Genomic DNA, 56,559 nt, shown 5'->3' on the forward strand with positions numbered 1-56,559 from the left:
AAGGAGCTGGCTGGCTCGAGCAACGAAGTGGCGGAGCAGGGTGGAGCGATGGTGGGCCGTGTGGTCGAGACGATGGGCTCGATCCAGGAGAGCGCGAAGAAGATCGCCGACATCATCGGGGTGATCGACTCGATTGCCTTCCAGACGAACATCCTGGCGCTCAACGCGGCGGTGGAAGCGGCGCGTGCGGGCGAGCAGGGTCGGGGTTTTGCGGTGGTGGCGAGCGAGGTTCGGAGCCTGGCGCAGCGCAGCGCGCAGGCGGCACGGGAGATCAAGGCACTGATCGCGGACAGCGTGGACAAGGTGGAAGACGGGGCCAAGCTGGTGAACGAGGCGGGCCAGACGATGGAGGAGGTGGTATCGAACTTCCAGAAACTGTCGTCGCTGGTGACGGAGATTGCGGAGGCGAGCTCGGAGCAGAGCAGCGGGATCGAGCAGGTGACGCAGGCAGTGGGGCAGATGGACGAGGTGACGCAGCAGAATGCGGCTCTGGTCGAGGAGGCCGCCGCCGCCGCAGAGAGCCTGGAAGATCAAGCCCGCAGCCTGGTGCGCTCGGTGGCCATGTTCCGGCTTCATGCCGGGAGTCCGCAAGCCGGGCAGCCGGCCCCTGTTCCCGATAATGTCGCCCGCCTGCCCGAGCGTGCCCGTCCGGTAGCGCCCCGGGCGACTGCGGCCCCCCTTCCCAAGGTGCGCAGGGCGGGTGGTGGAAGCGAGATCGACGATGAGTGGGAAGAGTTCTGAGAGAGGTTGAGCCATGTCTGAGAAGCTGCCTCTCCGTTACCCCCGGGCTCCTGTTGGATCTTCGACGGGGAGCCGCCCGGGGCTCTCCTCCCCGCAAGTGGCCTCCACCCCTGTGCGCGCACCGTCCCTGCCGATGCCCGAGCGCGAGTTCGAGTTTTCCAGCCGTGATTTCGAGCGCGTCCGGGAGCTGATCTACAAGCACGCCGGCATCTCGCTTTCGCCGATCAAGCAGGATATGGTCTATAGCCGGCTGGCCCGGCGTCTGCGGGCCCGTGGGGACCGGACTTTTGCCGAATATCTGGATCGCGCCCAGCGGGAGCCGGACGAGTGGGAGACTTTCGTCAATAGTCTGACCACCAACCTGACCTCCTTCTTCCGGGAGGCACACCATTTCGACATCCTGGCCGAGCGCTTGAAGAAGCACGTATCGAGGACGCCGTTCCGCATCTGGTGCAGCGCCGCATCCACTGGCGAGGAGCCCTACAGTCTGGCCATCACCGCCTGCGAGGCGTTCAACTCCCTGACGCCACCGGTGCAGATCGTCGCTACCGACATCGACACCAACGTCCTGGCGACGGCGCAGAAGGGGGTGTATGGCATGGACCGGGTCGAGCGGCTCTCACGGGAGCGCATGCAGCGTTTCTTCCTGAAGGGTACGGGCAGTCAGGATGGGCAGGCCCGGGTCCGTCCGGAGTTGCAACGTCTGATCGAGTTCAAGCGCATCAATCTGCTGGACAAGAGCTGGGCGGTGCAGGGGCCGTTTGACGTCATGTTCTGCCGCAACGTGATGATCTACTTCGACAAGCCCACCCAGCACGCCATCCTGGAGCGCTTCGTCCCGCTGCTCAAGCCGGATGGCCTGCTCTTCGCGGGGCATTCAGAGAGCTTCCTGCATGCCGCCGACCTGTTCCGCTCCCTCGGGCGGACGGTTTACGAAAGGACGGTCCGTGCACGCTGAAGCCGGCTATGTGGAGCACATGGCCACCAACCGCTACTTTGATCGCACTTTCGGGTGCGATGCGGTCAAGGTGCTTCCCGGAGAGTATTTCGTGACCACCTCCGATATCGTGCTGGTCACCGTGCTGGGTTCCTGTGTCACCGCCTGCGTTCGGGACCGGGACAAGGGCCTGGGAGGCATGAACCACTTCATGCTGCCGGACAACGGTGGCGAGTTGGACGTGCTTTCTTCATCGGCTCGCTACGGTGCCTATGCCATGGAAGTGCTGCTCAACCACCTGCTCAAACTGGGTGCCCGACGCAGCAGTCTTGAGGCCAAGGTATTCGGGGGTGGAAGGGTGCTCGCCAGCCTCTCGCAGGCCCAGGTTGGTGAGAAGAACGTGGAGTTCGTGCTCGATTATCTGCAGACCGAACGCATACCCGTGGTGGCCCAGGATCTTCTCGACATTTATCCCCGGAAGGTCTATTTCTTTCCTGTCAGCGGGCGGGTGATGATGAAAAAGCTGGTTCGCGTGAAAAATGACACGCTTATTGCCCGTGAGCGCGAATATGAAGCCCGACTTCGACGCGACAATGTTCAGGGTGACGTTGAGCTATTTGGATGACGGGGCCTGGCTCCGTACGCAACTGGAATGAAGCATGGTCATCAAGGTTCTCGTTATCGATGATTCTGCGCTGATGCGCAGTGTTTTGAGCGAAGTGATCAACTCGGCGCCCGACCTCGAGGTGGTGGGCTCTGCACCCGATCCTATTGCTGCCCGGGAAATGATCAAGACCCTCAATCCGGACGTCCTGACCCTGGATATCGAGATGCCAAAAATGGATGGTCTCGATTTTCTGGCGCGCTTGATGAGGCTCCGGCCGATGCCTGTCGTCATGATTTCAAGTCTGACCCGGCGTGGTTCGGAGGCTACCTTGCAGGCGCTCGAATTGGGTGCTGTCGATTTTGTTCCGAAACCCCGACTCGATTCGACTGCCGGCATCGAAGCGTATCGTGTAGAAATTTGTGACAAGGTGCGGTGCGCTTTCGGTGCCCGGCCGAGGGTGCCGGTGGCGCCCCCGCCAAGCCCGAAACCCTTGCTGCGCGAGCCTCTCGGGCAGATTGCCAGTGCGGCGGGGGGCGTCTCGGAACGTGCCCTGCATGAGCGTCTGGTGCTGATAGGCGCCTCCACCGGAGGCACCGAGGCGATCAAGGAAGTGCTATGTTCCATGCCGGAACACATGCCTGCGATCCTGATGGTCCAGCATATGCCGGAGATGTTCACCGCATCTTTTGCAAAGCGTCTGGATGGTCTTTGCCGTTTGCGGGTGAAAGAGGCCGAGCATGGCGAGCGCGTGGTGCCTGGCACCGCCTACCTCGCTCCCGGGCATTCCCACCTGTCTGTGCGGCGCGTGGCCGGGGGTTACCAATGTGAGCTTGCCCAGTCGGAGCCGGTGAATCGGCATCGGCCGGCGGTGGATGTGCTCTTCCAGTCGGCGGCGACGCAAGTGGGCGCCAACGGCGTGGGTGTCATCCTGACGGGAATGGGCAAGGATGGAGCCCAGGGTTTGCTGGCCATGCGTCAGGCCGGTGCATGGACGATCGGCCAGGACCAGGAGTCCTGCGTGGTGTATGGCATGCCGCGTGAAGCGGCGGCCATCGGAGCCCTTGATGAAGTGGCGCCTCTCCGGGAGGTCGGTTTACGCGTGCTGAATCGCCTGCGCATGACGGATAAGCGGGGCATCAAGGCATAGAGGTTGTGGGGGCAGCGGCCGGTCGGTTCCGGCAGAGTCGCAAGAGTCAGTGAAAAAATAGAGGCAACAGAAATGGATACCAGCGTCAGCACCCAGCAGAGTCAGGCCAGGATTCAGCTCTCCGGACGATTTGATTTCAACTCCCATCGTGAATTTCGCGATGCCGTCGACCGCGCCCTGGGCAGTCCGGGAACCACCGAGGTGGCCGTGGATCTCGGTAACGTGGCCTATCTGGACAGCTCGGCCCTCGGCATGCTGCTGATGCTGCGGGACAAGGCCAAAAGCTCCGGCAAGACGGTTTGTCTGGCCAATGCCAAGGGCAGCGTCCGGCAGGTTCTCGACATCGCCAACTTCGGCAAGCTGTTCCCGATCGTCTGACGGTGGCGGAGCACGACGCCGAATCCCTCTTCATCCTCGTAGTTGATGACAATCCCGACGATCTCTACCTGATTCGTCGGGATCTCGTGGCATTGGGGCATCGTGTCGCCGGTGTCAGCACTGCAGCCGAGGCCCTCGATCACATTGCCGAGGCCTATCCGGACGTCCTCATGACGGACGTCGGCCTGCCTGGCATGGACGGTATCGAGCTGCTCAAGACGGTGCGGGCCCGCACGGGGGGTAGCTGGATCCCGAGTCTGGTCTTTACCGGCAGCCTTGATGAGGCGACGCAGATGCGTGCCCTGGAGGCCGGGGCGGATGCCTATCTGTGCAAGCCCGCATCCCGCGAGATGCTGCACGCCAAGCTGGGGGTGATCCTCCGCTTGAAGGCCATGCAGCGTCAGGCCGAAGCCCGTAACCGCGAACTGGCCCGCTACCGCAGTCTGCAGGAAGAGGAGCAGCGCCTGGCGCGCTTCGTGATGGAGCGCCTGATCAACCGGGAGGCGTTGGGCGACCCGGCGGTGTCTCACTGGATCGCGTCCGCCGCGGAGTTCAGCGGTGATCTCATCGCCGCGGCCCGGACCCCGGGCAACGTGCTCCACGTGCTGCTGGCCGATGGCGCAGGGCACGGCCTGGCCGCATCGCTCAACGTGCTTCCCGTGACCGCACCGTTCTACCGCATGACCGAGCGTGGCTTCGGCATTGATGCCATTGCCCGGGAGATCAACAGCAAGGTGCGGGCATTGCTGCCGGTGGACCGTTTCATCGCGGCCACTCTCGTTGCCGTGAACTTTCGCGAGCGCTACGTGACGGTCTGGAACGGTGGCAATCCCGGGCCGTTGCTGGTCCGGCCGGATGGCGGGGTGCGCCTGCATTTCAACCGGCATCACTTCCCCCTCGGCGTCGTTGACGATGATGAATTCGACGGCACCGTGGATGCCCACGTCGTCAATCCCCACGACCATCTGCTGCTGTTTTCCGATGGGCTGATCGAGCTTGAGGATGCTGCGGGTCAGGCTCTGGGGGTGGATGGACTGGGTGTGGCGCTGAACGGCCTTCACGCCGGGCTGCGCCTGCCCCGGCTCACCGAGATCGTGCAGGACCTGACGGGTGGCAGTCCGCCGCGGGATGACATCTCGATTGCCCAGATCGCCCTGACCGATACGCCTCAACCGGTGCCTGCGGTGAGCTCCGGAGAGCTTCCGGCGGCGCCGACGGCCAGTGACTGGCGCTTTGTTTTGCGCCTGGGGGCTGCGGATCTCAAGCGTCTTGACGCCGTGCCCCTGGTGCTCGGTGCGATAGAGCAGTTCGAAGGCGTGCGGCCGTTCGCCGGGCGTCTGTTTCTGGTGCTTTCCGAACTCTTCAACAACGCCCTCGATCACGGTCTCTTGCGTCTGCCCTCATCCCTCAAGGCTGGCGTGGAAGGGATGGATGTGTTTCTCGACGAGCGGAGTCGCCGTCTTGCGCGGCTTGAAATGGGCGCGGTGGAATTCGAGCTTTCCCTGCGCCAGGGGGATGGCCAGCCGCCCGTTCTGCACATCAGCTGCGCCGATACGGGCCCGGGATTCGACCACGAGGAGCAGATCCGTTCGGCGGGTCTGGAGCCGACGGGTGAGGACATCCTGAAGGGCCATGGCCGTGGCATTCCGCTCCTGCTCCGGGTGTGCGAGGAGGTCCGCTACAGCGGGGTCGGCAACCGCGTGGACGTCCTCTTCCGCCTCGCCGAGCGAACGTCATAAAGGCGCGAAACAGCGCCTTTTGAGTCTTTTTCGGGTCCTCAAGTTAGGCCGGACTGCGCCGATAAACGCCTCGAAGCCTTTGATGCCCGCGCTGTGCGGGTGCAAGGACGAGGTGTCGGCGATTGCTTTGCCGCCGATTCCGGGGGGCGGGTCCACGGCTCGCTTTCCTTCTCTTGACGAGCGGGGATCGCCGAACATCATGCAAGTTTCCATTGTCTCCATTCTGGCCGGCCTGGTTGCCGGAGGCGGCGCCCTCGGCGCAGGCGTGGCGTTCGGCCTCTCCCTGTCCGCGGGCTTCGTCGGTGTCTGCGTGGCCCTCGGGGTGACGGTCGGCGTCATTCTGCTGGTGTCGGTCCGGGTGCTGTTCATCCATCCCCTGACCGAGTTGCGTGACACCATCCGGGCCATGCACAAGGACGGTGACCTGTCCCGCCGTGTGGCGGTGTCCTCCGGGCAGGTGGGCGAGGTCGAGTCGGTCTTCAACGAGTTGATCAGCAGCTTTCAGGGCATCGTCGGCAAGGTGATCTTCGACGCCCAGCGGGTGCACGAGGCAGCGGATCTGCTGTCGGGGCATGCCGGGCGCGTTGCGGAAGGGTCAAGCAGCCAGCAGGGTGCAGCAGAGAGCATGGTGCTGGCCATCGAACAGATGACGACCGGAGTCGGCGCTGTCGCCGAACATGCCAGCCAGACCGCAACCAATGCCCAGGTGGCGCGGGAGTTGTCCGTCAAGGGCGCGGAGGTTGTCACCAGCGCCTCCCGGGAGATCGAGCAGATTGCCCGCTCGGTGGAGGACTCGGCAAAAGTCATCTCTGCGCTTGGCGAGCGTTCAGAGGCCATCAGCGGCATTGTCAAGGTGATTCGCGAGATTGCGGATCAGACCAATCTGCTTGCCCTCAATGCGGCGATCGAAGCCGCCCGGGCGGGCGAGCAGGGGCGCGGCTTTGCCGTGGTGGCCGACGAGGTGCGCAAGCTGGCGGAGCGGACCTCCACCGCCACAACCGAGATTGGCACCATGATTGCGGCCATTCAGACGGAGACCCGCAGCGCCATTGCGTCCATCGATGCCGGTAGCTCCCAGGCTCACGCAGGTGCCGAACTGGCCCAGAAGGCGGCCGGATCGCTCCAGCAGATCAACGACGGTGCGCGCCAGACCATGGAGAAGGTGGACGCCATTGCCGCGGCCATCAATGCTCATAGCCGCGAGGCTGACCAGATCGTGGGGCATGTGCGGCAGATCATGGACATGGTGGGGCGCAACTCGGCCGGTGCCCGGGAGACCCTGGACGAAGCCACCAGCCTGAGCGGGCTGGCCATGAACCTCAAGGAGATCAGCCGGGTCTTCAAGCTGGGGGCCGCCGGCGAGCAGGCCATGCTGGTGCACAAGAAGATGCCGGACATCGTGCGGGATGGGGCCCGCCAGATGGGCATGCTCCTTGAGCAGGCCGTGGCCAGCGGACAGGTCAGCGAGGCGGATCTGTTTGATGACGCCTACAAACCGATTGCCAACACTCGACCGCAGAAATACAGCACCCGTTTCGACAGCCTGACCGACCGCCTCTTCCCCATCCTGCAGGAGCGTCTGCTCGACGGGAATCAGGAGGTCGTCTATGCCATCGGGACGGATCGCAACGGCTATGTGCCCACCCACAACAAACGTTTCTCCCTGCAACTGACGGGTGATTACGAGAAGGATTTCGTCGGTAATCGCAGCAAGCGGGTCTTCGACGACCCGGTCGGAAAACAGTGCGGCAAGCATGAAATGCCCTTCCTGATTCAAACCTATCGCCGCGATACCGGCGAGATCATGCACGACATCTCGGCCCCTGTTTACGTCAATGGCCGCCATTGGGGCGGCTTCCGGATCGGCTACAGGGCCTGATCCGCCTCTCTTTTCCCCGCTTCAGTGAGTGTGTTCGGCCCGCCTTCCTGCGGGCCGTTTTTTCTTGTGCAGGCCGCGCGCCATCTGGCCCCGGAAGCCTCAAGATTGTTTGCCCCCCGCCGATATTGCTTCCAGATCGGAGCCTGCGCCATCGGGTCGGCAGGGGTCTGAGACGGAGATTGAGCATGTCCGAACTTCTCAAGAACATTGACGCGCGCACCAGGCTGGCCGGCACCAACAAGCTTGAAATCCTGCTGTTCACCCTGGGCCTGGACCCGCGCACCGGACGACGTGAGACCTTCGGGATCAACGTCTTCAAGGTCCGCGAGGTGATGCGTACGCCACCCATCACGGCGGCGCCCGAAATGCCTTCGTCCGTGGAAGGGATGGTCAGCCTGCGGGGCGTTCTCGTTCCCGTCGTCGACCTGGCCAAGTACGCGGGGATGGGGTCCGACAGCCCCCGCGAGATCATGATCGTCACCGAATACAACGGTCACACCCAGGGCTTCCTGGTCGAAGCCGTGGACACCATCCTGCGTCTGGACTGGTCGCAGATGCGCGTGCCGCCCGACATGCTGACGGCCAACCTGGGCGGTCTGGTGACCGCCGTCACCGAGCTGCCCGGGCCCAAGCTGGTGATGCTTCTCGATGTCGAGAAAGTGTTGTCCGAGACAACCCGCTACGACGACGAATTCCTGTTCAAGGGCATCGAGCCGATCGAGGCGGAAGAGCCGATCACCGTGTATTTTGCCGATGATTCCTCCGTTGCCCGCAAGCAGATCGAGCGCACTCTGGACGTGCTGGGTGTGCGCTACGTCGGAACGGTCAATGGCCGTGCGGCCTGGGATGAGCTCGAGAAGCTGGCTTCCTATGCCGCCGCTTCGGGCCGCAAGGTCAAGGATCTGGTGGCATTGATTCTCACCGATGTGGAAATGCCCGAGATGGACGGCTATATCCTCACCAAGAAGGTCAAGTCCGACCCGCGCTTTGAAGGCGTGCCGGTGATCATGCATTCATCCCTGTCAGGCATGTCCAACCAGCAACTCGGTCGCTCTGTCGGTGTCGATGAATACGTCGCCAAGTTCGAACCCCAGCGCCTTGCCGAAGTGTTGCGCCGCCTGATCACCCAGCGCGCCAACCTGACCAAGACCGCCTGAACGCAGAGGAGCATCATGAACATGGATCGTGTCGATCGTGGGCTGCTCGAAGCTGTCGATGCCCGCACCAAACTGGCCGGTTCGAACCGCATGGAGATCCTGCTGTTCTCGCTGGGTACCCAGGAGATCTTCGGCATCAATGTCTTCAAGGTTCGCGAGGTGTCGCGCACACCCTTCATCACCAAGGCGCCCAACATGCCGGCTGGCGTGGAGGGGCTGATCTCGCTGCGTGGCAACGTGATTCCGGTGCTGGCCCTGGCCAAGGTCATGGGAATTTCCGCGTCGGATGATCCGCTGGGCGGCTCAATGATGGTGACCGAATACAGCAAGCGCACACTGGGCTTCCTGGTGCACGAGGTGGATCGCATCATCCGCGTCGAGTGGGACAAGGTCCGGGCGCCGGACAACGTCACCTCCGGTGGGCATCACTTCATCACGGCCATCACCGAGTTGCAGGATGGCAAGCTCGTCTCCATTCTGGATGTGGAGACCATCCTGGCCAGCACCTTTGGTGAGGCAGTGGTGGGGCAGATCCATCCCCTGGAGGGCGGGCAGGACGTCAACCTCTTCTTTGTGGATGATTCGGCGGTGGCCCGCAAGAAAATCGCGGAGACCCTGGACAAGCTCGGCGTGCGCCACAAGCATGCCCTGAACGGACTCGAGGCCTGGACCCGTCTGGAGGGCATGGCCAATCATGCCCAGCAGCGAGGCGTGAGCCTGCGCGACGAACTCAACCTTATTCTGGTGGACGCAGAGATGCCCGAGATGGACGGCTATGTGCTCACCCGCAACATCAAGGCGGACAGCCGTTTTGAAGGCATTCCGGTCGTCATGCACTCATCCCTGTCGTCCGAGGCCAACCGGGCCATGGGCAAGAGTGTTGGCGTCGATTCCTATGTCGCAAAGTTTGACGCCGACGTTCTGGCAGACACCCTGCGCCCCCTCCTGATGCGTGCATACCGGGATTGAACGGAGATCAACAACATGTCGGACCCCAAGATGAAATTTCTCGTTGTCGATGACTTTTCGACCATGCGGCGCATTGTCCGCAATCTGCTCAAGGAGCTTGGCTTCACCAACGTGGATGAGGCCGAGGACGGTCAGATCGCCCTGCAGAAGCTCAATTCCCTGCCTTTCGATTTCGTCGTCACGGACTGGAACATGCCCAACATGGATGGCCTGACCCTGCTGCAGAACATCCGGGCGACGCCGTCGCTGAAGCATCTGCCGGTGCTGATGATCACGGCCGAAGCGAAGAAGGAGAACATCATCGCTGCGGCACAGGCCGGGGCCAGCGGCTATATCGTCAAGCCCTTCACCGCGGCCACCCTGTCCGAGAAGCTCGAAAAGATCTTCGAAAAGATGGGCCAAAAAGCTGCCTGAAGCAGCCGATCAGACGGAGCTCCATCATGGCAAAGCGTCTTAAATTCGATGAATCGGGCGATAGCGACGACCTGCAGTCCCTGTTTGACAGCATTGCCGGGGGGGCGACAGTCGCTCCCACCGCAGCCCCTCCGCATCTTGAGGTGGTCTCGCCGGCCGTATCCGCTGGTGGTGATGACGACGAACTCCAGGCCCTGTTCGATTCCGTGGCTGGTGAGTATTCCGCCAGCGAGCATGCTGGCGCGGCTGGCGATGAGCCGGCCCACAGTTGTGACAAGGTCTTCAACCGCATTGGCGTGATGACGCGTCAGTTGCACGACACCCTGCGTGAGCTCGGGTATGACCGAAGCCTTCAGGAGGCCGCCCATGCCATTCCCGATGCCCGGCAGCGCCTGACCTACATCGCCGAGATGACCGAGCAGGCTGCCAGCAAGGTGCTGAACGCCACGGATATCGCCAAGCCCATCCAGGATCGGGCCGAAACCGACGCGGCCGCCCTCAAGGCGCGCTGGGATCGCCTCTACGCGCAGCAGTTGTCGCCGGATGAGTTCCGCGTTCTTGCCGGTGAAACCCGTGACTTCCTCGGTCATGTGGTGACGGGGAGCCGGGAGACCAGTGCCCAGCTGATGGAAATCATGATGGCGCAGGATTTTCAGGATCTCACCGGGCAAGTCATCAAGAAAGTGGTGGATCTGGCCCAGGGGCTGGAGCAGCAACTGCTTCAGGTCCTGATCGAGGCCATGCCCGCCGAGCGCAAGGCAGAGGCACCGGACACCCTGATGAACGGTCCGGTGATCAATGCGGTGGGCCGGGATGACGTGGTGTCCAGCCAGGAGCAGGTGGATGACCTGCTGGAGAGCCTGGGTTTCTGATCCGGGCTGAAGCGGGCAAGCCCGCAAGGAGCGAATGCAATGAGCGATTTTTCCGGGATGGATGACCTTCTCCAGGACTTCCTTGTGGAGGCCGGAGATCTCCTGTCAGGTGTCGACAACAAGCTGGTGGATCTCGAACGGGCGCCCAACGACAAGGGCCTGCTCAACGACATCTTCCGTGGCTTTCACACCATCAAGGGGGGGGCCGGCTTTCTGAACGCTGCCGAGCTGGTCACCCTGTGCCACCTCACCGAAAATCTCTTCGACAAGCTGCGCAACGGTGAACTGGCCATCACGCCCGACGTCATGGATGTGATCCTGTCCTCCACCGGCGCGGTGCGCGACATGTTCGGCTACCTGGAGCAGGGTGTTCAGCCTGCGGCGGCCGACCCGCAGCTGATCGACAGTCTGCGCCTGGCCATTGCCGGCAATCTGTCGGGGGGCACTGCCAAACCGGCTGTTGCGCCGGTTCGTGCCGCTCCGGTGGCCTCGCCGCCGGTGCCGGTTGCCGCCGCCTCCCAGGACGGGCTGGACTGGAATGCCCTGTTCGAGACCGTGACCGGGGCTGCTCCGGCCGCCGCCGCGCCCGTCGAGGTCCCTGCCTCGCTGCCGGTACCCATGCATCAGTCCGACGAGGAACTGGCCCAGAAGACCCCCGAGCAGATCATCAAGGCCGCGGTCGGCCGGCGCGTCACCGACAAGCCGGGGGCCTCAGGTCCGATTGGGCGGCGTGACAGCGAGAAGCAGCGGGACAACTCGATTCGCGTCGATACCGCGCGGCTCGACCAGGTGCTCAACCTGTCGGGTGAGATCGGTCTGACCAAGAATCGACTCAATGCCCTGCGCAGCGACATCCTCAACGGGCGCAGCGATACGGAAACCCTGCATGCCCTCGATCTGGCGGTCAGTCAGCTCGACCTGCTGGTGTCCGATCTGCAGAACGCGGTGATGAAGACCCGCATGCAGCCCATCGGGCGCCTGTTCCAGAAGTATCCGCGGATCGCCCGCGACCTGGCCCGCAACCTGGGCAAGGACGTGGAGCTGGTGCTCTCCGGTGAGGAAACCGAGATCGACAAGACCATGATCGAGGATCTGTCCGACCCGATCATCCACCTCATCCGCAACGCGGTGGATCACGGTGTCGAGGAAACCCAGGATCGACTCGCCAACGGCAAGCCCGAAAAGTCCATCGTGCGTCTTGAGGCGCGCCAGGAGGGCGATCACATCGTGATCCTGGTGGCCGACGACGGGCGTGGCATGAACGCCGAGCGCCTGCGCGCCAAGGCGGTCGAGAAGGGCCTCATCACCGATGAAGAGGCCAACACCATGGACGAACGCCAGAGCTACAACCTGGTGTTCCTGCCCGGCTTCTCCATGGCCAGCCAGATCTCCGACGTGTCCGGCCGCGGCGTGGGCATGGACGTGGTGCGTACCAACATCCAGAAGCTCAACGGCTCCATCGAGATCCGCTCCAGCCTGGGCAAAGGCACCACCTTTGTCATCAGCCTGCCCCTGACACTGGCGATCCTGCCGGTACTGCTGGTCCGCCTCGGCGAGCAGCCTTTCGCCGTGCCCCTGTCCATGGTCCGCGAGATCCTGCCGATCGAGCCGGCCGAGGTGCAGGAGGTCGGCGGACGGGCAACCATGGTGGTGCGTGGCGAAGTGCTGCCCATCATGCCCCTCTCGTCCCTCCTGGGCTGGGAGCCGGTCCAGACGCCCGAGTACGGTGTGCTCATGCAGAGCGCGGAGCAGAGCTTCATCCTGGCCATCGACAGCTTCGCCGGTCGCGAGGACGCGGTGATCAAGTCCCTGGATGACTTCCGTCCGAAGGGGGTTGCCGGCGTCACCACCCTGTCCAACGGGCAGATCGTGCTGATCCTCGACATGAAGGAACTGCTCGGCGCCCTGGGGGACAGCCGTGGTGGTGGTGTGTCGCGTCGCGCCCTGCTGGCCAAGATGGAGCTTCCCGCCCTCGCCGCCTGAGGTAATCCGCCGCGACTTATGCCACATCGTCACACCTTGAAACACCGTGGTGTGACGTAGACCGCCCATCACCGGGCGAGGGCCGGTTAGGATCGTTCCTGACTGCCCTTGCCCGTGCTTTTTCCACCACGGTCCCGATCCGGCAGGGGGAGGGCACATGGGTGGCTTTGACTTCGATTACTGGAAACATCTGGCCGAGCGCGATCCGGTAGCCTATTTCGAGGCCCGGGAGCGGGCCCTGCGCCAGTTCATTGCCTCCCACCCCGGTCAGGAGGCAATGCTCTCCGAACTTCAGGCGCGCATCGATTCGACGCGCGTGCTGGCGGGCAGCCCCGTCCAGGCCTGCCGCGAACTCCTCGGTCAGATGGAAGACCAGCTGATGCTGCTGAGTTTCAGACTGTCGGAACTGCAGCGGGAGGCCATCGCCATGCAGAATCTGGTCGGCAGCAACATCGTCACCCGCTGACCGGCGCACGCCGGCCCGGAATAGCCCGGGCAAAGCCGGTCTGTTCAGGCCGTGATCGACGGTGGTGCCCGCGTATCCTGAGCGGGTCTGAACTACCGTCGAGCCGTCCGTGGCTGAAGACAGCGACCTCGAAAAAACAGAATCAGCGTCACCGCGAAGGCTGGAGCAGGCCCGGGAAGAGGGGCAGGTTCCCCACTCCCGGGAGCTGGCCACCTTCATCTCGCTGATCGTCGGGGTGACGGCCCTGTACGTGCTCGGCCGCTGGGGTGGGCACCGCATGATGCAGATGGTCAAGTCGGGCCTCAGTTTCGAGCGCAACCAGGCCTTCAGCACCACCGGCATGCTGCAGATCCTGGCTGAACTCTCCACCGATGGGTTGCTCACCATCACGCCCCTGCTGCTGGCGCTGATCGTTGCCGCGCTGTCAGTGCCCTTCGTGATGGGTGGGTGGGTGTTCTCGGTCAACGCCCTGCGCTTCGACCTCACCCGCCTTGACCCCATGCAGGGGCTGGGCCGGATGTTCTCAACCCACGGTCTGGCCGAGATGGTGAAGGCCAGCCTGAAGGCGGCTCTGGTTGGGGGCGTGGGCGTGTGGGTCGTGTGGCGGGAGCGGGACCATCTCTTTGCCCTGATGCTCCAGCCCCTCGAGGCGAGCATGGACGATTTTGCCAGCCTGGTGTTGCTGGCGACCCTGCTCATCGTCGCCAGTCTGGCCCTCATCGCCGCCATCGACGTGCCGTACCAGCTCTGGGAATATCACCGCAAGTTGCGCATGAGCAAGGAAGACGTGCGCCAGGAGATGAAGGAGCAGGAAGGCGACCCGCAGATCAAGGCCCGCATCCGTGCTGCCCAGCGGGAAATGTCCCGCCGTCGCATGATGACCCAGGTGCCGACGGCCGACGTGGTGGTGACCAACCCGACCCACTATTCGGTGGCGCTGAAATACGACCCGGAGCGTTCCGGCGCCCCCGTCGTGGTCGCCAAGGGCATGAACCTGATCGCCCACAGCATCCGCGATCTGGCCCGGGAGCACGGCGTTCCCATTCTCGAGGCGCCGCCACTGGCCCGGGCGCTGTATGCCCACTGCGAACTCGAGCAGCAGATCCCCGCCCAGCTGTACACCGTGGTGGCCGAGGTGATGGCCTGGGTGTTCCAGCTCAATCACTGGATTGCCGAAGGGGGGCTGCCGCCCGAGCAGCCCAGCGGTCTGGCCGTTCCGCCGGGCATGGATCCGGCTGCCGACGCCCCGGAGACCTGAGCCGGCACTGAATTGACCCCGAAATCCCGGTTTCTTCCGGCCTTTCCTCCGACCGGAAACGGGAGACCATGGCAGCCATGAACGGTAGCCTGAACCTGCGTACGCTCTTCGCCCCGGGCAACATCCGCACCCTGGCCGGCCCGCTGCTCATCATCCTGATCCTCTCGATGATGGTGCTGCCGCTGCCGGCCTTTGTGCTGGACCTGATGTTCACCTTCAACATCGCGGTGTCGGTGATGGTGATGCTGGTGGCGATGTACACCCGCAAGCCGCTGGATTTCTCGGTCTTCCCGACGGTGCTGCTGGTCACCACGCTGCTGCGCCTGTCGCTCAACGTGGCTTCCACCCGGGTCGTGCTGCTGGAGGGCCACACCGGCCCGGATGCCGCGGGCAAGGTGATCGAGGCCTTCGGTCACTTCCTGGTGGGTGGCAACACCGCCGTCGGCCTGGTCGTCTTCATCATCCTCACCCTGATCAACTTCGTGGTGATCACCAAGGGTGCGGGGCGGATCGCCGAAGTGGGTGCCCGCTTCACCCTGGACGCCATGCCCGGCAAGCAGATGGCCATCGACGCCGACCTCAATGCCGGTCTGATCGACGAAAAGGAAGCCAAACGCCGGCGTGCCGAAACCTCCCAGGAGGCCGACTTCTACGGCGCCATGGACGGTGCGTCGAAGTTCGTGCGGGGCGACGCCGTGGCCGGCATCCTGATCATGGCCATCAACGTGGTCGGCGGGTTGATCGTCGGGGTGCTCCAGCACAACATGGAGCTGGGGCAGGCCGCCACCAACTACACGCTGCTGACCATCGGTGACGGGCTCGTCGCCCAGTTGCCGGCCCTCATCATCTCCGTGGCGGCCGGTCTGGTCGTGTCTCGCGTCGGTGACGACGGGGACATGGGCTCCCAGGTCATCGGGCAGGTCTTCTCGAACCCGCAGGTGATGGTGCTCACCGCGGCCATCCTCGGCATCCTGGGGTTGATTCCCGGCATGCCCAACTTCGTCTTCCTGCTCCTGGCGAGCGGCCTGGGCTATCTGGCCTGGCGCGGTGGTGCGCGACAGGCCGAGCTGGTCGAAGAGGCCGAAGCGCCGAGCGCCGCACCAGTGGTGCCGGCAGAAAGCCAGGAGGCCAGCTGGTCCGACGTGACCCCGGTCGATGTGCTCGGCCTGGAGGTGGGCTACCGCCTCATTCCCATGGTGGACAAGGGGCAGGATGGCGAGCTGCTCAAGCGCATCCGTGGCCTCCGCAAGAAGTTCGCCCGGGACATCGGCTTTCTCGCCGCCCCCGTGCACATCCGTGACAACCTGGAGCTCAAGCCGAACGCCTACCGCATCGTCCTCAAAGGGGTCGAGATCGGGGTGGGGGCGGCTTTTCCGGGGCAGTTCATGGCCATCAACCCGGGGCGGGTGTCCGGCCCCCTCAGCGGCCGGGACACCACCGACCCGGCCTTCGGGCTGCCGGCGGTGTGGATCGATGCCGCCCAGCGCGAGCAGGCCCACGCCCTCGGTTACACCGTGGTCGATGCCAGCACGGTGGTGGCAACCCACCTCAACCATCTCATCCTCAGTCATGCTTCGGAGCTGCTCGGCCGCATCGAGACCCAGGCTCTCCTCGACCACATCGCCAAGGACACGCCCAAGCTGGTCGAGGATCTGGTGCCCAAGCTGCTGCCCCTGGCCAGTGTCCAGCGGGTGCTCCAGAACCTGCTCGACGAGGGCGTCAATATCCGCGACATGCGTACCATCGTCGAGGTGCTGGCCGAGCACGCCCCCCGCATCCAGGACCCCCTCGAGCTCACCACCCGGGTGCGTCAGGCGCTGGGTCGGGCCATCGTCCAGGGGCTGTTCCCGGGCAATGGCGAGGTCCAGGTCATGGCCCTCGATCCGGGCCTGGAGCGGGTGCTCATGCAGGCCATGGCCGGCGGTGGGCCCGATGGCGGGGCCATCGAACCGGGCCTGGCCGACACCCTGCTGCGGGAGACCGCCGCAGCGGCCCAGCGCATGGAAGACACGGGGCTGCCCCCGGTCCTGCTGGTGCCGGCACCCTTGCGCTGGCTGCTGTCACGCTTCCTGCGCCGGGCTGTCCCGACCCTCAAGGTGGTGGCCAACTCGGAGGTTCCGGAGACGCGCCTGATCCGTGTCTCCGCCATGATTTCGGTCTCATCCTGAGTTTCCTCGCCTCTGTCGGGGGAATAGCGCCCTAAAACCTGTCTTTTCCCGGCCATCGAAAGCACGGCCGCTGGTGATAATCGAAGCTGCCGAAGTGCCCATCGTGGGCCCATGAAAGCCTTCGCACCCCGGAGACAGGAGCATGAACGTCAAGCGCTACTTTGCCAAAACCGCCCGCGAGGCCCTTCGCATGCTGAAGGACGACCTCGGGCCGGACGCGGTGGTGCTGTCCAATCGCGCGGCCAACGGCGGTGTGGAGATCCTCGCCCTGCCGGCGGGTGATGTGGCCACCCTCCAGCGCGCGCGCGCCCAGGCGGCTCAAACTCAAAACGTGCCCGTGGCGCCACCGCCGGCTGCACCGGCAGCGCCTGCTCCGCGCCCCAAGATGGCCGAGGATTTCTTCGACGACGATTTCCGGGTCAGCCTGTCCCGTGCGGCGGGTGCCCGCCCGGCGGCTTCCCCCGCACCGGCTCCGGCCGCCCAGCCGCGTCCTGCCACTCCCCGGCAGCCTGAGATGCAGCCCTTCAGCCCGCCCCGGGTCGAGCTGTCCCGGGACGTGTTCAACGCGGCCTCCACCCAGGTCCGCCGTCCGCCGGCCGAGCCTGCCGCCCCGACACCGCGTTCTCCGCTGCGTACCGATGCCGCCCCGTCCCGCGAGGCGCCGCCGCGTCAGCGCCCCACGGGGGTTGAGGAAGAGGCCCGCATCCGCGCCCTCGAGTCCGCCAATTCCCAGATGGCCAACGAGCTCGCAGCCATCCGCGAGATGATCGAGCGCCAGCTCGCCGGCTTTGCCTGGGGTGAGATGGGGCGCAGCGCCCCCGGCCGCACCCGCCTCATCGGTGATCTGCTGGAGGCGGGCTTTTCTGCCGTGCTGGCCCGGGAGCTGGCCGAGAGCGTGCCCGAAGACGAAGCCCCCGAAGATGCCCACCGCCTGCTCCACGAGGCCCTCGATCAGCGCTTCCGTGCCATGGCCAGCGACGCCGACATCATCGACCGGGGTGGCGTGTTTGCCTTGGTCGGCCCGACCGGAGTCGGCAAGACCACCACCACCGCCAAGCTGGCGGCCCGTTGCGTGGTGCGCCACGGTGCCGACAAGCTGGCCCTGATCACCACTGACGGTTACCGGATCGGCGCCCACGAGCAACTGCGCATCTACGGCCGCATCCTGGGGGTGCCGGTGTTCGTGGTGCGTGACGCCACCGATCTGCGGGAAACCCTGGCCAGCCTGCGGGACAAGCACATGGTGCTGATCGACACCATGGGCATGAGCCAGCGCGACAAGATGGTGACCGAACAGGCGGCCATGCTCACCGGCGCCGGCAAGGTCTCGCGCCTGCTGTTGCTCAACGCCACCAGCCGCGGTGACACCCTCGACGACGTGGTCAGGGCCTATGCCGGCGATGATCTGGCCGGCGTCATCCTGACCAAGATGGACGAGGCCATGTCCCTCGCGCCTGTTCTCGACGTGGCCATCCGGCACCAGGTCGAAGTGTTCTACGTGGCCAATGGCCAGCGTGTGCCGGAGGATCTGCATCTGCCCAATCGCGACAAGCTGCTGACCCAGGCTCTCCAGGAGTTGCCGGCCGCATCGCCCTTTCGTCTCGAGCCCCTCGAGGCCGGTCTGCTGATGGCATCTGCCGCCAAGACGGCAGCACCCAGCCTGCGCGGAGGCCTCTGAGATGTTGCACGCATCCGATCAGGCCGCTGGCCTGCGCCGCCTGTTCCGTCGCACGCCGTCGGCTGTGGTGGCCCTGTTTACTACGGGCCGTCTGCCCAGGGCTCTGGCTCTACAGACCCTCGTCGCACTCACCGAAGGTGCCCGCCGGGTGGTGGTGCTCGACGAACATGCCCCGGAAGACGGCTCCCTGCTGAGCGCCTTCGGCTTCCCCGAAGGGGGAGATCTGCTGGGAGCCCTGCAGGGCCAGCATGAAGTGACGGAGACCATGCGTGAGGTTGCCGACGGGCTGTGGGTCGTACCGGCTGCTGCCACGGTCCACGCCGTTTCGCTGCTTGATGATGCCCATCATGCCCGCCTTGAGGCCGGCATCACCGAACTGCAGCGTCGCGCCGACCTGCTGGCCATTCATGCGGTGGGCGATGCCCGGCGCCTGACGCCCTTCGCCCGGGCCGCGGGGCGCCGCCTGCTCGTCGTCGAGGCCAGTGGCGTGGGCGCGCGGGGTGCCTGTCAGTGGATCAAGGGCCTGGCGGCGGCAGGTGCCGGTTCGCTGGAAGTGGCGGTCAGCGGTGCCCGCGACCGGGCCGACGCCACGGCGCTGTTCGCCAGCCTCAACGACTTCACCGAACGCCATGTGGGCCTGCCGCTGGTATGGCGGGGTGAGGTGGAGCGCGACGGCCTGGCCGACTCAATGACGGCACCCCTCGGGGAGCGCCATCCGGCCGAAGGGGCGAGCGCATTCATCCGGCGTCTGCGGGCCTGGTCAGCGCAGGCTGGCGTGGCCGGTTGAGCGCATCTTTGTGAGATATTGTTACTTGGGTCACGTAGAAGCCTATCGGTGCCGATGAGACTCCTGTGACGTCCCGCACCGTCCGGAAAACCAGACCAGAAAGCTGAGCAAAGATGTACACCGCCTCCGGTACCCTCGACAAGGAACAACTCGTCGTCCAGTACGCCCCGCTGGTCAAGCGCATTGCCTACCACCTGATGGCCAAGTTGCCGGCCAGCGTGCAGGTCGAAGACATCATCCAGAACGGCATGCTCGGTCTGCTCGATGCCATCAACCGTTACGAAGAAGGCCTGGGCGCACAGTTCGAAACCTATGCCGTGCAGCGCATCCGTGGCGCCATGCTGGATGGCCTGCGCGAGAACGACTGGCTGCCGCGCAGCCTGCGGCGCGACATGCGGCGTATCGAGGCGGCCGTGCATCAGCTGGAGCAGCAGCATGGCCGGCACCCCACCGAGACCGAGCTGGCCGAATCCCTGGGCCTGCCGCTGGCCGATTACCAGCACATGCTGCAGGAGGCGCGGGGCTACCAGCTGGTGTACTTCGAAGACTTCGCCGGCGAAGGCGAGGACGACTACCTGGAACGTCACATCACCCTCGAGGGCAACGACCCCCTCACCCTGCTGCTCGAAGGGAACATGCGTGATGTGCTGATCAAGGCCATCGATGACCTGCCCGACCGGGAAAAAACCGTGATGGGCCTGTATTACGAACAGGACATGAACCTGCGCGAGATCGGTGAAGTGCTCGGGGTGTCCGAATCGCGGGTGTGTCAGCTGCACAGCCAGGCCATCGCCCGCCTGCGTTCGCGCATTTCCGGGGCCATCCAGAATGCGCCGAAAGTGAAGGGCGAAGGCCGGGGGCGGGGTCGTCGTGCGACCGCCTCCTGAGCCTCTGAGCGGGTACTGCAATGGATAGCATCAGCCTCATCGGCATCACCCTGGCCCTCGCGGCCATTCTGGTCGGGCAGGTGCTCGAGGGCGGCCACGTGGGGTCCCTCATCCAGCCCACGGCCTTTCTCATCGTCATTGGCGGCACCCTCGGGGCGGTGATGTTGCAGAGTTCCGCCGCGGTCTTCCGCACCGGCATGCAGATGGTCAAGTGGGTCTTCGTGCCGCCGACGCTGGCGCACTCCCTGCTCATCGAGCAGGTCGTGAACTGGAGCCACGTGGCCCGCAAGGAAGGTCTGCTGTCCCTGGAGAGCCAGATTCCTGCCGTCGATGATCCCTTCATCCAGAAGGGCCTGCAGTTGCTGGTCGACGGGGTTGAGCCGGAGCGCCTGCGTGAGGTGCTCGAGGTGGAGATCGACAGCTGGGAGAGCCAGTTGAAGCAGGGGGCCAAGATCTGGGAAGCCGCCGGTGGCTATGCGCCGACCATCGGCATCCTTGGTGCGGTGATGGGGCTGATCCACGTCATGGAGAATCTCTCCGATCCGTCCAAGCTCGGGTCGGGCATTGCCGTCGCCTTCGTGGCCACCATCTACGGGGTGGGCTCGGCCAACCTGATCTTCCTGCCGGTGGCCAAGAAGCTGCTCGGCGTGGTGGGCACGCTGGTGTCCCTGCGTGAGATGGTGCTGGATGGACTTGTCGGCATTGCCAACGGCGATAACCCGCGCATCATCGAAAGCCGCCTCAAGGGTTACGGGGGCTGAGGCATGGCGCGGCGTCGCAAGGGTGAGGAGGAGCACGAGAACCACGAACGCTGGCTCGTTTCCTACGCCGACTTCATCACTCTGCTGTTCGCCTTTTTCGTGGTGATGTATTCCCTGTCGTCCCTGAATGAAGGCAAGTACCGGATCATGTCCGATTCGGTGGTGAGTGCCTTTCGCAATATCTCCAGCAACAAGGACAGCCCCAACATCATCTCCAGCCCCATCCCGTCCATCCGTCCCCACGTCACACCGCCGCCGTCCGATGCACCGGAGACCGAGGAGGCCCGCAAGTCCAGGGCCGAGCGGGTCAAGAACATGGCCGAGGAGATTCGCAAGGTGCTTGCGCCCCTGGTGGCCGACGGCCAAGTGCGGGTTACCGAGGGGGCTTTCGGCATCACCGTCGAGATCAATGCCAGCGTTCTGTTTGCTCCCGGCGGAGCCCAGCTCGGGGCGGATGCCGTCCGGGCCTTGCGGGCGGTGGCCGAGGTGGTGGCGGGCGCCGAATTTCCGATCACCGTCGAGGGTCATACCGACGTCACACCTATCGCCACAGCCATGTTCCCGTCCAACTGGGAGCTCTCTGCGGTGCGGGCGTCGAGCGTGGTGCGCCTGTTTGTCGATGGCGGCGTCAAGCCCTCGCGCCTGACCGCAGCGGGCTACGGCGATCAGCGCCCCGTGGCCGACAACGCCACCGCGGACGGCCGGGCGCGCAATCGCCGGGTCACCATCATGATCGAATCCCGGGTTGTCGAAGCCGAGGTGGTCAAGCCGGTGAAGGCTTCCGGCGTGACGGACTCCATCCTGCCGGCTGATGCGGCGCCCCCCGCACCTCCGTCAGCGCCGGCCGAGCCGCAGGCGGTGTCTCCCGTACGCTGACCTGCGTCGTCCTGCCGGGGGCGGGCATGATGGGGTATTCCGGAGTGTCAGTGCCCTGGGCCCGGGAAGGGTGTCGGGCAGGGGCGCCTAGACCGAGCCGAAGTGGCGACTCGAGGCTGTGGGGCGCGACTGGCCGTCGGGGCCGTAGATCTGCGGGTGCTCAGCGGCGGCGAGCAGGGTGCTCAGTGCCTGCTGGTTGTTCTGGAGGCGTTCGGTGATCAGCTGTCCGTTGACCCGGTTGCGCTCCTTGGCCTCGCCGGCCAGGGCTACAACGACATCCCACGCCGCCAATGCATCCGGCGAATCCGCCAGGACGATGCGGATGTTGTCGTTGCTCACCTTTGCCCCAAGGCGGGCAAACATCATCGTGCGGTCGTCGGAGAGACGCTGCAGGGCGCGGTAGAGGCGGGTCTTTTCTTCCGCCAGGGCGGTGAGGGCGTCGATCTGGCCTTCCACGAGCAAGGCTTCTTCCCGTTGCAGCAAGGCAACGAAAGCCTGCAGGCCGGCCTGTTCGTCGTGAATCAGGCGAGCCAGGCGCTGCGTGAGGCCGGGATCGACAGCCACCTCAGGCTGGCCCCGGCTGTGCGGTCAGCATCTGGCGAACGCTCTCGATCAGGCCGTCGGCAACCTTGCCGGTATCCACCTTGAAACGACCTTCGGTAATGGCCTGTTTGATCTCGTCCACCTTGGCGCTGTCCACCACGGGGGTGTTGGCGATGGTCTCCTCCATCTGCTGCAGTCGTGCAGACAGGGAGGACAGTTCAACCTTTTCTCCGCCGCCGCTGGCCGATTCGGTCTTCGGGGATTCCTTGGCAGAGCGGGTTCGGCCGTCGTTGGGCGGCAGGCCCGCGGCTGATTTGACAGAGTTATCAATCTTCATGGCATTGCCCTTTCTTCCATATGTCGAGGGGGTCAACGACCCATGGAAGAGAAACTTTAACCGATTCGGGCAGTTAGGGCAGGCCCCCGTTCAAGGCAGCGTGATTTCCACGATGCCGCCGTTGCGGGCGGTGCCCCGCACCACCTGGCCGTTGCCCAGGCGGACCTGGGCAGCCTGTCCATCGGCGGCACTGCTCAGGGCGACGCCGTCATTGGCCACCTGAAAGCCCGCGCCGCGGGAAACCACCTTGACCGGCTGGCCTTGCAGGACGGCCGGGGGCAGGCGCAGGTGGCTGGCGGCCAGGGGGCGGCCACCGGCAAGGCTGATCCGGGCGGCGTGCCCGACAGCCTGGTTCGGGTCGGTGAGCACGTCGGCTGCCTGAGCCGTGAGCTCGCCGGCCTCCCGGCGGATATCTGCCGGGCCAAGAACCTGGCCCGCGGTGATCGGCCCGGCGCTGACCAGGTAAAGCCCCTTTACCCGGACCTCTGCCGGCACGTACACCGTCCAGGGTGTGGGGGCCAGGCAGCGGACGCCCACCGAAACCCGCCCCCAGGCCCGAGCACCGGCGGGCAGGAAGGCCTCCAGCTGCACGCAGGGCGCCAGGCCATTGTCACCGTTGAACTCACCCACCTGGATGCGGACCTCACCGGGCAGGCTGCGGCTCTGCAGGTCGAGAAAGCGATTGACTTCGGCCCGGACCGGCACCGGGTCCTGGCGGGCCTGGAGCGGAAGAGCGTGCAGCAGGAGCAGGACGAGGCTGAACAGGGATACGGGACGGAGCATGGCGGCGGCCGGAGGGAGATGTTGCCATTCAACCATGTCGGCACCTCTTGTGCAGGCGGAAACAGAGCTTCTTTCCCCAGGCTATTTCGAGCTGGCCGGAGAGGCGGCGGCGGGCCGGCAAAACTTGCCGGCAACTTGCCGGGGCGGCAGGGGCGCAAGGCGGGAGGAGGGCAAATTGACGTGCTAATTGCCGCCTGTTCGGCCCTTCTGCCGGGTGTCCGGGCCCTTACGATGGCTGGCATGGAAGGTGCAAAGGAGTGTACGCAAACCACAGCGCGCACCCCAGGCAGGCATGACGGCACGCGTGGCAACGAACTTTAGAGGTGATCCGAATGAGCAGCCGACTTGACGAAGCGATGCGTTTCCACCAGACCGCGCTGAACACGCGCGCCTACCGTCAGCAGGTCATCGCTTCCAACATCGCTAACGCCGATACGCCCAACTACAAGGCCCGGGACGTGGATTTCAAGGCGGCCCTGAACGGCGCGCTGGCTGGCAAGAGCGGCAATCTGGCGCTCAACACCACCTCGGCCCGTCACCTTGCCGCCACCGGTACCAGCCCCCTGGAGGCCAGCCTGAAGTTCCGCAACGAAGAGCAGGGTGCGGTCGATGGCAACACGGTCAACATGGACGTGGAGCGCAGTGCCTTCGCCGAGAACGCCGTGCAGTACCAGGCCAGCGTCACCTTCATCAACGGCCTGATCACCGGCATGCAGCGCGCCATCCAGGGCCAGTAAGGAACCGATCATGAGCATGATGAACGTCTTTCAGGTGGCCGGCAGCGCACTCCACGCCCAGTCCACCCGGCTCAACACCACAGCCAGCAACCTGGCCAACGCCGACAGCGTCACGTCCAGCAACGGCCAGCCCTACAAGGCCAAGCAGGTGGTGTTTGCCGCCACCCCCATGGGCAACCCGGTGGCCCAGGGCGTGCGTGTCACCCAGGTGGTCGAGAGCGCCGCGCCGATGCGCATGGTGTACGACCCGAAGAGCCCTGCAGCCAACGGTGAAGGCTACGTGACCATGCCGAACGTCAACGTGGTGGAGGAGATGACCAACATGATCTCCGCCTCACGGGCCTACCAGACCAACGCCGAAGTGATGGGTACCGCCAAGACCCTGATGGAACGAACCCTGGCCATCGGCCAGTAAGCACCGGACAACGATCATGAGCACCGTCAAATCCACCACCTCCGCCGACGTCATCGCGGCCCTGCAGAAGTCCTCGACCAGCTCCACCTCGAAGACCGAAGAGGCCCAGACCCGCTTCCTCAAGCTGCTCACCGAGCAGTTGAAGAACCAGGACCCCCTCAACCCCATGGACAACGCCCAGATGACCTCCCAGCTGGCCCAGATCAGCACCGTGGATGGCATCGACAAGCTCAACCAGACGCTGACGTCCCTGCTCGAGGGCAGCCAGTCCAGCGAGGCGCTGCAGGCCGCGGCCCTGGTGGGCAAGGGCGTGATGGTCGAAGGCACCTCCATGACCCTGTCCGGCAGCAAGGCCTACGGTGGTTTCGAACTGGCCACGTCCGCCGACAAGGTCACCGTGACCATCAAGGATTCCAAAGGCCTCGAAGTGCGCAAGATGGAGCTGGGTTCGTCCGACGCCGGCGTCTTCAACTTTGCCTGGGACGGCAAATCCACCAACGGCACCCAGGCCGTGGATGGCAAATACACCATCAGCGTCAGCGCCACCCGGGGCAGCGACACGGTCAAGACCACCCCGCTGCAGCTGAGCACCGTCAATAGCGTGCTGCGCACCAGCAGCGGCAACGTTTCCCTCGATGTGGGCTCCGGCAATCTGGTGAGCCTGTCCGACATCAAGCAGATTCTGTAAGCGGAGGAAAAAATGGCATTCCAACAAGGTTTGAGCGGTCTTTCCATCGCTTCCAAGGCTCTCGACGCGATCAGCAACAACGTGTCCAACTCGGGCACCGTCGGCTTCAAGCAGTCCACGGCCCAGTTCTCCGACGTGTTTGCCGCTTCCCTGGCGGGGGGCGGTACCCAGGTGGGTATCGGTGCATCCATCGACAAGGTGTCCCAGCAGTTCAACCAGGGCAACATCTCCACCACCAGCAACGCGCTCGATCTGGCCATCAACGGCCAGGGCTTCTTCCGCATGAGCGATGCCGGAACGATCACCTACAGCCGCAACGGCCAGTTCCAGACCGACAAGAACGGCTACATCGTCAACGCCTCGGGTCTGCGCCTGACCGGCAAGCTGGCCGACTCCAACGGCGTGCTCACCGGCACCACCGGCGACATCAAGCTCAACTTCAGCGACGCCAAGCCGGCCTCCACCACCAGTGCCGGCTACAACGTCAACCTGGATTCACGTTCGGCCACGCCGTCGGCCATGGGCAAGGCCGCGGTTTTTGGCACTGCGGCGCCTTCCCTCACTGTTGCCGCTGCGCCGGCCAACGTCCTGTCCATCGTCGTCGATGGCTCGACCACCCCCGTGACCGTCAGTGTTGCCCCCGGCACCTATGCCGATGTGGGCTCCCTGGTCACCGCGGTCCAGACCGCCATCGATCAGACCGCGCTGAAGGATCGCGTCAAGGTGGCCAGCGACAGCACCGGTGTCATCAACTTCTCGTCCATCCGCAGCGGCCGCCTCTCCGACATCACTGTCACCGGCGCAGCGGCGGCGGCCCTGAACGTGCCCGGCACCACCGGCACCGCCACCAACAACGCCTTCAGCACCTCGGACCCGACCAGCTACACCAGCACCACCTCCCAGACGGTGTACGACTCCCTGGGTAACGCCCACACCCAGTCGATGTATTTCGTGAAGACCGCCCAGTCCAACATCTGGGACGTCTACACCAGCCTCGATGGCGGCTTCCCGCCCGAAATCGATCCGGTGACCGGCGTGCATACGCCCAACACCATCAGCTTCGATGCCAATGGTGTGCTGCAGACGCCCACCTCCTTCACCACCTCCTACTCGGTATCCACCGGCTCGGTGACGCCCCTGGCCTTCACGGTGGAGCTCAACGGCACCACCCAGTTCGGTAACAGCTACGGGGTCAACCAGCTGACCCAGGACGGCTACACCACCGGCAAGCTGTCCGGCCTCACCGTCGATGCCGACGGCACCATCCAGGGCAACTTCAGCAACGGTCAGTCCCGGGTGATGGGGCAGGTGTGGCTGGCGTCCTTCCAGAACCCCAACGGCCTGCAGTCCCTCGGCGGCAACCAGTGGGCCGTCACCAACGCCTCCGGCCCCGAGCAGCCCAACGCCCCGGGTACCGGCAGCCTGGGCGTGCTGCAGTCGGCGGCGGTGGAAGACTCCAACGTCGATCTCACCTCCGAACTGGTGAACATGATCACCCAGCAGCGCGCCTACCAGGCCAACGCCCAGTCCATCAAGACCCAGGACCAGATCCTGCAAACCCTGGTCAACCTGCGTTGATCCTGAAGAAAGCCTGAGCCATGGACCGTCTCATCTACACCGCAATGACCGGCGCTGCCGCCACCATGGGGCAGGAGGCGGCCGTGGCCCACAACCTGGCAAACGCCACCAGCACCGGCTTCAAGGCCGAGCTGCATCGCCTGCGTGCCGTGCCCATCCAGAACGCCCAGCTGCCCACCCGGGCCTTCGTGGTGGATGCCAGTGTCGCGGACGACTTCACCCCCGGCCCGCTGCAGCACACCAATCGCGCCATGGACGTGGCTGTGCAGGGCAAGGGCTGGCTGGCCGTGCAGCTGCCCGACGGCACCGAGGCTTACACCCGCAACGGCAGTCTGGAAGTGAGCGCCAACGGCATCCTGCAGACTCGCAGCGGCCTGCCGGTGGTGGGGAGCGGCGGCCCGATCACCGTGCCGCCCGATGTGGAAGTGGTGGTGGGTGCCGACGGCACCCTCTCGGCGGTTCCCCGTACCGGGGCCCGCAACAACACCACCACCGTGGGGCAGCTGAAGCTCGTCAATCCGCCCGAGCAGGACATGCGCCGGGGCGGCGACGGCTATTTTCGCCTTGCCGACGGCAATCCTGCACCGGCAGATCCTGCCGTCCGCGTTGCCTCCGGCTACCTGGAAGGCAGCAACGTAAACGTGGTCGAGCAGATGGTGACCATGATCTCCCTGGCTCGGCACTACGAAACCCAGACCAAGCTGCTGTCCGTTGCCCAGGAAATGGACCGATCCGCCTCCCAGCTCGTCGCCAAGAGCTGATCTGGCGCAGGTCTGACCCCCGGGCCTGATGGCCCGATCAGGAAATGACGGGGCTTTCTCCCGCTGCTCTGCACCTGGAACGCCTCTTGCTGTGTCTAGTATAGAAACCGTCCTTTCCTCCGCCGCTCCGCGCGGCCTGCACCTGACACCCTGGAGCCCCCCATGATCCGCTCCCTCTGGATTGCCCGCACCGGCCTCGACGCCCAGCAGACCCAGCTCGACGTCATCTCCAACAACCTCGCCAACGTCTCCACCAACGGCTTCAAGCGCGCGCGGGCGGTGTTCGAGGACCTGCTCTACCAGAACCTGCGGCAACCGGGCGCCCAGTCCACCCAGCAGACGACCATCCCCTCGGGCCTGCAGATCGGTACCGGCGTGCGCCCCATCGCCACCGAGCGCATCCACACCCAGGGCAACCTCACCCAGACCGGCAACGCCCTCGACGTGGCCATCCAGGGCGAAGGCTTCTTCCAGATCCTGCTGCCCGACGGCTCCACCGCCTACACCCGCGACGGTGCCTTTCAGAAGGACGCCAACGGCCAGGTGGTCACCTCCAGCGGCTATGCCCTGCAGCCGGCCATCACCATCCCCGCCAATGCCCTGTCCCTGACCATCGGCAAGGACGGCGTGGTGTCGGTGACCCTGCCCAACCAGGCGGCCCCGGCACAGATCGGCAACATCCAGATCGTCGGCTTCGTCAATCCGGGCGGCCTGCAGAGCGTAGGTGAAAACCTCTACCTGGAAACCGCCGCCAGCGGCGCGCCCAACCCCAACACCCCGGGCACCAACGGCGTCGGTACCCTGGCCCAGAAATACGTGGAGACCTCCAACGTCAACGTCGCCGAAGAGCTGGTGTTGATGATCCAGACCCAGCGCGCCTACGAGCTCAACTCCCGCGCCGTGTCCACGTCCGACAACATGCTCGGCAAGCTCACCTCCCTGTAAGCGCCCGCCGGGCGGAGAACGACCATGCAAGCGTTCCGCATCCTGCCCCCCCTGCTGCTGGCCACCCTGGCCGGCTGCTCGGCCCTGCAGACCACCCCGCCGACGGCGGTGCACCAGCCCCTGAGTGTCCGCCCCGAACCGCGCACCGCCCAGGCTTCCCAGCCCGGTGCCATCTTCCAGTCGAGCTTCTCGCGGCCCCTGTTCGAAGACCGGCGCGCGCGCTTTGTGGGCGACGTGATCACCATCAACCTCGTCGAGCAGACCCAGGCCAGCAAGTCTTCCTCGGCCAACGCCGAGCGCAACGCTACCCTCAGCGCGTCCATCTCGGCCCTGGCCAAGGTGCCCCTGGCGGCCCTGGCCGGGCTGGGGGCCACCGCCTCGGATGCCAGCAAGTTCCAGGGCAAGGGCGATGCGGCCGCCAACAACGACTTCCGCGGCACCATCACCACCACGGTCATCGAGGTGCTGCCCAACGGCAACCTGCTTGTGTCCGGCGAAAAGCAGGTGGCCATCAACCAGGGCAACGAGTTCATCCGCTTCTCCGGCGTGGTCAACCCGGTCTATGTCACCGGCGGCAACACCGTGCAGTCCACCCAGGTGGCCGATGCCCGGGTCGAATACAAGGCCAACGGCTACATCGACGAGACCCAGCGCATGGGCTGGATGCAGCGCTTCTTCACCAACGTCTTGCCGTTCTGAGGAGGCGGGCCATGACGCGCATCTCCCGACTCTGTGTTGCCCTGATGACCTGCCTCGGCGTGCTGGCGAGCACGCCGGCCAGCGCCGAGCGCCTCAAGGATCTCGCCTCCATCGGCGGCGTGCGCCAGAACCAGCTCATCGGCTATGGCCTGGTGGTGGGCCTGGACGGATCCGGCGACCAGACCACCCAGACCCCCTTCACGGTGCAGAGCATCATCAACATGCTCGGCAACCTGGGCATCACCCTGCCGCCGGGGCAGTCCCTGCAACTGCGCAACGTGGCGGCCGTCATGGTCACCGCCAACCTGCCGCCTTTTGCCCGCCCGGGCCAGCAGATCGATGTCACCGTGTCGTCCATGGGCAATGCCCGCTCCCTCAAGGGCGGCACCCTGGTCATGACGCCCCTGAAGGGCGCCGACGGGCAGATCTACGCCATGGCCCAGGGCAACCTGGCGGTCAGTGGCGCGGGCGGTGCCGCGGGTGGCACCAAGGTCACCGTCAATCACCTGTCGGCGGGGCGCATCCCCGGCGGGGCCACGGTCGAGCGGGCCGTGCCCAGCCCGGTGGGGCAGGGGGGCTCGGTGTTCGTCGAACTCAACGACGCCGACTTCGGCACCGCCCAGAACGTGGTCGATGCCATCAACCGCATCGCCCCGGGCAGCGCCCAGGCGGTGGATGGCCGGCAGATCCAGGTTCGGGCGCCGGACGACCCGAGCCAGCGCGTGGCCTTCCTCGGTCGGCTCGAGAACCTGGATGTGACCCCGGCCATCCAGGCTGCCAAGGTCATCGTCAATTCCCGCACTGGCTCGGTGGTAATGAACCAGAAGGTGGCCCTGCAGAACTGCGCCGTGGCCCACGGCAGCCTCACCGTCACGGTCAGCAATGACCCGCAGGTCAGCCAGCCGGGCGCCCTGTCCGGCGGTCAGACGGTGGTCACCAACAAGGGCTCGGTCGATATCAAGCAGGAGGGCAGCTCCCTGTTCAACATCAAGGGCGGCACCAACCTGGCCGACGTGGTCAAGGCCCTCAACGCGGTCGGCGCCAACCCCCTCGAGCTGATCTCCATCCTGCAGGCCATGAAGGCCAGCGGTGCGCTGCGTGCCGAGCTCGAGGTGATCTGATGGCGGCCCAGGATTTCAGCCAGATCAACGCCCTCGACCCCAACACCCTGTCGGGGCTGCGCCGCCTGTCCAAGGAAAACTCCCCCGAGGCCACCCGCGAGGCGGCCAAGCAGTTCGAGGCCCTGTTCCTCCAGCAGGTGCTCAAGTCCATGCGCGACGCCAGCCCCAAGAACAGCATGTTCGACAGCGAAGAGTCGCGCATGTACCAGTCCATGCTCGACCAGCAGATGTCCCTGCAGCTGGCGACCCGTGGCGGCGGCATCGGCCTGGCCCGGGTGATCGAGCGCCAGCTGTCGGCCAACCAGGAGCCGGTGGTGCTGTCCGAAGGCGGCGTACCCCTGGACGGCGCGATCCGCCGTGGCTTTGAGGCGGCCGTGCCGCCGGCGACGACGGAGGCCTCGGCAAGCGGAGCGGCAGTGCCGGCGGCAAAAACTGCCGCGCCGCTGCCGGCAGCCGTGCCGGTGGGTGCGGCACCGGCAAGCCTGCCCAACATGCCGGCCGGTGCGGGGCCCCGCGCATTTGTGGACAAGGTGTGGCCCCAGGCTGTCGAGGCCAGCCGGGTCACGGGCATCCCCGCGCGCTTCCTGGTGGCCCAGGCGGCCCTCGAAACCGGGTGGGGCAAGCATGAACTGAAGAACGCCGATGGCAGCCCGAGCCATAACCTCTTCAACATCAAGGCCGGCCGGAGCTGGGCGGGCGACACCGTCGGCACGGCCACCACCGAATACAGCAATGGCGTCGCAACCCGCGAGAATGCGCGCTTTCGGGCCTATGGCTCATATGCCGAATCCTTCCAGGACTACGCCCGCCTGATCCGCAACAACCCCCGCTACGCCGGGGTGGCGGGGCAGGAGGATGCCGTGGCCTTTGCCCGCAGCCTGCAGTCGGCGGGCTATGCCACCGACCCCCTCTACGCCGACAAGCTGGCCCGCATCATCAACGGCAACACCCTGCGCACGGCGCTTGCTGCCAGCGCCACCCGCAGCGCCTGAGGACTTTTTCGCGGGCCAGCATGAGCTGGCAAAGTTCTTGCACTGCCTTCCTTGAACTCCCCCGAACCAAGGAAGCGGATCATGGGCAGCAGCCTCTTCAGCATCGGTCTCACCGGCCTCAACGCCGCCCAGGCGGGCCTGGTGGTGACCAGCCACAACATCTCCAACGCCGGCACGACGGGCTACAGCCGTCAGAGCACCGTGCAGAGCACCAACCCGGCCTTGTTTACCGGTGCGGGCTTCTTCGGCGAGGGGACCAAGGTTGATACCGTCAAGCGTGCCTACGACGGCTTCCTGAGCAACCAGGTGCTGTCCGCCGAGACCAAGTTCAACGAGTACGACACCTACAGCACCGAGATCAGCCAGATCGACAACCTGCTGGCCGACCCCACGGTGGGGCTGACCCCCGCGGTCGCGTCCTTCTTCGAAGGCGTGCAGGAAGTGGCGGCCAACCCCTCCAGCATCCCGGCCCGGCAGTCCATGGTCTCCACGGCCCAGAGCCTCGTGGCCCGCTTCCAGAACCTCTCCGAGCGTCTCAACGACGTGCGTGCCGGGCTCGAGAGCCAGATCAAGGATACGGTCAGCGCCATCAGCACCTACGCCACCGAGATCGCCGAGATGAACCACAAGATCTCCGTGGCCCAGCAGGCCGGTTCGGCCCAGCCCGCCAACGATCTGCTCGACACCCGGGATCGTCTGGTCAAGGAGCTCAACCAGCTCACCCGCGTGTCCACCACCCAGGCCAGTGACGGTTCCCTGTCGGTGTTCATCGGCACCGGTCAGCCCCTGGTGGTCGGCACCAACGCCACCAAGCTGGCGGCCCAGGCTTCGCCGTCCGACCCGACCCGCTTCGACGTCAACATCATCACCCAGAGCGGCGCCGCCATCACCATCCCCGAAAGCCTGCTGGGCGGCGGCAAGCTTGGTGGCCTGCTGGGCATGCGCTCCGGCTCCCTGGATGCCACCCAGAACCAGCTCGGCCTGATCGCTGCCGGCCTGAGCACCGCCTTCAACGCCCAGCATGTGCTCGGGCAGGATCTCAACGGCAACCTGGGCACCAATTTCTTCACCGTGCCGCAGGTGGCCGTGCAGCGCTTCTCCAGCGCCACCACCGCTACCCCGGACGTGCAGTTTGCCGACATGTCCAAGCTCAGCGGCGACGACTACAAGCTCACCTTCACCAACACCACCGGCGGCTATTCCCTGACCCGGGTGTCCGACGGCGCCTCGGTGACCGCAGCCGGAATCGGCCTCACCATCAACCCGGCGGCAACCTCCAAAGTCGGTGACAGCTTCCTGATCCTGCCGACCCGCTATGCCGCCGCCAACATCGGCGTGTCGGTCACCGACACCCGCATGGTCGCTGCCGCCGCGCCACTGGCTTCCCGTGCCACCACCGGCAACCTCGGCACCGGCAGCATCAGCGCCCCGGTGATCTCCAGCACCGCCGACCTGGCCAGCTTCGGCACCAGCGCCTCCCCGCTCAAGCTCACCTTCTCGGGAGGCAACCTGAGCGGCTTCCCCGCCACCCTGCCGGTCACCTACACCCCCCTCAACGGCAGCCCGGTGACTCTGGCTGCGCCGGTGGCCTCCATCCCCTACAGCAGCGGCATGAGCATCAGCTTCGGCGGTGCCCAGTTCACCCTCACCGGGGCCATCCAGAACAACGACACCTTCAGTATCGGCCCCAACACCGGTGGCGTGTCGGACAGCCGCAACGCCGTGCTGCTGGGCAACCTGCAGACCACCAAGACCCTGCTCTCCGCCAACGGTCAGCCTTCTGCCACCTTCCAGTCGGTGTATTCACAGCTGGTCAGCAACATCGGCAACAAGGCGCGGGAGGTGGAAGTGAACCGGGATGCCCAGGAAAGCCTGGTGCAGCAGGCCACCAAGGCCCAGCAATCGGTGGCCGGCGTCAATCTGGATGAAGAAGCGGCCAATCTGATCCGTTATCAACAGGCATACCAGGCATCGGGCAAGGTCATGAGCATCGCCTCCAAGCTCTTCGACGAAGTCCTGGCCCTCGGTCGCTAACACGGAAGGAATCCATCATGCGCGTCACCACCGGGATGATCTTTGACTCCGGCCTGTCGCAGATCCAGCGCCAGAACGCCCAGTTGCTCGACACACAGCAGCAGGTGGCCACCGGCCGGCGCATCCTCAAGCCCTCCGACGACCCCGTGGCCTCTGCCCGGGCCCTCGAGGTATCCCAGTCGAAGAGCGTCAATGCCCTCTACGCCGCCAACCAGGGCTACGCCAACGATGCCCTGCGGGTGGTGGACAGCAAGCTCGACGCCGCCAACGACCTGGTCACCTACGTGCGCACCCGTGCCGTCGAGGCGGGTAACGGCGCTTACACCTCGGCCGAACGGACCTCCATTGCGTCCGATCTGGCACAGCAGTTCTCCGCGCTCCAGTCCATCGCCAACAGCCAGGACTCTTCCGGCGATTACATCTTTGCCGGCTATCGCAGCAACGCCCAGCCCTTCGTCGGCAGCATGGCCGCCGGCATCACCTACCAGGGTGACCAGGGCGCCCGCACCCTGCAGATCTCCTCGTCCCGCAACCTGCCGGTCACCAGCTCCGGCGACGAGATCTTCAACAACATCCGTGCCCCCAGCGGCTCTGCCTTCGCCCTGTCGACGGCAGGCAACACGGGTAGCTCCATGGTGTCGGGCACCAGCCTGGCGGGCTACAACGGGCACACCTATGCAATCAACGTGAGCGCCGGCCCCACCTACCAGGTCTTCGACTCCACCGCCGACCCGACCCATGCGTCGCCCATCGCGCCCGCCGTCACCACCAGCGGCAGCGATACCACCCTGAGCTTCGGCGGCGTCAGCATGACCCTCACCGGCACGCCGGCCGCGGGCGACAGCTACGCCCTGACCACGGTGGCCAGCTCCTTTGACGTCATCGGCAACTTCGTCAGCGCCCTCAATTCGGGCAACGACAAGGTCAATCGCTTTGCCGTCACCCAGACCATCGCCGGCATGGACGCCTCCCAGGACAGCATCAGCCAGGTGCGTTCCGGTGTCGGTTCGCGCATGGTCGAGGTCGAGACCCAGCAGAACATCAATGGTGATCTGGACCTGCAATACGCCGAAACCCTGTCGCGCCTGCAGGATGCCGACTACGCCCAGGTGGTCAGCAACCTGACCCAGCAGCAGACCTATCTGCAGGCTGCCCAGCAGAGCTTCATGCGGGTCAGCAACCTGTCCCTGTTCAACTACCTGGGCAGCTGATCCGTGATGCTTCCGCGCCTCCTGCGCCTGCCGGTGCTGACGGCCCTTGCCAGTCTGCTTGGGGCCTGCAGCACCATCGGCGATCCACCCCACGACTGGCTGCTGCTCCCCACCGCGGCGGTGGTGGCCCTCGACAACGGCTATCTGAAGATTCCGGCCCTGGCGGCCGGCGTGGCTGTCTATGCCCTGGTGGACCCGCTGGCACCCAACTGGACGGTGCAGGAAGCCCGTCTGGGGGAGGAACGCTACCGCCTCGTGCTGCGCATGAAGGCCCTGCATTCCGGCGGCGACGGCGAGGCCCGCCAGGTCTTTGCCCGGCGTGCCGCCCAGCTGGCGAGCCAGCCGGGTTTTGCGGGCTACGACGTGACTGCCTGGGAGGAGGGCATAGACAGCAACCGCCCCTTCTCCCAGCGCGTGGCGCTCGGCGAGATCCGCCTGCGCCGTCTGCCCGCTCCGCTCGCCTCGACCGCGCCCTGATTCCTGCAGGGCCGTGCGGCACTGCCTGCAAGCGTCTCTGAACCTTGCCGTGGCGGGCCGAGTTTCGTAAGGTGCGCGCTTCGACCGCTGGATTTGATCAAATGGACCGCATGAGCGAACGTCGCCGGGATCGTCGCATCCCTTTGGGCTGCAAGGTGGGCATCAAGCTCGCCGGTGCCGCCGCACCCATCGTCGGCGATTGCGTCGAGCTCGGGGTGGGGGGCATGACCATCCACTCCACCCACGTCCCGCGCATGGACGAAGTCTTCGAGGTGGCGGTGCTGCCCCCGGAGCACGGCGGCCCCTTCATGCCGCTGCATGCCCGGGTGCGGGTGCGCCGCTGCCATGGCCTGGAGGGCGGCCTTTACGAGATGGGCGTCGAGATCGTCGACGTCATCCGCTGAGGCCGACCTGCGGCCTCACACGGCCGTTCCGTCCTGCAGGATGTCGTCGCGCAGGTGCATGGGGCCCTCGGCAAAGATGCGCGGGTCCATGAGCCGGGGAGGCCGCGGGATGTGGGGGCGGAAGCTCATCCGCCCGACGATGTCCTTCTCGATGTCGATCCCCGGTGCCACCTCGATCAGCTCCAGCCCGTCCGGGCCCAGCTGAAACACGCAGCGCTCGGTGATGTAGAGCACCGGCGTGCCGCGCCGGACGGCCTGGGGGCCGCTGAAGGTCCGGTGCTCCACCTCGTGGACGAACTTCGAGGCCTGCCCGTCCGTCAGGATGGCGAGGCCGCCGTCGCGCACCACCACCTCCAGGTTCCCCGCGGTAAACGTCCCCACGAAGACCACCTTCTTGGCGTTCTGGCTGATGTTGATGAAACCCCCGGCGCCGGCCAGGCGGGTGCCGAAGCGCGACACATTGAGGTTGCCCTCCTGGTCTGCCTGGGCCAGCCCGAGGAAGGCAATGTCCAGCCCGCCGCCGTCGTAGAAGTCGAACTGGCTGGGCTGGTCGATGATGGCCTGGGGGTTCACCGCCGCGCCGAAGTTGAGCCCTCCCGCCGGTACGCCACCGATGACACCGGGTTCGGCGGTCATGGTGATCAGGTCATTCACCCGCTCCTCGGCCGCCACGGCCGCCACGCCTTCGGGCATGCCTATCCCCAGGTTCACCACCGCGCCCCGGGCCAGCTCCATGGCGGCCCGGCGGGCGATGATCTTGCGCTCGCTCATCTCCATGGGGGCCAGCGCCGACAGGGGCACCTTGAGCTCGCCGGAGAAGGCCGGGCTGTAGGTCTCGATGAAGGTCTGCATGTGGTATTCCGGGTTCTCCGCCTGGACCACGTAGTTCACGAAAATGCCGGGGATCTTCACCTGCCGGGGGTTCAGGCTGCCCCGCTCGGCGATCCGCTCCACCTGGGCGATGACGATGCCGCCGCTGTTGTGGGCAGCCATGGCGATGGCCTGGGCCTCCAGCGTGAGGGCCTCCTTCTCCATGGTGATGTTGCCGTCCGGGTCGGCGGTGGTGCCGCGGATGATGCCCACGTGGATCGGGAAGGCCTTGTAGAAGAGGTATTCCTCGCCGTCGATCTCCATCAGCCGGACCAGATCGGTGGTGGTGCGGGCGTTGAGCTTGCCGCCGCCGAAGCGCGGATCGACGAAGGTGCCCAGCCCCACCCGGGTCAGGGTGCCGGGCTTGCCGGCGGCGATGTCCCGGAACAGGTGGGTAATGACCCCCTGGGGCAGGTTCCAGGCTTCGACCCGGTCGGCCACGGCCAGGGCCTGCAGGCGGGGCACCAGGCCCCAGTGGCCGCCGATCACCCGGGCGACCAGGCCGTCATGGCCCAGATGGTTGAGCCCGCGGGTCTTGCCGTCGCCCTGCCCGGCGGCATACACCAGGGTCAGGGCGGAGGGGCCGTCTGCGGGCGGCAGGTCCTGGGCCTGGTTCTCCAGGTACAGGGCCTCCAGGGCCACGGCGATGTTTTCGGGAAAGCCGATGCCGACGAAGCCGCCGGTGGCCACGGTGCTGCCCTTGCGGATGCGCGAGACGGCAGTGCGGGCCGAGACGATCTTGCCTTGCCCGGCGGGGGCGGGAGTCATGGTGTCCATGTGTGCTCCTGGTGGCGGTGGGGTCAGACCAGACCGGTCGCGTAGTAGGTGGCGATCACGAAGAAGACGGCGCTGGTCTTGATCAGGGTGATCGCGAAGATGTCCTTGTAGGCCACCTTGTGGGTCAGGCCGGTGACGGCCAGCAGGGTGATGACGGCGCCGTTGTGGGGCAGGGTGTCCATGCCGCCGGAAGCCATCGAGGCCACCCGGTGCAGCACTTCAAGGGGAATGCCCACCGCGTTGGCGGCGTTGATGAAGGTTTCCGACATGGCAGCCAGGGCGATGCCCATGCCCCCCGATGCCGAGCCGGTGATGCCGGCCAGGGTGGTGACGGTGATGGCCTCATTGACCAGCGGGTTGGGGATCACCTTGAGGGCATCGGCCACCACCAGGAAGCCGGGCAGGGCGGCGATGACGGCACCGAAGCCGTACTCGGAGGCGGTGTTCATGGAGGCCAGCAACGCGCCGCCCACAGCGGCCTTGGTGCCGTCGGCAAAGCGCGCGGCGACGGTGCGCCAGGCAAACACCATGACCGTCAGGATGCCCACCAGCAGCGCGCCCTCCACCGCCCAGATGGCGGCGATCTTGGAAACGTCCTGGACCACCGGGGCGGCCTTGCCGATCACCGCCGGCACGAAGGAATGGCTCTTGCCGTAGATCTGGGGGATGAGGTCGGTGAACAGCTTGTTGGTCACGCCCACCAGCACCAGCGGCAGGATGGCCAGCACCGGGTTGGCCAGCTTTTCCTTGTCGTCGAAGGGCTCGGGTTCATTGACCAGCTCGGTGCCGTAGCCCTCGCCAGCAGCCCGGGCGGCGCGGCGGCGCCATTCCAGGTAGGCCATGCCGGCCAGGAAGATGAAGATCGAGCCCAGCACACCCAGCACGGGGGCTGCGTAGATGTTGGTCTTGAAGAAGGTGGTGGGGATCACGTTCTGGATCTGCGGGGTGCCCGGCAGGGAGTCCATGGTGAAGGAGAAGGCGCCCAGGGCGATGGTGCCGGGGATCAGGCGCTTGGGGATGCCGCCCTGGCGGAACATCTCGGCGGCAAAGGGATAGACCGCAAAGACCACCACGAACAGGGAGACGCCGCCGTAGGTGAGCAGGGCGCACACCAGCACGATGGAGAGCATGGCCCGCTCGGCGCCCACCAGCTTGATCACCGAGGACACGATGGACTTGGAGAAGCCCGACAGCTCGATGACCTTGCCGAAGATTGCGCCGAGCAGGAAGACCGGGAAGTAGTTCTTCACGAAGCCGACCATCTTGTCCATGAAGAGGCCGGTGAACATGGGGGCGACCAGGGTCGGGTCGGTGAACAGCACTGCACCGAGGGCCGCCACCGGGGCGAACAGGATGACGCTGTAGCCCCGGTATGCGATGAACATCAGGAAGCATAGCGAGGCAAGTACGATCAGGAACGACATGGTTGTTATCTCCTCCGTTGATTGAATGCGGAGGAGACATGGCAGCTTTCGTGCCAAAATACTTCTTATTGATTTATAAGAATATTTTTCTATCTGTCCGGTGATTCTGCCTGCCTCTGCGGACAGGTGTGTCTGTGCTGGCAGACACTCGGGCTCATTGCCCGCCGGCAATGCCGAGGGAACTCAGCTTTTCGTAGAGAGAGGCGCGGGAGATGCCCAGGTCGCGGGCGGCCTGGGCCTTGTTGCCCGCCGCGGCGGCAATGGCGGCGAGGATGGCCTCCCGCTCGGCGGCCTGATGCACCTCCTCGAGGGTCTTCGGTGTGGCGCCGGCCCGGGGTGACCGGCCGTCAGCCAGGCCGGGAAGGATCCGCTCGAAATCCTGCTTTTCGAGACTGTCGGCGTCCGACATGAGGAGCGCCCGCTCCAGCACGTTGGCCAGCTCGCGGACATTGCCCGGCCAGTCATGGCGCGCCAGATAGGCGAGGGCGTCGGGGGCGAGGGAGCGGGGCGGCTCGCCGAGGCGGCGGGCCACGCTGTCGGCCAGGGATTCGGCGATCACCGGCAGATCGTCCAGGCGGTCCCGCAGCGGGGGGACCTGCAGGGTCATCACGTTGAGGCGGTAGAACAGGTCGGCGCGGAAACGCCCGGCGTCCACCTCGTCCTGGAGCCGCCGGCTGGTGGCGGCGATGATGCGCACATCCACGCTGATCAGGCGGTTCGAGCCCACCGGCTCGATCTCCTTCTCCTGCAGGGCGCGCAGCAGCTTGGCCTGCAGGGCCGGAGACATGTCGCCGATCTCGTCGAGAAACAGGGTGCCGCCTTCGGCCAGTTCGAACTTGCCGCTGCGCCCCTTGCGGTCGGCACCGGTATAGGCGCCCGGCGCGACGCCGAAGAACTCGGATTCGAGCAGGGTCTCGGGGATGGCGGCGATATTCACCGCCACGAAGGGACTGTTTGCCCGGGGGCTTGCGGCATGGATCGCCTGGGCCAGCAGCTCCTTGCCGGTACCCGTCTCGCCCAGGATGAGGACCGGCGCCGTCGAGCGGGCAGCCCGGCGGGCCTGGTCCTTCACGGTGAGGCAGCCGGGGCTGGTGCCGACGAAGTTGGCAAAGCTGTACTTGGTCCGGCGTGCCTCGTCCAGCTTGCGCCGGGTGTCGGCGAGCTCATGGCGCAGGCTCTGGAAGCGCGACATGATGGGGGCGAGCTGGCGGGCGTCGTCGAACAGCACCAGGCCGAAGCCGCCGATGATCTCGCCGGATTCGTCCCGGACCGGCAGGCGCATCACCACGAAGGACTCGCTGTCGAAGTCCATGATGTCGAGCATGATCGGGCGGCCGCTGGTCACCACGCTGCGCATCTGGCTGTTGGGGATCACCTCTTCCACCGGCTTGCCGATCACCGCGGCGGGGTCGGGCAGCTGCAGGTGATGGGGGTACTGCTCGTTCATCCACACGATGCGGGCTTCGCGGTCGACGATCAGCAGGCCCTCGGAGAGCTCGGAAAAGGCGCCCAGCAGGGTGTCCATGACCCGTTGGCGGATGCGCTCTGCTTCGGCGGCAAAGCTGTTGGACGGCATGCGGGTCTCCCTCTGTTCGCGTTGTTCGTGCGCCCGGTTGTGTTCAGCAATTGACCCCGGGGGCGGGCATATCCCGACGAGCATAGCGCAGCGGCGTGAAAGCGGAAGTCAGTGCTTACCGCAATGCCCCTGCCCCTCAGACCTGCTCGGGCAGGGTGCCGGACGAGGCGGCCAGCATTTCATCCAGAAAGGCCCGGGCCGGTACGGGCAGGACCTTCTGGCGCAGATGCACCAGGTTCCAGGGGCGGTGCAGGGGAAAGCCCTCCACGTCGAGGATCACCAGGCCCTCGCCGTCGAGGCGCTCCCCCAGCGCATGGCGGGAGATCACGGCCAGCCCCATGCCGGTGCCGGCCAGCTCCAGCAGGGCCTCGTTGCTGCCCAGGGCCAGGCGCACGCGCAGCTTGACGCCGGACTGGCGGGCAAAGTCGTCGATGGCCCGGCGGGAGCCGGAACCGGGCTCGCGCAGCAGGAAGGGCTCCTCACCCAGCTCGGCCAGGCTCACCTGCCGTCCGGCTGCCCAGTGGCCGCGGGGGGCGAGGACCACCATCTCGTTGTCGAGGAAGGGATGGACCACGATGTCCAGGTCGTCCGGCGGGTAGGACATCACGTACAGGTCGTCCTCATTGTTGCGCAGGCGCTCCACCACCCGGTCGCGGTTGGCGATCTCCAGTTCGATGGAGATGTCCGGGTAGCGCTTGCAGAAGGCGCCCAGCATGCGCGGCAGGAAGTACTTGGCGGTGGTCACCAGGGCCACCCGCAGCTTGCCGCGCTTGAGGCCGCGCAGTTCGTCGATGGCCGACTCGAAACGGTTCCAGACGTCGTCCAGGCGCCGCGTGGTGGCGAGCAGTTCTTCCCCTGCCGCGCTCAGGCGCAGGGCCCGTCCGGCCTGGTCGAACAGGGGCATGCCGACGGTTTCGGCGAGCTGGCGGATCTGGATGGAGACGGCGGGCTGGGTCAGGTGCAGGGCCTCCGCCGCACGGCTGAAACTGCCCAGGCGGGCGACGGCGGCGAAGGTTTCGAGCTGGCGGAGGGTGATGCGTCGTCGGGACATGTATAAGTTTAGATTAATGGTTAAGTCTATTTTTGTTCATTTGATTTTATATTTCAACGCGTCCATCCTGCGAGCCGTCGCCCATCGGCGCGGGGCTCGCCCGCTGCTGCGGGCCTTGAGGAGAAAGCACCATGCATCAACGCGTTGTTGTCCAGCGTCCCGATAGTCGGAGCCGGGGAAGCGAGGTGGCCCGGCACCGGGCGGCCGCCGTAGGGGAGGGGCTGCGCCATGTCCTTTGAGCCCGTCGTCCTGTTCTTCATGCTGGGCCTGCTGGCCGGCGTGCTGCGCTCGGATCTGAAGATTCCGGGGGTGGTCTATGAGGGGCTGAGCATCTTCCTGCTCCTCGCCATCGGATTGAAGGGCGGTGTCGAGCTGGCCCGCCATGATGTCCTCGACCTGGCCGTGCCCGCCCTCGTGGTGGTGGGCGTGGCGGTGCTGATCCCCCTGGCCTGCTTCTCGGTGCTGCGCGGGCTGGCGGGCTTTCCCCGGGCCGATGCCGCCTCCATCGCCGCCCACTATGGTTCGGTCAGTGTGGTGACCTTTGCGGTGGCCAGCAGCTTTCTGGCCAGCCGTGCGGTGGCGGCGGACGGCTACATGACCGTCTTCCTGGCTCTGCTGGAGCTGCCGGCGCTGCTCGTGGGGGTCTTCCAGGCGCGCCGTGGTCAGGGCCAGGTGAGCTGGGGCACGCTGCTGCACGAGGTGCTGGCCGGCAAGAGCATCGTCCTGCTGGCGGGGGGCCTGCTGATCGGCTGGCTGGCCGGGCCGGATGGCATCCATCCGCTGGATCGGGTGTTCTTCGACCTGTTCAAGGGCATGTTGGCCTTCTTCCTGATGGAGATGGGGCTGGTGGCCGCCGGGCGGTTGGCCGATCTGCGCCGGGCCGGGCCTTTCCTGGTGGCGTTTGCGGTGGGGGCGCCCGTCTGCGCGGGGCTGCTGGGGATCGTCACCGCCGGGCTGCTCGGCTTCTCGGTGGGCAATGCGGTGCTGCTGGCGACCCTTTACGCCAGCGCCTCCTACATCGCCGCGCCGGCCGCCATGCGCATTGCCGTGCCGGAGGCCAATCCGGCCCTGTCCATTGGGGCATCCCTGGGTATCACCTTTCCCTTCAACTTGATCGCCGGCATTCCGCTGTATCACTGGCTGGCGTTCCGCCTCAACGGAGTCCTGGCATGAGCCCCGCGCTGACCTGCAGAAAGCTTGTCACCATCGTGTGTGAGGCGGAGCTTGAAACCCTGCTCCTGCCGGAGCTGGCCCGCCAGGGCGCGCGCGGCTACACCCTCACCGAGGCCCGCGGGCAGGGCGCCCGGGGCGTGCGGGACGGCGCCTGGCGCGCATCCTCGAACATCCGTATCGAAGTGCTGTGTGACGCGGGGGTGGCCGGGCGCCTGGTGGACATGCTGCAGACGCGCTTCTACGCCGACTACGGCATCGTGGTGTTCCTGGTCGACGTGGAGGTGCTGCGGCCCGGCAAGTTCTGATAGGGCGGCCGGCTCTCAGCGCAGCGGCGTGAGTCCGATCTCGGATGCCGTGGCCGGCCCGATCAGGGCTTTGCCGAGATGCTCCGGGATCTCGGCCCGGTCTTCGCCCAGGGCGATGCGCCCGGCCATGATCTCGGCGAAGCGCTGGGGGTGGCGGGGCTGGCGTTCCGGCTCGGCGTAGCCGTCGGGGTAGAGGGGCTGGTTGGTGCGCAGGTCGTACTTGTCGCTGGCCCCCAGGGTGTGGAGCAGCTCGTGGGCGATGACCACCAGGTTGCGCTGGCGCTCGTTGCGGTCGGCGAACACCTTGATCACCCCGATCATGCCCTTGCGCAGGCCGAGGGAGTGGTCCAGGTGCGGGGTGAGGGCCGGATCGTGGTAGAGCACGAACAGGCGGATCTGCGGCCGCGGCCCCGGTGCGGCGTCATGGCGCCAGGCCCACCAGCGCAGGTGCAGGCTCCACCAGCCGATCTCCAGGCTGCTGCCCCCGGCGGGAAAGGCCGGCGGCAGGGCATCGACGGGCGGGGCCAGGTTGAGAGCGAGGGGCTGCAGCAGCGGGCTGCCATGGCGGCGCACTTCGTCCTGCAGCCATTCGCCGATGGGGGCAAAGTCGTCGACCCGCGCCCGGGCCACGGCCTGGCGGGTGAGCGGCGAGTCGTCGGCGGCGATCGGGTAAAGGGTGACGTGGAGGGAGTTCTTCCAGTCGGTGGCCTGGGCCCCGCTGCGCCAGGCGCCGACGGCCACGGTGGCGAGGATGAACAGCAGGATCCCGATGCGCAGTCTGCGGAACATGGTGGTGGAGGGTGTGGAGGGCGTGGAGGATGAAAAAACCCGGCACGGGGCCGGGTTCCTTGGTGCGCTTGCGAAGATCAGGCCATCTTGACCGGGATCTTGCCGATCTTGGCCTGCCATTCCTTCGGGCCGGTGTTGTGCACGCTGGTGCCGGCGGAATCCACGGCCACGGTGACGGGCATGTTCTCCACGTCGAACTCGTAGATGGCTTCCATGCCCAGGTCGGCAAAGCCGACGACCTTGGCCGACTTGATGGCCTTGGCCACCAGGTAGGCGGCGCCGCCGACGGCCATCAGGTAGGCGGACTGGTTGTCCTTGATGGCCTCGATGGCGGTGGTGCCGCGCTCGGACTTGCCGACCATGGAGATCAGGCCGGTCTGCTCGAGCATCATGCGGGTGAACTTGTCCATGCGGGTGGCGGTGGTGGGGCCGGCGGGGCCGACAACTTCGTCACGCACCGGGTCCACCGGGCCCACGTAGTAGATCACGCGGTTGGTGAAGTCGACGGGCAGCTTCTCGCCCTTGGCCAGCATGTCGGCGATGCGCTTGTGGGCGGCGTCGCGGCCGGTGAGCATCTTGCCGTTGAGGAGGAGCTTCTGGCCCGGTTTCCAGGACGCGACCTGTTCCTTGGTCAGGGTGTTGAGATCCACCTGAGTGGCGGCCTTGAGGTCCGGCGTCCAGGTGACGGCGGGCCAGTCTTCCAGCTTGGGCGGCTCGATCTTGGCGGGGCCGGAGCCGTCCAGATGGAAGTGGCAGTGACGGGTGGCGGCGCAGTTGGGCACCAGGGCCACCGGCAGGTTGGCGGCGTGGCAGGGGTAGTCCAGCACCTTCACGTCGAGCACGGTGGTGAGGCCGCCCAGGCCCTGGGCGCCAACGCCGAGGGCGTTGATCTTTTCCATCAGCTCGAGACGCAGCTGTTCCGGGCGGGTCAGCGTTGCGCCGGTCGCGGCCTTGGCCTTGAGTTCATGGATGTCCACCGGGGCCATGATCGATTCCTTGGCCAGCAGCATGGCTTTTTCCGGCGTGCCGCCGATGCCGATGCCGATGATGCCCGGCGGACACCAGCCGGCGCCCATCTCGGGGATCTTCTTGAGGACCCAGTCCACCAGGTCGTCGGAGGGGTTGAGCATGGCGAACTTGGACTTGGCTTCGGAGCCACCGCCCTTGGCCGCGCAGATCACTTCCACGTGGTGGCCCGGGACGAGCTCGAAGTGGACCACCGCCGGGGTGTTGTCCTTGGTGTTCTTGCGGGTACCGGCCGGGTCGGCCAGCACCGAGGCGCGCAGGGGGTTGTCCGGGTTGCCGTAGGCGCGACGCACGCCCTCGTCGATCATCTGCTGCACGCTCATGGTGGCGTCCGGCCAGGTGACCTGCATGCCGACCTTGATGAAGACCATGCCGATGCCCGTGTCCTGGCAGATCGGGCGGTGGCCCTCGGCAGACATGCGCGAGTTGGTCAGGATCTGGGCGATGGCGTCCTTGGCGGCGGGGGATTCCTCGCGCTCGTAGGCTTCACCCAGCGCCTTGATGTAGTCCAGCGGGTGGTAGTAGCTGATGTACTGGAAGGCGTCCGCGACGGACTGGATCAGGTCTTCCTGTTTGATGGCGGTCATGGGTGAAGCTCCCTCTCTTTAGTGTTTTGACAGCAAAACGGTCTGGTTCATCATCTTGTCCACGAAGGCCATGGCCATGGCGGACAGCAGGAACACGACATGGATGATCACCTGCCACATGATCGTGTGCTCGGCCAGGTTGGCGGCGTTGATGAAGGTCTTCAGCAGGTGGATCGAGGAGATGCCGATGATGGCGGTGGACAGCTTGATCTTGAGTACGCCGGCGTTCACGTGGGACAGCCACTCGGGCTGGTCCGGGTGGTCCTGCAACTCCAGGCGTGAGACGAAGGTCTCGTAGCCGCCGATGATCACCATGATCAGCAGGTTGGCGATCATCACCACGTCGATCAGGCCGAGCACAACCAGCATGGTCTCGGTTTCGCTGATGTGGCCGCCGGACTCGAAGACCGAGCCGACCAGGTGGCCGAGTTCGGCCATGAAGAGATAGACGTAGATACCCTGGGCGACGATCAGGCCGAGGTACAGGGGCGCCTGGAGCCAGCGGCTCCAGAAGATGAAGCGTTCGAGTTGTTGCGGGCCTTTGCTCATGATGGGGTACTGCTGTTGGGGGAGCCCGGATTTTATCATCGGCGAACGGCCCTCCAAGACGGTAAAATGGAGAACTTTGCTTTTTCGCCTCAAGGCCTTTACGCATGAATCTCCAGCCCATCACCGCCCTGTCGCCCCTCGACGGCCGCTACGAATCCAAGGTTTCCGCCCTGCGCGAGCATTTTTCCGAGTTCGGCCTGATCCGTAACCGGGTCAAGGTCGAGATCGAGTGGCTGAAGGCCCTCGCCGCCGCCCCCGAGCTGGCCGAGATCGCGCCTTTCTCCGCCGCCACCGTGGCCGAGCTGGATGCCGTGATCGCCAACTTCTCGGTCGCCGACGGCGAAGCCGTGAAGGCCATCGAAGCCACCACCAACCATGACGTGAAGGCCATGGAGTACTGGCTCAAGGAGCGTCTGGGCCACAACCCCGAAGTCACCCGCGTCACCGAGTTCATCCACTTCGGCTGCACCTCCGAAGACATCAACAACGTCTCCCACGCCCTCATGCTGCGTGACGGCCGCGACGGCGTGTTGCTGCCCTCCCTGGACAAGATCATCGCCCGCCTGGTCGAGCTGGCCCACCAGCACGCCGAGCTGCCCATGCTGTCCCGCACCCACGGCCAGCCCGCCAGCCCCACCACCCTGGGCAAGGAGATGGCCAACGTGGTGCACCGCCTGCGCCGCACCCGCAAGGCCATCGCCGGCGTCGAGCTGACCGCCAAGTTCAACGGCGCCGTGGGCAACTACAACGCCCACCTGTCGGCCTACCCCGACTTCGACTGGGAGACCTTCAACGGCCGCTTCATCGAGTCCCTGGGCCTGACCTTCAACCCCTACACCATCCAGATCGAGCCCCACGACGCGATGGCCGAGCTCTACGACGCCACCGCCCGCGCCAACACCATCGTGCTGGATACCTGTCGCGACATCTGGATGTACATCTCCCTGGGCTACTTCAAGCAGAAGCTGAAGGCCGGCGAGATCGGCTCGTCCACCATGCCCCACAAGGTCAACCCCATCGACTTCGAGAACGCCGAGGGCAACCTGGGCCTGGCCAACAGCGTGCTGCGCCACCTGGCCGACAAGCTGCCGGTGTCCCGCATGCAGCGCGACCTGACCGACTCCACCGTGCTGCGCAACATGGGCGTGGCCTTCGGCTACGCCGTGCTGGCCTATGATTCCTGCCTGCGCGGCCTGGGCAAGCTCGAAGCCGAGCCGGCCCGCCTGGCGGCCGACCTGGACGCCTGCTGGGAAGTGCTCGCCGAGCCGATCCAGACCGTCATGCGCCGCTACGCCGTGCCCAACCCCTACGAGCAGCTCAAGGAGCTGACCCGCGGCAAGGGCATCACCAAGGAAGCCCTGCAGGAGTTCATTGGCACCCTGGCCATCCCCGAGGCCGAAAAGGCCCGCCTGCTGCAGATGACCCCTGCCAGCTACATCGGCAAGGCCGCCGAACTGGCCAAGCGCATCTGACCGGAGTCCGCGGGCGAATGAATTCGCCCCCACAGGAGATAAATTGAATGGCGTTTGCCGACAAGCTCAAGACCCTGCCGGGTGTGTCCCACCTGGCCTCCATCCAGCTCTCCAACGCCGCTGGCGAGGTGGTGGCGACCATCGAGAACAAGCCCGGCCAGGCCGGCTCCCTGGCGGTGTACAACCACCTGGGGCAGATCCACGGGGCCATCACCCCCGAGGCCGCGGCCCAGGGCATCGAGATCTACGCCGAGCACAGCGAGGATGCGCGCCTCAACCCGGGCAAGCACCCCAACATCGACCGGCTGATCGGCCTGGTGGAGCGGGGCGAGACCCTGCGGGTGAAGCACGTTTTCGCCGCCTGAAGCCAGGCAGGCTGAATCAGAAAGGGCTGCCTTCGGGCAGCCCTTTTTGCTGGCGGGCCCCGAGCGTCAGGCCGGCGCCATGCGCCAGGGGCGGGTGACGAGCCAGCCCAGGGCGATGCCCAGGCCGTCGGCGATCACGTCCCGCAGCTCGCCGACGCGGTTGGTGGTGAAGGTGTGCTGGCACAGCTCGATCAGGACACCGTAGCCCAGCAGCCCCAGGGCCACCAGCCCGAGGCGCGTCGGCCAGCCGCCCCGGCCCAGCAGCATCAGGGTGGCGAAGGCTGCGCTGTGGTGGAGCTTGTCCTGGTTGGAGACCACCTCGGGCACCACGGCCACGGGAATCATCGCCAGCACGAAGATGACGGCCAGGGCCAGCCCGAAGGCGGTACGCAGCAGCGGCGCTGACAGAAAGCTCATGGGGTGGCTTCCTGGCCGGCACGGCGCCGGGCCAGCCATTCCCAGATCAGGCCGCCGGGGGAGTCCTGCCCGGTCAGCACGTACTTCAGGGTGTGGGCGTTGAACAGGGTCAGGCCCAGGTCCTTGCGGGCCCTGTCATCGCCCACGAAAAGCAGCTGGTCACCCAGCAGGATCTCCTGTTCGGGCCCGGGCAGTAGCACGGGTGGGTCGCCTTCACGCAGCAGCAGCAGGGGTTTGCAGCCCAGCTCGGGCCGGTCGGTGACGGGGGCGCGGAGCAGCTCGCCGAGCTTCAGCCGGCATTCGTGGCGCATCAGCGTGCGGTACACCGACGGGGCCTGGGCGATGTTGATGGCCACGCTCCATACGGCCGGTACGCCCCAGCCGAAGCGCTCCGTCACCTCGTTGAGCAGGGCCTCGGCCCAGTCGTCGTCGCCCTTGCGTACCGCTTCGAGGAAGGGGGCGAGGAGGGGCGTGGTGAGGATTGCCAGGCATTCGTGGGCGACGATCTCGCTGGGCACCATGGTGAAGTCGGACTCGAAGGCCTCGAACAGGGCCCGGTTGGCCACGTGGTTCTGGCGCAGCACGGTGAACAGCGCCGGGTTCATCTGGTGGGCGGTGACGACGATGGAGAGGTTGTTCACGTCGTTGCCGGTGGCGGCGACGATGCCGGCGGCGTCATGGATGCCGGCGCTGCCGAGGGCGTCGGCGCCGGTGCCGTCGCCCTTGACCCAGTGGTGGGCCGGATCGACCGGCGGGGAGCGGTCGATGATGGTGACGGGCAGTGAGGCGTTCTCGAGGGCCTGGGTCATGACCTTGCCGAAGCTGCCGTAGCCACACAGCACCCACTTGCCGGCAGGTGGGTCCCGGTGGCGGGTGACGGTGGTGCCGGGCAGTCCGGTGAGCCACAGCAGCAGGTGATAGGCCGCCGGGGAGTGCAGGGCCAGGGCCATGTACTCGCCGAACTTTTCGAAGGGGTTGATGATGTGGCGGGTGCCGAAGGAGGCCATGTTGGCCACCGTGTCGGCATGCTCGGCGCGGCACAGGGCGGGCAGGGCCGGGGCCAGCAGGCGGGCGGCGATGGCCACTGCCAGATTGGTGCTGTCGTCGTTGGTCAGGGCGATGACGCCCCGGCAGTACTTGCTGGTGAGGCCGGCAAAGAGCAGGGTGTCGGGCTCGCCGGCGTCGGCGCACAGGGCGGGCATGTCGGCCGAGTAGCTCTGCAGTTCCAGGTCGCCCACCTTGGCTTCGTCCTTCTCGATGACCACCGCCCGGTAGCCCAGCTCATCCAGGGCCTTGCAGATCAGGCGCCCGGTCTCACCATACCCGCAGACCAGGAAGAAGTGCTCGCGCAGGCGCCGCACCTGGCGGGCAAAGCGCTGCACGGCCACGGCGTTGAGGAAGTTCTTGTCCTGCAGCATCGCGAACACGGTGCCCAGGGTGTAGGCCCAGCCGATCACCGACAGGTAGATGCACAGGGTCACCCACAGGCGCTGCTGCTCGGAGAAGGCGTAGGGGATCTCGCCGAAGCCGATGGTGGTGGCGGTGTAGCTGAAGAAGTACACCGCGTGGAAGAAGCTGAGGCGCTGGATCACCCCATTGGAATCGAGCGGGCCGGGCACGAGGGTGAGGCCCAGCACCGACAGCGCGAAGATGGTGATGAGCACGATCAGCGGCGTGCGCAGCCGCCGCAGGACGAGGAAGATCGTGCTGGTAGGGGTGCTGCTGGTCACGGCATCAGCGCCGCTGCATGATGGTTTCGGCGATCAGGATGACCACCGAGATCACGTTGGCAAAGAGGGCGCCGCCCGACAGGGAGACGATGCTGGACATGATGCCCGAGGTGAGGCCGGTGCCGGCCACGTGCACCGCGTAGCCCCACACCATGGCGGCGGCGAGCAACTGCAGGTCGGCCACCAGGCTGGTGGCCAGGTGGATGGCGCCGATCTGGGTGCGGTCACCGAACTTGAGCACGGTGGCGATGAGGTTGACCACGATGGCAGCGAACAGCTCGTAGATGTCGTGATGGCTGGGGTTGTCGATCTCGCCGATGAAGAAGCCGAAGTTGAGCGTGGCGGCGAAGACGATGAAGAAGCCGAAGATGACTTTCTCGAGGTTCATCGGGAGTGTCCAAAGTGGGCGATGCCGTAATGCTAGCACTCCCCGCCATGGGCCGGCCCGGGCTGCGTGTCGGCCGCCCAGACCAGGGCGCCGGCATGCCGCCAGTAGTCGAGATAGGTCTGGCGGTAGATCCACGCTTCGTCGCGGCCACCGACGGTATACACGCCGGGGCGCATCTTTGGTTTGCGGGGGGCGGGGCTGACGAGGGTCTTCCAGATCAGCGGGCTGTCGGCCTGGCAGTCGCCCAAGGCCTTCCGGGCTTCGTCGAGCCGGCCCAGGGCAAACAGGGCCAGCACCCGGCCGTGACGGGAGAAGGCGTCGTCCGACCCGGCCTGGTCGGCCACCGCCAGGGCTTCGGCGGCGTGGCCGCAGCTGGTGAGTGTGTGCACCAGCAGGTCACGCAGGCCGGTTTCATCGTCGGGGCTGGCAATCTGCACCGACCAGCGCAGGGGCGCCAGGGCGGTGTGATCACCCGGGGCGGCAAAGAGTCGGGCGTGGTCGGCGGCCAGGCACAGCAGGGGCTGGTTGCCCGGGTGGTGCCAGGGCAGCGGCTGATAACAGGCCTGCAATCCTTCCAGCACAGCGATGCGCAAGGCCTCACCGCGCAGCAGGAGGGCGCGGGTCAGGGCGCGGGTGGAGGCGGGCTTGCCGACGGGGGCCTGGCGCATCATCTCGGCCATGTCGTTGAGGACGAGGAAGGACTGGGCGCACAGGGGCTCGCCGAGGAACATCTCCAGCCAGGCACCGGGTGCGGCGGCGTCGTTGAAGGGGGAGACCATGGCCCAGCGGGACTCCAGCCCCGCGAGCGCCCGGCGGGGGGCGAGCGCGATGGACTTGTGCAGGCGATAGTGGCAGGCGGGGGCGGGCCAGGCGTCGATATGCTGGAGGAGACGTTCGATCAGGCGGCCGTCGTCCGGGCCATTGTCGGTGAGTACTGCCGGGTCGTGGTGGGCCATGTCGTGGAGGTGGGCGATGAGGTCGGAAAAATCCCGGGCCGGATTGCTGGCCAGGCGTGTTGCCCACAGGCGGGCTGTGCAGCGGGCTTCGTCCCGCCGCCCCTCTGCCATCAAGGTGGTGACTTCGAGGCAGGCCAGCGCCGGTGCCCCCGGGCTGAGGCGGGTAGCTTCGTGAAAGGCGGCCCAGGCGGCAGCGAAGTGTCCCCTTGCCGCATCGAAGGCACACTGGCGCTGCCGGCCCAGGGCGCGCAGGGCGGTCGGGGATGCGTGCCTCAGGGCGGCGAGAAAGTGCTCGGCCTGGCGTGCTGTGGCGGCGTCGAGATAGGTGTCGACGAGCAGGTCGGCGCTGCTGGCAGGGGCGTGGCCCGGAGTGGGCAGGGCGGAGAAGAGGGCTTCCAGCAGGGCGATGACACGGTGTTCGTGACTGTTGCCCCGCCGTTTTGGGGCAGGTGAGCGATTGGCTGGGCTATCGCCAGGAGGCCTCGGCATGAACGGATCGATTTAATGAAATATTCATAATACTAATCCGTTTATATGCACATCGAATGATGTTTTCAGGGTGGTGAGGCCGGGCTGGGGATCCGCGCGATGAGGCCGTCGAGGTAGGTGTCGAACAGGGCCGGCCCCTGCTGGCCGAACATGCGGATACGCCCGGTGTGCACCAGCAGCAGCACGCCGGTGGCATGGGCGAAGAGGGCGGTGGTCTCACGCAGGGCGTCGGCTTCGGGCAGGCCGAGGGCCTGCATGTCGGCCTGCATGCCGGTGAGGCTGTCGGCGAGCCGCTGGTTGAGGCGGGCGTCGAGTTGCGGGTTGAGGCCGAGGGGCTGCAGGCCGCGGAAGAGGTAAAAGCCCAGGTCCAGTTCCCGCGGGTGGGCCAGGTAAAAGTCGAAGAAGCCGTGGGCCCGGCTGCGCAGGCGCAGCGCCGGTGCCACGTCGGCAGAAGTCGCTCCCTCGACTGAGGCATGCAGGCGGTCGAGGGAGGCGGCGAGCAGGTCGGCGTAGATCTCCTCCTTGCTGGCGTAATACTTGTAGAGGGCGCTCACCGTGTAGCCGGCTTCCCTGGCAATGGCTCGCATGTGGGCGCCGTCCAGCCCCTCCTGCTGAAAGATGCGTTCTGCGGCATCGAGGATCATCTGCCGTTTGAGGTCGGAAACAGCCTGGCGGCGCTGGGCGCGGGGGGTGGCAGGGGCGTCGGTCATGGGCGGAATCTACCATGTCGGATCAGGAAGTGAACGGCTTGACGAAATTGAGAACAATGTTCACATTGCGGGTTCATTGTTCCCCTGGAGCCGCTCATGTTCATGTCTGCCGACGACTATCGTGAATCCCTTCGCTCCCATCGGCCCGTTGTATATCTGGATGGTCGCCGGGTCGATTCGGTGCCCGATGAGCCCGCCTTCGCCCCGGGCATCCGTGCCCTCGGGGTGACCTACGACTTCGCTCTCCGCCCGGAGCTGGCGCCCTTGATGACGGCCGTGCAGCACAGCTCGGGCAAGGTGGTGAACCGCATGCTGCACATCGACATGAGCAGCGGGGATCTCCTCAACAAGCTCGAGGCGGTGCGTCTGCTGTGCCAGGAGACCGGCTGCGCCCAGCGCTACCTGGCCCACGATGCCCTGGGCGCCCTGTACCAGTCGTCACGCCGGGTGGATGCGGCCACCGGCAGCGAATACGACGCCCGCTTCGATGCCTGGCTGCATGCGGTACAGGACGCCGACCTGTCCATCGGCATCGCCATGACTGACGCCAAGGGCGACCGCAGCCTGCGCCCCCATCAGCAGGCCAACCCCGACAGCTACGTGCACATCGTGGCCCGGGACGGGAAGGGCATCACCCTGTCCGGCACCAAGGCCATCGTCACCGGTGCGCCCTACATGCATGAATTCCTGGTCATGCCCGGCCGCCACATGGGCCAGGAGGATGCCGATTTTGCCGTGTGTTGCGCCGTGCCCTGCGATGCTCCGGGGCTGACCATCGTGGCGCGCCCCGCCGGTCGGCCGGGTGAGAAAGCCGCCCTGTTCAGCAACAAGTATGGCCAGTCCACCGGGGTGCTGATCTTCGACCAGGTGTTCGTGCCCTGGGAGCGGGTCTTTCTGGCAGGTGAGTGGGCCCATTCCGGCCAGCTCACCCGGGACTACGCCACCCACCACCGCCACAGCTGCATTGCCGCCCGGGCCGGGTTTGGCGATCTGCTGATCGGGGCGGGGGCGCTGATGTGCGAGGCCAACGGCTTCGACCCCGGCAAGGAGACCCACCTGCGCGACCAGATGGTGGAGCTGATCAAGATCGTCGAAGGCTTCTATGCCTGCGGCGTGGCCGCGTCCACCTATGCCCGGGCCGACGCCGACAGTGGCAGCTTCATGCCCGAGCCCGTGTACTCCAACATCGGCAAGCTGCTGCTGGCCAACCAGATCTACGACATGCAGCGCATCGCCCATTACGTGTCCGGCGGGCTCATCGTCACCCTGCCCGGGCCGGATGAGGACCACAACCCGGTCACCGCCGCCAATCTGGCCGATGTGCTCCGGGCGGCGCCCGGCGTGCCCTACGACAAACGCATCCAGGCGGCGCGCTTCATGGAGGATCTGACAGCCTCGTACCAGGCCGGCTGGTATTCGGTGATCAGCCTCCACGGGGGTGGCTCGCCGGCGGCCATGAAGCAGGAGATCTGGCGCCACTACCCGGTGGGCGACAAGGTGGCCCTGGTGGAGCGCCTGCTGGACCGGGGCGTGAGCACCGACCCGGCACGCCCCATCACCCACAACCGCCAGCCTGGGCGCTGCTGTGCCAAAGGCTGCTCGGCGCCGGGGGAGGCGCTGATGGCGGATCTGCCATCTGCAGGACCCTCCGGCCTGTCCTGAGGGTTCGGATTTCCAGATGCCCACGGGCGGTTTCATCCGGATAACCGGACGAGGCCGTCTGTGATGAAAATCAAAACTGTTTTAAATCAGTCTCTTGTGGGTGGCGGCAGACGTTCGCCGGGGTGGCACGCGTTCTGCAATGGAAGGAGGGCCCGGCCGGCTTCAGGCCAGCCCCCGGTTCACACCCAAGGAGACAGATATGAATACCGCCACCACCCGCCTCGAACACGATCTTCTCGGCGACAAGGAAGTCCCGACCGCTGCTTACTACGGCGTGCACACCCTGCGCGCCCTCGAGAACTTCCCCATCACCGGCATCACCATCGCCGTCTATCCGGACCTGATCCGTGCCCTGGCCGAGATCAAGCGCGCGGCCGCCCAGGCCAACTGTGAGCTGGGCCTGCTCGACCAGGAGCGGATGAAGGCCATCGCTGCCGCCTGTGACGAGCTGGTGGTCGGCCGCCTGCACGAGCAATTCGTGGTGGACGTGATCCAGGGGGGCGCCGGCACCTCCACCAACATGAACGCCAACGAGGTCATCGCCAACCGTGCGCTGGAAATCATGGGCCACCAGCGCGGCGAGTACGCCTATCTGCACCCCAACGAACACGTCAACATGAGCCAGTCCACCAACGACGTCTATCCCACGGCGCTGAAGCTGGCCACCTACGTGGGCATCTTCCGCCTGGTGGACGCCATGGCCTACCTGCGCGCGGCCTTCGAGCGCAAGGCCGAGGAGTTTGCCGACGTGCTGAAGATGGGCCGCACCCAGCTGCAGGACGCGGTGCCCATGACCCTGGGCCAGGAGTTCTCCACCTACGCCACCATGCTCGGCGAGGACGAGGAGCGCCTCAAGGAGGCCGCCCTGCTGATCCGCGAGATCAACCTCGGCGCCACCGCCATCGGCACCGGCATCAACGCCCACCCCGACTACGCCGGCCTGGTGTGCCGCCGCCTCGCCGAGATCACCGGCATTCCGGTGGTCACGGCTCCTAACCTGATCGAGGCTACCCAGGATTGCGGCGCCTTCATCCAGCTCTCCGGCGTGCTCAAGCGCGTGGCGGCCAAGCTCTCGAAGGTCTGCAACGACCTGCGCCTGCTGTCCTCCGGCCCCCGTGCCGGCTTCGGCGAGATCAACCTGCCGCCGCGCCAGGCCGGCTCCTCCATCATGCCGGGCAAGGTTAACCCGGTGATCCCCGAGGTGGTGAACCAGATCGCCTTCGAGGTCATCGGCAACGACATGACCGTCACCTTCGCCGCCGAGGCCGGCCAGCTCCAGCTCAACGCCTTCGAACCCATCATTGCCCACAGCCTGTTCAAGAGTGTGCTGCACCTGACCAAGGGCTGCGTGGTGCTGGCCGACCGCTGCGTGGATGGCATCACCGCCAACCGGGATGCCCTGCGCGCCAGCGTCGAGCGCTCCATCGGCATCGTCACCGCCCTCAACCCCTACATCGGCTATGCCCATGCCACCGACGTGGCCGCCGAAGCCCACGCCAGCGGTCGTGGTGTGGCCGAGATCGTGCTGGAGCGCGGCCTGATGACCGCCGAGGCCCTGGCCGAGGTGCTGCGCCCCGAAGTGCTGACCCGTCCGCGCGCCCTGCCTGCCCGCAAGGCCGCCTGATCCATCACCGGGATACGATCATGAAAGCCAACAAATCCTCACTGCTGATCTTCGCCGCACTGATCCTCGGCATCCTCGTCGGTTACGTCTGTAACCAGGCGGCGCCCACGCCCGAGGCGGCCAAGGAGATCGCCGGCTACTTCGGCATCATCACCGACATCTTCCTGCGTCTGATCAAGATGATCATCGCGCCGCTGGTCTTCGCCACCCTGGTGTCCGGCCTCGCCAACATCGGCGACTCCAAGACCGTCGGCCGCATCGGCTCCAAGGCCCTCGGCTGGTTCATCGGCGCCTCCCTGGTGTCCCTGACCGTCGGGCTGATCTTCGCCAACCTGCTGCAGCCCGGCCACGCGCTGAACATGGCCCTGCCCGAGGCCGGTGCCGCCACCAACCTGAAGACCGGCGCCCTCAATCTGAAGGACTTCATCACCCATGTCTTCCCCAAGAGCATCGTCGAAGCCATGGCGGGCAACTCGGTGCTGCAGATCCTGGTGTTCTCGGTGTTCTTCGGCCTGGCTCTCGGCAACCTGCACAGCCAGGCGGCCCGCAGCCTGGTGCAGACCATGGATGAAGTGGTCCATGTGATGCTCAAGGTCACCGACTACGTGATGCGCTTTGCCCCGCTGGGTGTCTTCGCTGCCGTCGCGGCGGTGGTGACTACCCAGGGGCTGGGCATGCTGAGCGTGTTCGGCAAGCTGCTGGCCAGCTTCTACATCGCCCTGGCCGTGCTGTGGACCATCCTCATCGGTGCCGGCTACGCGGTGCTGGGCCGCGAGGTGTTCCGGCTCATCAAGCTGGTGCGCAGCCCCATGCTGCTGGGCTTCTCCACCGCCAGCAGCGAATCGGCCTACCCCAAGCTGATGGAGCAACTCGAGAAGTTCGGCGTCAAGAACCGCATCACCGGCTTCGTCCTGCCCCTGGGCTATTCCTTTAACCTGGACGGCTCCATGCTGTACACCGGCTTCGCCGCCCTGTTCGTGGCCCAGGCCTACGGCATCCCCATGTCCCTCGGCGAGCAGATCACCATGCTGCTGGTGCTGATGGTCTCCAGCAAGGGCGTGGCCGGCGTGCCCCGTTCGTCCCTGGTGGTGGTGGCGGCCGTGCTGCCCATGTTCCATCTGCCGGAGGCCGGCCTGCTGCTGATCATGGGCATCGACCACTTCCTCGACATGGGGCGCACGGCGACCAAT

At 66.0% G+C, this 56,559-nt stretch carries 55 protein-coding genes (1 of these 55 only partly in view); 40 read left to right on the forward strand and 15 right to left on the reverse strand.

The annotated features are described in order from the left end of the window. The 20 genes from L6Q67_RS20530 to motD all read left to right on the forward strand — a co-directional run. Positions 1–741 (forward strand): methyl-accepting chemotaxis protein (locus tag L6Q67_RS20530; RefSeq protein ID WP_296574130.1); only part of this gene is annotated, 741 nt, incomplete at its 5' end. Positions 742–874: 133 nt separating this feature from the next. Then, positions 875–1,699 carry a CheR family methyltransferase gene (locus tag L6Q67_RS20535; protein WP_296574296.1) on the forward strand — a complete coding sequence of 275 codons (825 nt, stop codon included), beginning with the start codon at positions 875–877 and terminating at the stop codon, positions 1,697–1,699. After that, positions 1,689–2,303 carry a chemoreceptor glutamine deamidase CheD gene (cheD, locus tag L6Q67_RS20540; RefSeq protein ID WP_296574135.1) on the forward strand — a complete coding sequence of 205 codons (615 nt, stop codon included), beginning with the start codon at positions 1,689–1,691 and terminating at the stop codon, positions 2,301–2,303. Before L6Q67_RS20535 ends, cheD begins: the two co-directional genes overlap by 11 nt. Before the next feature lie 34 nt (positions 2,304–2,337). Beyond that, positions 2,338–3,432 (forward strand): chemotaxis response regulator protein-glutamate methylesterase, encoded by a 1,095-nt coding sequence (locus tag L6Q67_RS20545; RefSeq protein ID WP_296574146.1) that lies wholly within the window; start codon positions 2,338–2,340, stop codon positions 3,430–3,432. 72 nt (positions 3,433–3,504) lie between these two features. After that, entirely contained in the window at positions 3,505–3,810 is a 306-nt protein-coding gene (locus tag L6Q67_RS20550; protein ID WP_296408655.1) for an STAS domain-containing protein, read from the forward strand. 2 nt (positions 3,811–3,812) lie between these two features. Next, positions 3,813–5,549 carry a fused response regulator/phosphatase gene (locus L6Q67_RS20555; RefSeq protein WP_296574151.1) on the forward strand — a complete coding sequence of 579 codons (1,737 nt, stop codon included), beginning with the start codon at positions 3,813–3,815 and terminating at the stop codon, positions 5,547–5,549. Between the two features lie 199 nt (positions 5,550–5,748). Then, positions 5,749–7,428, forward strand: a complete 1,680-nt coding sequence (locus L6Q67_RS20560) for a methyl-accepting chemotaxis protein (RefSeq protein WP_296574153.1) — start codon at positions 5,749–5,751, stop codon at positions 7,426–7,428. Positions 7,429–7,613: 185 nt separating this feature from the next. After that, the gene (locus tag L6Q67_RS20565; protein WP_296574156.1) at positions 7,614–8,585 is read left to right on the forward strand and encodes a chemotaxis protein; all 972 of its coding nucleotides are present in this window, start codon (positions 7,614–7,616) and stop codon (positions 8,583–8,585) included. A 21-nt stretch (positions 8,586–8,606) separates the two neighbouring features. Next, on the forward strand, positions 8,607–9,554 hold the full coding sequence (locus L6Q67_RS20570) for a chemotaxis protein (protein ID WP_296574300.1): 948 nt from the start codon (positions 8,607–8,609) through the stop codon (positions 9,552–9,554). A 15-nt stretch (positions 9,555–9,569) separates the two neighbouring features. After that, complete coding sequence (gene cheY / locus L6Q67_RS20575; RefSeq protein WP_296574159.1) at positions 9,570–9,968, forward strand: chemotaxis response regulator CheY; 399 nt, start codon at positions 9,570–9,572, stop codon at positions 9,966–9,968. 26 nt (positions 9,969–9,994) lie between these two features. Beyond that, on the forward strand, positions 9,995–10,840 hold the full coding sequence (gene cheZ / locus L6Q67_RS20580) for a protein phosphatase CheZ (RefSeq protein WP_296574162.1): 846 nt from the start codon (positions 9,995–9,997) through the stop codon (positions 10,838–10,840). A gap of 39 nt (positions 10,841–10,879) precedes the next feature. Further along, positions 10,880–12,823 (forward strand): chemotaxis protein CheA, encoded by a 1,944-nt coding sequence (locus L6Q67_RS20585; RefSeq protein WP_296574165.1) that lies wholly within the window; start codon positions 10,880–10,882, stop codon positions 12,821–12,823. Between the two features lie 157 nt (positions 12,824–12,980). Further along, positions 12,981–13,289, forward strand: coding sequence for a DUF3135 domain-containing protein (locus L6Q67_RS20590; protein ID WP_296574168.1), 309 nt, complete (start codon positions 12,981–12,983; stop codon positions 13,287–13,289). Between the two features lie 109 nt (positions 13,290–13,398). Beyond that, positions 13,399–14,547, forward strand: coding sequence for a flagellar biosynthesis protein FlhB (gene flhB, locus L6Q67_RS20595; protein WP_296574171.1), 1,149 nt, complete (start codon positions 13,399–13,401; stop codon positions 14,545–14,547). Positions 14,548–14,624: 77 nt separating this feature from the next. Continuing rightward, positions 14,625–16,715: a flagellar biosynthesis protein FlhA gene (flhA, locus tag L6Q67_RS20600; RefSeq protein ID WP_296574174.1), complete on the forward strand. Its 2,091-nt coding sequence runs from the start codon at positions 14,625–14,627 to the stop codon at positions 16,713–16,715. Between the two features lie 142 nt (positions 16,716–16,857). Further along, entirely contained in the window at positions 16,858–18,393 is a 1,536-nt protein-coding gene (gene flhF / locus L6Q67_RS20605) for a flagellar biosynthesis protein FlhF (RefSeq protein WP_296574176.1), read from the forward strand. A gap of 1 nt (position 18,394) precedes the next feature. Then, entirely contained in the window at positions 18,395–19,180 is a 786-nt protein-coding gene (locus tag L6Q67_RS20610; RefSeq protein WP_296574178.1) for a flagellar FleN, read from the forward strand. 113 nt (positions 19,181–19,293) lie between these two features. Further along, positions 19,294–20,067, forward strand: coding sequence for an RNA polymerase sigma factor FliA (locus L6Q67_RS20615; RefSeq protein ID WP_296574180.1), 774 nt, complete (start codon positions 19,294–19,296; stop codon positions 20,065–20,067). A 20-nt stretch (positions 20,068–20,087) separates the two neighbouring features. Beyond that, the gene (locus L6Q67_RS20620) at positions 20,088–20,828 is read left to right on the forward strand and encodes a flagellar motor protein (protein WP_296574185.1); all 741 of its coding nucleotides are present in this window, start codon (positions 20,088–20,090) and stop codon (positions 20,826–20,828) included. Between the two features lie 3 nt (positions 20,829–20,831). Continuing rightward, the gene (motD, locus tag L6Q67_RS20625; RefSeq protein WP_296574188.1) at positions 20,832–21,704 is read left to right on the forward strand and encodes a flagellar motor protein MotD; all 873 of its coding nucleotides are present in this window, start codon (positions 20,832–20,834) and stop codon (positions 21,702–21,704) included. 87 nt (positions 21,705–21,791) lie between these two features. Here the strand turns inward: motD and L6Q67_RS20630 are convergent, their stop codons facing one another. From L6Q67_RS20630 to flgA, 3 genes are all read right to left on the reverse strand, one after another. Then, positions 21,792–22,268, reverse strand: coding sequence for a flagella synthesis protein FlgN (locus L6Q67_RS20630; protein ID WP_296574190.1), 477 nt, complete (start codon positions 22,266–22,268; stop codon positions 21,792–21,794). 1 nt (position 22,269) lies between these two features. Continuing rightward, the gene (gene flgM / locus L6Q67_RS20635; protein WP_296574194.1) at positions 22,270–22,584 is read right to left on the reverse strand and encodes a flagellar biosynthesis anti-sigma factor FlgM; all 315 of its coding nucleotides are present in this window, start codon (positions 22,582–22,584) and stop codon (positions 22,270–22,272) included. Positions 22,585–22,674: 90 nt separating this feature from the next. Beyond that, positions 22,675–23,367: a flagellar basal body P-ring formation chaperone FlgA gene (gene flgA, locus L6Q67_RS20640; protein WP_296574196.1), complete on the reverse strand. Its 693-nt coding sequence runs from the start codon at positions 23,365–23,367 to the stop codon at positions 22,675–22,677. 332 nt (positions 23,368–23,699) lie between these two features. Between flgA and flgB the strand changes: the two genes are divergently transcribed. From flgB to L6Q67_RS20705, 13 genes are all read left to right on the forward strand, one after another. Continuing rightward, positions 23,700–24,104, forward strand: coding sequence for a flagellar basal body rod protein FlgB (gene flgB / locus L6Q67_RS20645; RefSeq protein WP_296574199.1), 405 nt, complete (start codon positions 23,700–23,702; stop codon positions 24,102–24,104). A 10-nt stretch (positions 24,105–24,114) separates the two neighbouring features. Next, positions 24,115–24,519: a flagellar basal body rod protein FlgC gene (gene flgC / locus L6Q67_RS20650; protein WP_296574202.1), complete on the forward strand. Its 405-nt coding sequence runs from the start codon at positions 24,115–24,117 to the stop codon at positions 24,517–24,519. A 16-nt stretch (positions 24,520–24,535) separates the two neighbouring features. Next, complete coding sequence (locus tag L6Q67_RS20655) at positions 24,536–25,207, forward strand: flagellar hook assembly protein FlgD (protein ID WP_296574206.1); 672 nt, start codon at positions 24,536–24,538, stop codon at positions 25,205–25,207. Between the two features lie 12 nt (positions 25,208–25,219). Beyond that, positions 25,220–26,785, forward strand: a complete 1,566-nt coding sequence (locus L6Q67_RS20660; protein WP_296574209.1) for a flagellar hook protein FlgE — start codon at positions 25,220–25,222, stop codon at positions 26,783–26,785. Between the two features lie 20 nt (positions 26,786–26,805). Continuing rightward, positions 26,806–27,546, forward strand: a complete 741-nt coding sequence (flgF, locus tag L6Q67_RS20665; RefSeq protein WP_296574212.1) for a flagellar basal-body rod protein FlgF — start codon at positions 26,806–26,808, stop codon at positions 27,544–27,546. Positions 27,547–27,708: 162 nt separating this feature from the next. Then, a complete protein-coding gene (gene flgG / locus L6Q67_RS20670) occupies positions 27,709–28,491 on the forward strand; it encodes a flagellar basal-body rod protein FlgG (protein ID WP_296574215.1) in 783 nt (260 codons plus the stop codon). 24 nt (positions 28,492–28,515) lie between these two features. Beyond that, positions 28,516–29,190: a flagellar basal body L-ring protein FlgH gene (locus L6Q67_RS20675; protein ID WP_296574218.1), complete on the forward strand. Its 675-nt coding sequence runs from the start codon at positions 28,516–28,518 to the stop codon at positions 29,188–29,190. A gap of 11 nt (positions 29,191–29,201) precedes the next feature. Next, positions 29,202–30,311: a flagellar basal body P-ring protein FlgI gene (locus L6Q67_RS20680; RefSeq protein ID WP_296574221.1), complete on the forward strand. Its 1,110-nt coding sequence runs from the start codon at positions 29,202–29,204 to the stop codon at positions 30,309–30,311. Further along, positions 30,311–31,303 carry a flagellar assembly peptidoglycan hydrolase FlgJ gene (gene flgJ / locus L6Q67_RS20685; RefSeq protein WP_296574226.1) on the forward strand — a complete coding sequence of 331 codons (993 nt, stop codon included), beginning with the start codon at positions 30,311–30,313 and terminating at the stop codon, positions 31,301–31,303. Before L6Q67_RS20680 ends, flgJ begins: the two co-directional genes overlap by 1 nt. 81 nt (positions 31,304–31,384) lie before the next feature. Then, positions 31,385–33,337 (forward strand): flagellar hook-associated protein FlgK, encoded by a 1,953-nt coding sequence (gene flgK, locus L6Q67_RS20690; RefSeq protein WP_296574228.1) that lies wholly within the window; start codon positions 31,385–31,387, stop codon positions 33,335–33,337. A 17-nt stretch (positions 33,338–33,354) separates the two neighbouring features. After that, positions 33,355–34,548, forward strand: a complete 1,194-nt coding sequence (gene flgL / locus L6Q67_RS20695) for a flagellar hook-associated protein FlgL (RefSeq protein ID WP_296574231.1) — start codon at positions 33,355–33,357, stop codon at positions 34,546–34,548. Between the two features lie 6 nt (positions 34,549–34,554). Further along, a complete protein-coding gene (locus L6Q67_RS20700) occupies positions 34,555–35,025 on the forward strand; it encodes a hypothetical protein (protein ID WP_296574234.1) in 471 nt (156 codons plus the stop codon). Between the two features lie 110 nt (positions 35,026–35,135). Beyond that, positions 35,136–35,429 (forward strand): PilZ domain-containing protein, encoded by a 294-nt coding sequence (locus tag L6Q67_RS20705; RefSeq protein WP_296574238.1) that lies wholly within the window; start codon positions 35,136–35,138, stop codon positions 35,427–35,429. Positions 35,430–35,444: 15 nt separating this feature from the next. Here the strand turns inward: L6Q67_RS20705 and L6Q67_RS20710 are convergent, their stop codons facing one another. From L6Q67_RS20710 to L6Q67_RS20725, 4 genes are all read right to left on the reverse strand, one after another. After that, positions 35,445–37,076, reverse strand: coding sequence for an acyl CoA:acetate/3-ketoacid CoA transferase (locus L6Q67_RS20710; protein ID WP_296574240.1), 1,632 nt, complete (start codon positions 37,074–37,076; stop codon positions 35,445–35,447). Positions 37,077–37,099: 23 nt separating this feature from the next. Continuing rightward, positions 37,100–38,500 carry a GntP family permease gene (locus tag L6Q67_RS20715; protein WP_296574244.1) on the reverse strand — a complete coding sequence of 467 codons (1,401 nt, stop codon included), beginning with the start codon at positions 38,498–38,500 and terminating at the stop codon, positions 37,100–37,102. Positions 38,501–38,654: 154 nt separating this feature from the next. Further along, positions 38,655–40,076, reverse strand: a complete 1,422-nt coding sequence (locus L6Q67_RS20720; protein ID WP_296574247.1) for a sigma 54-interacting transcriptional regulator — start codon at positions 40,074–40,076, stop codon at positions 38,655–38,657. 136 nt (positions 40,077–40,212) lie between these two features. After that, a complete protein-coding gene (locus L6Q67_RS20725) occupies positions 40,213–41,127 on the reverse strand; it encodes a LysR family transcriptional regulator (protein WP_296574249.1) in 915 nt (304 codons plus the stop codon). Positions 41,128–41,355: 228 nt separating this feature from the next. On the opposite strand from L6Q67_RS20725, the gene L6Q67_RS20730 reads away from it, so the two are divergent. Together L6Q67_RS20730 and L6Q67_RS20735 are read left to right on the forward strand one after the other, a co-directional pair. Next, on the forward strand, positions 41,356–42,300 hold the full coding sequence (locus L6Q67_RS20730; protein ID WP_296574251.1) for a sodium-dependent bicarbonate transport family permease: 945 nt from the start codon (positions 41,356–41,358) through the stop codon (positions 42,298–42,300). Continuing rightward, positions 42,297–42,605 carry a transcriptional regulator gene (locus L6Q67_RS20735; RefSeq protein WP_296574254.1) on the forward strand — a complete coding sequence of 103 codons (309 nt, stop codon included), beginning with the start codon at positions 42,297–42,299 and terminating at the stop codon, positions 42,603–42,605. The genes L6Q67_RS20730 and L6Q67_RS20735 overlap by 4 nt, the downstream gene beginning before the upstream one ends. 15 nt (positions 42,606–42,620) lie before the next feature. Here L6Q67_RS20735 and L6Q67_RS20740 read toward each other — a convergent pair whose 3' ends face one another. The 3 genes from L6Q67_RS20740 to L6Q67_RS20750 form a co-directional block, all read right to left on the reverse strand. Further along, positions 42,621–43,394 (reverse strand): hypothetical protein, encoded by a 774-nt coding sequence (locus L6Q67_RS20740; protein ID WP_296574257.1) that lies wholly within the window; start codon positions 43,392–43,394, stop codon positions 42,621–42,623. 77 nt (positions 43,395–43,471) lie between these two features. Beyond that, positions 43,472–45,007 carry a fumarate hydratase gene (locus tag L6Q67_RS20745; RefSeq protein ID WP_296574259.1) on the reverse strand — a complete coding sequence of 512 codons (1,536 nt, stop codon included), beginning with the start codon at positions 45,005–45,007 and terminating at the stop codon, positions 43,472–43,474. An 18-nt stretch (positions 45,008–45,025) separates the two neighbouring features. Next, the gene (locus tag L6Q67_RS20750; protein WP_296574262.1) at positions 45,026–45,556 is read right to left on the reverse strand and encodes a TIGR00645 family protein; all 531 of its coding nucleotides are present in this window, start codon (positions 45,554–45,556) and stop codon (positions 45,026–45,028) included. Positions 45,557–45,660: 104 nt separating this feature from the next. Between L6Q67_RS20750 and purB the strand changes: the two genes are divergently transcribed. Further along, positions 45,661–47,028 carry an adenylosuccinate lyase gene (gene purB, locus L6Q67_RS20755; protein WP_296574265.1) on the forward strand — a complete coding sequence of 456 codons (1,368 nt, stop codon included), beginning with the start codon at positions 45,661–45,663 and terminating at the stop codon, positions 47,026–47,028. 47 nt (positions 47,029–47,075) lie between these two features. Beyond that, positions 47,076–47,393: a DUF2322 family protein gene (locus L6Q67_RS20760; protein WP_296574274.1), complete on the forward strand. Its 318-nt coding sequence runs from the start codon at positions 47,076–47,078 to the stop codon at positions 47,391–47,393. 66 nt (positions 47,394–47,459) lie between these two features. On the opposite strand, the gene L6Q67_RS20765 is transcribed toward L6Q67_RS20760, so the two are convergent. The 5 genes from L6Q67_RS20765 to L6Q67_RS20785 all read right to left on the reverse strand — a co-directional run bounded on the left by L6Q67_RS20765 (position 47,460) and on the right by L6Q67_RS20785 (position 52,083). Further along, positions 47,460–47,810 (reverse strand): hypothetical protein, encoded by a 351-nt coding sequence (locus L6Q67_RS20765; RefSeq protein WP_296574276.1) that lies wholly within the window; start codon positions 47,808–47,810, stop codon positions 47,460–47,462. Beyond that, complete coding sequence (locus L6Q67_RS20770) at positions 47,807–49,540, reverse strand: TrkA family potassium uptake protein (protein ID WP_296574278.1); 1,734 nt, start codon at positions 49,538–49,540, stop codon at positions 47,807–47,809. The genes L6Q67_RS20765 and L6Q67_RS20770 overlap by 4 nt, the downstream gene beginning before the upstream one ends. Before the next feature lie 4 nt (positions 49,541–49,544). Beyond that, positions 49,545–49,928 (reverse strand): DUF6394 family protein, encoded by a 384-nt coding sequence (locus L6Q67_RS20775; RefSeq protein ID WP_296574280.1) that lies wholly within the window; start codon positions 49,926–49,928, stop codon positions 49,545–49,547. A gap of 32 nt (positions 49,929–49,960) precedes the next feature. Continuing rightward, a complete protein-coding gene (locus L6Q67_RS20780) occupies positions 49,961–51,373 on the reverse strand; it encodes a hypothetical protein (RefSeq protein ID WP_296574281.1) in 1,413 nt (470 codons plus the stop codon). A 65-nt stretch (positions 51,374–51,438) separates the two neighbouring features. Next, positions 51,439–52,083 (reverse strand): TetR/AcrR family transcriptional regulator, encoded by a 645-nt coding sequence (locus L6Q67_RS20785; RefSeq protein WP_296574284.1) that lies wholly within the window; start codon positions 52,081–52,083, stop codon positions 51,439–51,441. A 96-nt stretch (positions 52,084–52,179) separates the two neighbouring features. Here L6Q67_RS20785 and L6Q67_RS20790 point away from each other — a divergent pair, with 96 nt between their 5' ends. From L6Q67_RS20790 to L6Q67_RS20800, 3 genes are all read left to right on the forward strand, one after another. After that, the gene (locus tag L6Q67_RS20790) at positions 52,180–53,745 is read left to right on the forward strand and encodes a 4-hydroxyphenylacetate 3-hydroxylase N-terminal domain-containing protein (RefSeq protein ID WP_296574286.1); all 1,566 of its coding nucleotides are present in this window, start codon (positions 52,180–52,182) and stop codon (positions 53,743–53,745) included. Positions 53,746–53,944: 199 nt separating this feature from the next. Beyond that, complete coding sequence (gene aspA, locus L6Q67_RS20795) at positions 53,945–55,369, forward strand: aspartate ammonia-lyase (RefSeq protein WP_296574287.1); 1,425 nt, start codon at positions 53,945–53,947, stop codon at positions 55,367–55,369. 20 nt (positions 55,370–55,389) lie between these two features. Further along, positions 55,390–56,559: the 5' portion of a dicarboxylate/amino acid:cation symporter gene (locus tag L6Q67_RS20800; protein WP_296574289.1), read on the forward strand. 138 nt of this gene lie beyond the right edge of the window; only the first 1,170 of its 1,308 coding nucleotides appear in the window; its start codon is at positions 55,390–55,392; its stop codon lies off the right edge, out of view.

The organism is Zoogloea sp., assembly GCF_023150065.1.
Taxonomy (GTDB): Bacteria; Pseudomonadota; Gammaproteobacteria; order Burkholderiales; family Rhodocyclaceae; genus Zoogloea.

Coding starts and splice junctions, on each gene's coding strand:
- L6Q67_RS20535 (WP_296574296.1), top strand. CDS start 875: ATGCCCGAGCGCGAGTTCGAGTTTTCCAGCCGTGATTTCGAGCGCGTC.
- L6Q67_RS20545 (WP_296574146.1), top strand. CDS start 2,338: ATGGTCATCAAGGTTCTCGTTATCGATGATTCTGCGCTGATGCGCAGT.
- L6Q67_RS20550 (WP_296408655.1), top strand. CDS start 3,505: ATGGATACCAGCGTCAGCACCCAGCAGAGTCAGGCCAGGATTCAGCTC.
- L6Q67_RS20560 (WP_296574153.1), top strand. CDS start 5,749: ATGCAAGTTTCCATTGTCTCCATTCTGGCCGGCCTGGTTGCCGGAGGC.
- L6Q67_RS20565 (WP_296574156.1), top strand. CDS start 7,614: ATGTCCGAACTTCTCAAGAACATTGACGCGCGCACCAGGCTGGCCGGC.
- L6Q67_RS20570 (WP_296574300.1), top strand. CDS start 8,607: ATGGATCGTGTCGATCGTGGGCTGCTCGAAGCTGTCGATGCCCGCACC.
- cheY (WP_296574159.1), top strand. CDS start 9,570: ATGTCGGACCCCAAGATGAAATTTCTCGTTGTCGATGACTTTTCGACC.
- cheZ (WP_296574162.1), top strand. CDS start 9,995: ATGGCAAAGCGTCTTAAATTCGATGAATCGGGCGATAGCGACGACCTG.
- L6Q67_RS20585 (WP_296574165.1), top strand. CDS start 10,880: ATGAGCGATTTTTCCGGGATGGATGACCTTCTCCAGGACTTCCTTGTG.
- L6Q67_RS20590 (WP_296574168.1), top strand. CDS start 12,981: ATGGGTGGCTTTGACTTCGATTACTGGAAACATCTGGCCGAGCGCGAT.
- flhA (WP_296574174.1), top strand. CDS start 14,625: ATGAACGGTAGCCTGAACCTGCGTACGCTCTTCGCCCCGGGCAACATC.
- flhF (WP_296574176.1), top strand. CDS start 16,858: ATGAACGTCAAGCGCTACTTTGCCAAAACCGCCCGCGAGGCCCTTCGC.
- L6Q67_RS20610 (WP_296574178.1), top strand. CDS start 18,395: ATGTTGCACGCATCCGATCAGGCCGCTGGCCTGCGCCGCCTGTTCCGT.
- L6Q67_RS20615 (WP_296574180.1), top strand. CDS start 19,294: ATGTACACCGCCTCCGGTACCCTCGACAAGGAACAACTCGTCGTCCAG.
- L6Q67_RS20620 (WP_296574185.1), top strand. CDS start 20,088: ATGGATAGCATCAGCCTCATCGGCATCACCCTGGCCCTCGCGGCCATT.
- motD (WP_296574188.1), top strand. CDS start 20,832: ATGGCGCGGCGTCGCAAGGGTGAGGAGGAGCACGAGAACCACGAACGC.
- flgM (WP_296574194.1), bottom strand. CDS start 22,584: ATGAAGATTGATAACTCTGTCAAATCAGCCGCGGGCCTGCCGCCCAAC.
- flgA (WP_296574196.1), bottom strand. CDS start 23,367: ATGCTCCGTCCCGTATCCCTGTTCAGCCTCGTCCTGCTCCTGCTGCAC.
- flgB (WP_296574199.1), top strand. CDS start 23,700: ATGAGCAGCCGACTTGACGAAGCGATGCGTTTCCACCAGACCGCGCTG.
- flgC (WP_296574202.1), top strand. CDS start 24,115: ATGAGCATGATGAACGTCTTTCAGGTGGCCGGCAGCGCACTCCACGCC.
- L6Q67_RS20655 (WP_296574206.1), top strand. CDS start 24,536: ATGAGCACCGTCAAATCCACCACCTCCGCCGACGTCATCGCGGCCCTG.
- L6Q67_RS20660 (WP_296574209.1), top strand. CDS start 25,220: ATGGCATTCCAACAAGGTTTGAGCGGTCTTTCCATCGCTTCCAAGGCT.
- flgF (WP_296574212.1), top strand. CDS start 26,806: ATGGACCGTCTCATCTACACCGCAATGACCGGCGCTGCCGCCACCATG.
- flgG (WP_296574215.1), top strand. CDS start 27,709: ATGATCCGCTCCCTCTGGATTGCCCGCACCGGCCTCGACGCCCAGCAG.
- L6Q67_RS20675 (WP_296574218.1), top strand. CDS start 28,516: ATGCAAGCGTTCCGCATCCTGCCCCCCCTGCTGCTGGCCACCCTGGCC.
- L6Q67_RS20680 (WP_296574221.1), top strand. CDS start 29,202: ATGACGCGCATCTCCCGACTCTGTGTTGCCCTGATGACCTGCCTCGGC.
- flgJ (WP_296574226.1), top strand. CDS start 30,311: ATGGCGGCCCAGGATTTCAGCCAGATCAACGCCCTCGACCCCAACACC.
- flgK (WP_296574228.1), top strand. CDS start 31,385: ATGGGCAGCAGCCTCTTCAGCATCGGTCTCACCGGCCTCAACGCCGCC.
- flgL (WP_296574231.1), top strand. CDS start 33,355: ATGCGCGTCACCACCGGGATGATCTTTGACTCCGGCCTGTCGCAGATC.
- L6Q67_RS20700 (WP_296574234.1), top strand. CDS start 34,555: ATGCTTCCGCGCCTCCTGCGCCTGCCGGTGCTGACGGCCCTTGCCAGT.
- L6Q67_RS20705 (WP_296574238.1), top strand. CDS start 35,136: ATGAGCGAACGTCGCCGGGATCGTCGCATCCCTTTGGGCTGCAAGGTG.
- L6Q67_RS20710 (WP_296574240.1), bottom strand. CDS start 37,076: ATGGACACCATGACTCCCGCCCCCGCCGGGCAAGGCAAGATCGTCTCG.
- L6Q67_RS20715 (WP_296574244.1), bottom strand. CDS start 38,500: ATGTCGTTCCTGATCGTACTTGCCTCGCTATGCTTCCTGATGTTCATC.
- L6Q67_RS20720 (WP_296574247.1), bottom strand. CDS start 40,076: ATGCCGTCCAACAGCTTTGCCGCCGAAGCAGAGCGCATCCGCCAACGG.
- L6Q67_RS20725 (WP_296574249.1), bottom strand. CDS start 41,127: ATGTCCCGACGACGCATCACCCTCCGCCAGCTCGAAACCTTCGCCGCC.
- L6Q67_RS20730 (WP_296574251.1), top strand. CDS start 41,356: ATGTCCTTTGAGCCCGTCGTCCTGTTCTTCATGCTGGGCCTGCTGGCC.
- L6Q67_RS20735 (WP_296574254.1), top strand. CDS start 42,297: ATGAGCCCCGCGCTGACCTGCAGAAAGCTTGTCACCATCGTGTGTGAG.
- L6Q67_RS20740 (WP_296574257.1), bottom strand. CDS start 43,394: ATGTTCCGCAGACTGCGCATCGGGATCCTGCTGTTCATCCTCGCCACC.
- L6Q67_RS20745 (WP_296574259.1), bottom strand. CDS start 45,007: ATGACCGCCATCAAACAGGAAGACCTGATCCAGTCCGTCGCGGACGCC.
- L6Q67_RS20750 (WP_296574262.1), bottom strand. CDS start 45,556: ATGAGCAAAGGCCCGCAACAACTCGAACGCTTCATCTTCTGGAGCCGC.
- purB (WP_296574265.1), top strand. CDS start 45,661: ATGAATCTCCAGCCCATCACCGCCCTGTCGCCCCTCGACGGCCGCTAC.
- L6Q67_RS20760 (WP_296574274.1), top strand. CDS start 47,076: ATGGCGTTTGCCGACAAGCTCAAGACCCTGCCGGGTGTGTCCCACCTG.
- L6Q67_RS20765 (WP_296574276.1), bottom strand. CDS start 47,810: ATGAGCTTTCTGTCAGCGCCGCTGCTGCGTACCGCCTTCGGGCTGGCC.
- L6Q67_RS20775 (WP_296574280.1), bottom strand. CDS start 49,928: ATGAACCTCGAGAAAGTCATCTTCGGCTTCTTCATCGTCTTCGCCGCC.
- L6Q67_RS20780 (WP_296574281.1), bottom strand. CDS start 51,373: ATGCCGAGGCCTCCTGGCGATAGCCCAGCCAATCGCTCACCTGCCCCA.
- L6Q67_RS20785 (WP_296574284.1), bottom strand. CDS start 52,083: ATGACCGACGCCCCTGCCACCCCCCGCGCCCAGCGCCGCCAGGCTGTT.
- L6Q67_RS20790 (WP_296574286.1), top strand. CDS start 52,180: ATGTTCATGTCTGCCGACGACTATCGTGAATCCCTTCGCTCCCATCGG.
- aspA (WP_296574287.1), top strand. CDS start 53,945: ATGAATACCGCCACCACCCGCCTCGAACACGATCTTCTCGGCGACAAG.